The following is a 57,671-nucleotide window of genomic DNA, read 5'->3' as shown; positions in this document are numbered from 1 at the left end:
GATTTTAGTAACGGGCGGCGCCGGATTCATCGGTGCGAATTTTGTGTTGGATTGGCTGGCGCAATCCGATGAAACAGTCATCAATCTCGACATACTTAGCTACGCAGGCAACCGTGAGAATCTCGCTTCATTGGCAGGAGATGAACGGCATCTTTTTGTACAAGGCGACATCGGTGATTCCGCCCTGGTGACTAGTCTGCTCATCCAGTACCAACCCCGCGCCATCATTAATTTTGCTGCGGAAAGCCATGTGGATCGATCCATTCATAGTCCGGAAGACTTCATCCAGACCAACGTCGTCGGTACTTTCCGGCTGCTGGAAGCAGTGCGTGCCTATTGGAGCAGCCTGCAAGGCGAAGTCCGGCAAAATTTTCGCTTTCTGCATGTCTCTACCGATGAAGTTTACGGTTCACTTGCCAAGGATGATCCGGCATTTTCAGAAACCCATCGCTACGAACCCAATAGTCCTTACTCGGCGAGCAAAGCAGCAAGCGACCATCTGGTTCGCGCTTATCATTATACTTATGAATTGCCTGTGCTCACCACCAACTGCTCCAACAACTACGGTCCGTATCATTTCCCGGAAAAGCTCATTCCGTTGATGATCGTTAATGCCCTCGCAGGTAAGCATTTGCCTGTGTATGGCGATGGACAGCAAATCCGGGACTGGCTTTACGTTAAAGACCATTGCAGTGCTATTCGTCGGGTACTCGAAGCAGGCAAAGTCGGCGAAGTTTACAATATCGGAGGCTGGAACGAAAAAACCAATATCGACATCGTCCACACTGTTTGCGAACTGCTTGATGAACTCCGTGCCCGAGTAGATAGCAAGAGCTATCGAGAACAAATTACTTATGTTACGGATCGCCCCGGCCATGATCGCCGCTATGCTGTTGACGCGAGCAAGATAGAACGTGAACTCGGTTGGAAGCCTGCGGAAACTTTCGATACCGGCATTCGAAAAACGATTCAGTGGTATTTGGGAAATCAGGGCTGGGTTGCCAACGTCCAATCCGGCGCTTACCGGGAATGGCTTAAACGGAACTATACTGGGCGTGTCGTATGACAAATCTGTTGGAAGAACGTTGCACGTTGTGGCTGCACGAAAGGCGATGGGCAGGGCGGCTCAACATGAAAGCCCGTCTGTTTGGAAAAGTCGGTCACGTATGTTGGGAGTGGCAACGCAGCTCTGCGCCTTCGGGTGAGCTGTTGGCACTGGATATTCCTGTGTGGCGACTTCATTAATCTGGAAGGCATCGCCCAAATCGTGGGCGCTATCATCTCCATGTTTACTGAAACTTTTGAGAAGCAATCATGACCCAACGCAAAGGCATCATTTTGGCAGGCGGCTCCGGTACGCGGTTGCACCCGAGCACATTGGCGGTATCCAAGCAACTCCTGCCGATTTACGATAAACCGATGATCTACTACCCTCTATCCACGCTGATGTTGGCAGGAATACGCGATATTCTGATTATCTCCACACCGCAAGATACGCCGCGTTTCGAGCAACTGCTGGGCGACGGCAATTCGTGGGGACTGAATCTGCGGTATGCCGTGCAATCTTCGCCAGATGGGTTAGCGCAAGCGTTCATCATCGGTCGGGAGTTTATCGGTAACCATCCTTCAGCTTTGGTGCTAGGAGACAATATTTTCTACGGGCACTCGTTCCAGAGCCAATTGAAAAAAGCCTCTCGGCAAAGTGAGGGAGCGACGGTGTTCGCCTATCATGTTCGCGATCCGAAACGTTATGGGGTGGTGGAATTCAACGTAAACGGGCACGCTATTTCGCTGGAAGAAAAACCGGACCAACCCAAGTCCAACTATGCCGTCACCGGCCTGTATTTTTACGATAATGTGGTGGTGGATATTGCCGCGAATCTCAGGCCTTCGTCGCGTGGCGAGCTTGAGATCACCGATGTGAACCGTCTCTATCTTGAGCGCGGCAAATTATCGGTTGAAATCATGGGGCGAGGCTATGCATGGCTGGATACCGGCACGCATGAATCTATGTTGGACGCCAGTCAATTTGTTCAAATGATCGAGCATCGGCAAGGATTAAAGATCGCCTGTCCTGAAGAGATTGCCTATCGCCAGGGATTCATCGATGCTACACAACTGGAGAGGCTTGCCGCCCCTTTGTTGAAAAGCGGTTATGGCGATTATCTGGTGCAGGTGCTTAAAGAAAAGGGTTTCTCGCAACGAAAGTGATTCAAACAGTTATCTCCGATTGATTACCTGTTTAGTTGCGCAATTAAGTGGTATATTTTACTGTCAACTTAAAGATGAAAAGCAATGGGACGAGTATTACACGGAATAGCCACGACTAGGCACGCTACCAGAGTAAAACACAAGCGTCTGGGTTCCGCAGTGTCGCATTAATCCCAAAGGAAGCATCGATAAATCTCCCTGTATGGGATATTATTATCGATTAAAATAAGCCCAATACTTAATCCGGTAAAGTATTGATAATCGGTTAGTATTATCTAATTAGTATTTTCCTTTTCGCTCATTTATGAAGTATAATTCCGGGTCTTATAATTCATTGTGTGTACTATCGTGGACGACACAATAATATCCAAGGGACGTTTGTGCGGTTGATTCCAATAATTCTTTGTGGTGGTGCCGGATCCCGGCTGTGGCCAGTTTCTCGTGAGCTGCACCCCAAGCCGTTTATACGTTTGGATGATGGGCAAAGTCTCTTGCAAAAGGCGTTTTTGCGAGGCGCATTATTGCCGGATGTGGAAGAAGTTTTAACCGTCACTAATCGGGAGCTATTCTTCAAAACAGAAGATGAGTTTCGTGAGGTAAATACTGGCGAGGTAGTAACATCCTTCATCCTGGAACCCTTCGGACGTAATACCGCTCCAGCAATTGCTGCTGCCGCTTACCAAATCGCCCAAAAATATGGTAATGATGCAATCGCGTTGGTGCTTGCCGCCGACCATTTGATTATTAACCAGCAAGCCTTCCAGGAAGCTGTGCTTAAAGCCGTCGAGCTGGCAACATCGGGCAAATTGGTTACTTTTGGTATCCAGCCCGACTCGCCCGAAACCGGCTACGGCTACATTGAGGCCGATGGCAACACGGTGCTGCGCTTCGTTGAAAAACCGTCACTTGAAAAAGCACAGGAATATCTTGCTTCTGGTCGGTTTCTTTGGAATTCCGGGATGTTCTGTTTTTCCGTTGGCGCTATGTTGCAACAGATGGAGCAGTACTGTCCGCAGATTCTTATCGCTACAAAGGCTTGTATCGAGCAGTCACGATTCGCCGAAGGCAAGGGCTATGCGCTACTTGAGCTCGATCCCGATACCTTCGCTAATGTTGCTGATGACTCCATTGATTATGCGGTAATGGAAAAATCGAATCAGGTTGCCGTTGTCCCGTGCAATATCGGTTGGAGCGACATAGGCACCTGGACGGCGTTGGGTGATCTTGCCGAGCCTGACGCCGATGGCAACCGAATCCAGGGCGATGCTCTGTTGTACGATACACGGAACTGCACCATCCAAAGTAGCGACCGCTTGGTTGGCGCGGTTGGAGTGGAAAACCTCATTATCATTGATACGCCGGATGCCGTTCTGGTGGTCGACAAATGCAGCGCACAGGATGTAAAGCACATTTACTCAGAATTAAAGATCAAGGGTCACGATGCACATAAATTCCATCGCACCGTCCACCGGCCATGGGGTGTATATACGGTACTGGAAGAAGGAAATGGTTTCAAGATCAAGCGTATCGAAGTCAATCCAGGGGCGAGCTTGAGTCTGCAAATGCACAGTCATCGGAGTGAGCATTGGGTTGTCGTTAGCGGCATTGCAAAGGTCATTAATGGTGAACGAGAAATCGTTATCAACACCAACGAATCCACATTTATTCCTGCTGGCCATAAACACCGCCTGCAAAATCCCGGGACTGTGCCTTGCGTGATGATCGAAGTGCAAAGCGGCGACTATGTTGGTGAAGATGACATTGTGCGCTTTGAAGATGTTTATGGCCGTGTGTAAGTATTAAGTAGCGGCTCTAATGATCTTGCTTCGGCTATCCGGTATTTATCGTTTTCGCGGTTTTATTTATGAAAGCGTTCGGCGCGAGTTTGCCTCGCGCTATCGAAACTCCATGTTGGGCGCTGCTTGGCTGGTGTTGCAGCCTTTGGCGCAAATTTTGGTGTTTACGCTTGTTTTTTCACATGTGATGCGAACGCGTCTGCCCGGGGTTGACAGCTCTTTCGGCTATAGTATTTTCCTATGCGCCGGCCTACTAACTTGGGGGCTTTTTGCCGATATTTTGAACCGTAGCCAAAACATGTTTCTGGACAATGCTAATTTGCTCAAGAAATTGAGCTTTCCTCGTATCTGCCTGCCTATTATCGTTAGCCTTAACGCTTGTATAGGGTTCGCCATCATTTTTAGCCTTTTTGTCGGATTTTTGTTGTTCACTGGCAGTTTTCCTGGTTGGGCGTTCTTCGCTATTGCACCGGTTCTGCTGTTGCAAATTCTTCTTGCTATTGGAATGGGCATGGTTATTGGGGTGCTCAACGTTTTTTTCCGTGACGTCGGGCAACTTTTCGGCATTGTGTTGCAATTCTGGTTTTGGCTCACACCGATCATCTATCCGCTTGCCACATTGCCGGACTGGGCGCAGCGTATCGTGATGCTAAATCCCATGACTCCACTGGTGGTGGCCTATCAGGGCATTCTCGTTCAGGGTACGATGCCATTGTGGGCTAGTCTATGGCCAACTGCACTATTGGCCTGCATGCTTTGTTTTCTCGGCATGCGTCTTTTTCAAAAGCACGCAGGTGAAATGGTAGACGAACTCTGATGGGTACTATCACTGTTACACAATTAGGTAAGGCTTATCGCCAATACCCTACCCGTTGGTCTCGTCTCATAGAATGGATTATACCGGGACATAAACCTCGGCACAGTCTCAAGTGGATACTGCAAGATATTAATTTCAGTGTCTCTCCCGGTGAAGCCGTTGGCGTTATCGGAGTTAATGGCGCAGGCAAGAGCACCTTGCTTAAATTAATCACCGGCACTACCCAGCCAACAATCGGTTCGGTGGAGATGGAGGGGCGCGTCGCCGCACTGTTGGAATTGGGTATGGGTTTTCATCCCGATTTTACCGGTCGGCAGAACGCCCTGATGGCAGGGCAGTTGCTCGGCTTGCAGGCACATGAAGTCGATCTCCTCATGCCGGAAATTGAAGCTTTTGCAGAAATTGGCGATTACATTGATCAGGCTGTGCGCGTGTATTCTAGCGGCATGCAGGTGCGCCTTGCGTTCGCAGTGGCTACGGCTGTGCGGCCTGATATTCTGATTGTGGATGAAGCACTTTCAGTCGGCGACGCATACTTCCAGCACAAGTGTTTTTTAAGAATCCGACGGTTTCAGGACCAAGGCACCACGCTCCTGTTTGTTTCCCACGACCTTGCTGCTGTTCGAGCCCTTTGTGCTAGAGCCATCTGGCTCGATAGTGGCGCTGTTCGTGAGATTGGTGAAACAAAAGACGTTCTTGATGCTTACGCAACGGCGCTATATGCCAAGGAACAGGATGTTGATAATGCTGCAAAGCAATCCGCAGTGAAAGACAGTGTAATAAAGGAAGTTTCCAAACAAAAACGCGATTGCAGACTTGATTTCATAAATAATTCAAATCTGAGAAACGATATCAAAGTTTTTGAATTTAATAAGGATGCGGCCCGCTGGGGAGATGGCCTAGCAAAGATTACGCATACCTACCTGCAGGATGCTAATGGAACCCCGGTGAGTTGGATAATCGGAGGGGAAGAAGTGGTGCTTGCGATCGAGGCGTTAGCTTTGCAAGAGCTATGTGGCGTATTTGTGGGGTTTATGGTCAGGGATAAGTTGGGGCAAACTCTTTTTGGCGACAACACTTACCTTACGACAATTGATTCACCGGTGACCATAAGAGCGAATCACCGATTTAAAACAACATTTCGTTTCTTGATGCCTATATTACCTCAGGGTACTTATGCAATTACGGCTGCTATAGCGGTTGGTACCCAGCAAGATCATGTTGCTCATGAGTGGATCAATGAGGCCATTTTTATTGAGTCGCATAACGGATTTGCGGTAAGCGGGCTGGTTGGAATACCTATGCATGCTATTGAGATTGGTGAATTCATATAGCGTGACTCACCGCTAAGTTTCGTGAGATAAGTCGGTTAGTTCCTAATCCAACAAAATGAGGTAAATATAAAATGGATTCAAGTCAAAATTTTCTCACGCCTTACTATCAACGGCACAACCAACGGCGCCAAGAGCACTTGGCTAGTTTAGGATTGCCTATTGCGGGTAAAACTGTGCTTGAAGTTGGGTCGGGAATTGGAGATCACACATCCTTCTTTATAGACAGAAAGTGCAAGGTTACAAGTACAGACGGGAGGCAAGAATTACTAGGTATCTTGCAGGAAAGACACCCTCAGGCAGCGACAATTTTATGGAACGTTGAGTTACCCCCTTCTGAATTTATTCCAAAAAGTCAGATCGTTTACGCATATGGCATTCTTTACCACACAAGAAACCCCCAGTCTGTGCTAGAGAACTTGGCCTCTCTTTGTACTGAAATGTTATTGCTTGAAACATGTGTTTCTTTTGGTGATGAAGAACTTGTCAATTTAACCAGTGAAACGATTGGTGATCCAACGCAGGCCCTGCAGGGAACTGGTTGCCGTCCAACAAGACCGTGGATTTTTAAATCGCTTAAAAATCTTTTTCCCTTTGTGTATTTAACTAGAACACAACCTTGGCACGAGGAGTTTCCAGTCGACTGGACTAATCCTGCCGAAAAGAATGAGGCGGGTTTAAGCCGTTCAGTTTTTGTTGCCTCTAGAACACAGCTTTGTAATCCTAATCTGTCTACTGAATTGCTTAATTACCAAGGGCGATGATAATGGATCCCATGATTTCCTATGCCCAGAACGGTGAAGACGTTATTTTAAAAAGAGTTTTCGGCGACAAGAAAACAGGTTGCTATATTGATATTGGCGCTTCTCATCCGGAAAATTTGTCTGTTACCAAATATTTTTATGATATGGGGTGGCGAGGAATTAATGTAGACCCTTTAAAAAATAGTATGGAGCTTTTTTCGCAAAGTAGGCCTGACGAGCTAAATTTAAATGTCGCAATTGATATAGAAAAAGGATTCCTCGATTTTTATGAGATTACTGATTACCCTGAATTGTCAACATTCTCTGCGGAAGCCGCAGCGTCTTTATTAGAGGCTGGTCACAAGGTGATTTGTTATCCAGTTGAGAGAATAACGGGAAATGAATTATTTGAAAAATATGTAGAGAGCCCCGTTGATTTCTTAAAGATAGATGTTGAGGGAAGAGAGCGCGACGTAATCCGCTCAATTGATTTTCACCGATACAGACCTAAAGTCTTAGTGATAGAGGCTACAATTCCTAACTCTATTTTTCCTGGATGGGATAATTTTGAATCCATTTTTAACTTCGGGGAATGGGAGCCGATATTGCTGAATAGTGGATATATTTTGGCTTATTTTGATGGGTTAAATAGATTTTACATAAGCGAAGAAAACAAAGAAATGTTGAGCTGTTTTCAAGTAGGTTTATGTCTTTGGGATAATTTTTTCATCCATTCGCAAGTTAAGCGTATTGCAGATCTTGAATGGAATTGTGCGGAGAGAATGAAGCAGGTCGAGATGCTGACTGGGATGCTGAAGGAATCAGAGACTGACCGTGAAGCGCGAGGGACGCAGGTCGAAACGCTTACGAGGATGTTGGAGGAATCAGAGGCTGATCGTCAAGCGCGAGGGACGCAGGTCGAAACGCTTACGAGGATGCTGGAGGAATCAGAGGCTGACCGTGAAGCGCGAGGGACGCAGGTCGAAACGCTTACGAGGATGTTGGAGGAATCAGAGGCTGATCGTCAAGCGCGATGGACGCAGATTGAAACGCTTACGAGGATGCTGAAGGAATCAGAGACTGACCGTCAAGCGCGAGGGACGCAGATCGAAACGCTTACGAGGATGTTGGAGGAATCAGAGGCTGATCGTCAAGCGCGATGGACGCAGATTGAAACGCTTACGAGAATGCTGAAAGAGAAGGAGGCTGAGTGAGCGTCGCTCTTGACTGATTTGCAGGTTTTGTTTGCTCGCATGGGTTGCTGGCGGACTAGATTATTAAGCTGGACAGAAGTAAAGAAATTAGCAGAATGGATCAGAACACCCAATGAATAATCAACTTAGAACCATCGCGGTAGATTTAACCCCCGTTCTGCCCGGTGGAGAGAACGGGGGCGCGAAGATATTCGTGCTCGAATTGCTGCGCCGCTTGGCGGAAATGTCGCCCCAGACGCAATTTGTATTACTCACGCAAGTGGCATCGCACGAAGAGCTTGCGACATTGGATCGACCCAATATGCGTCGTCAGATGGTCGTCGGGCAAGTGCTGGCGAATTCCCTGCGTCCACGTCTACTAGGCCTGGCTTCCCGTGTTTTGCCTCATTTACCTGGCAGGCTGCGTAGGGTTGTTAGCCGACTAGGTTACAAAGTGAATGCGATGTTGAAGCGCGGCAGTTCCAGTGCGTTGTTGCGCGACATGGCAGCTGATCTGCTTTTCTGTCCATTTACCGCACCTACATATTTCGAGCCTGGGATTCCGACGGTCTGCACAATTTATGATCTGCAATACAATACCTATCCCGAATTCTTTGCGGCAGAGGATGTTGCTAACCGCGAGCGCACCTTTATAGAAGCTTGTCGTCGGGCAACGGTCCTCGCCGCAATATCCGACTATTCGCGGGATTCCGCTATAGCGCATGGCAACCTTGCCTCGTCTCGAATACACACCATTTACCTGCGCATGGCTCAACGCATTGCGCCGGGAGTTGAAAACGATAAAGCCATATTGAGGCGTCATAATCTCACCCCGCAAGGATATCTAATTTATCCCGCCAACTTTTGGAGGCACAAGAACCACGAAATGCTCCTTACCGCCTTTGGTATGGTTAGGCATCAGGGACTGTCGGTGGATATTAAGCTGGTTTGCACCGGTGCTCCGGGGGCGCGGCAAGACTGGTTGATAAGTGCGGCACACACCATGAATCTGGGTGATCATGTTCTTTTTCCGGGGTATTTGTCCGATGCAGATTTGGCAACCTTGATAGCCAATTGCAAAGGTGTGGTGTTTCCTTCACTTTATGAAGGTTTTGGTTTGCCGGTCATTGAGGCTATGGCTGCGGGTGTTCCAGTGGCGTGCAGCAACACGACTTCACTCCCCGAAGTGGCAGCCGATGCGGCTATTCTATTCGATCCACGCGTTCCAACCCAGGTTGCGCAAGCCATGATTGCTCTGGTGGAGAATGAAGCATTGCGTGCACGGTTAATTCAGGCAGGGCAACGTCGCGCAGCTGAATTTTCAGACTCAGAGTGTATGGCACGGGAATATTGGGAGCTGTTCCAGCATGCTTTGGCCAACGTAAAGCATGAAAATTTGCTGACCGGCGCCTATGCTGATGGCTGGGTCGGACACTGTTTACACATACAAGTGGCCCCCGCAGCGAACAAACAAACGTTGGCGATTGAATTCTCAGTTCCGGAATGGCTGCCGGAGCGGCGTCTCACAATGCAAGTGAGTCTTCATGGAAATCGCCTAGGTGATTCGTTTGTATTCGACCATACGACTAACGCCGCTCTGTCTCTGCCCATAGAGCCTGCCGGGGGGGGGTACGAAGTCACGATTACTCCGACTTTTGTGCCGGCCTACACAGGCCATGGTAATGATCATCGTGAGCTTTCGGCGATATTGCAGAAATGCGGTATCGTCCATGCCGATGGCAAATATGACGCATTATTCCCCGAGAAGGTTAACGCATGAAATTCAGTATTGTCACTCCCTCCTATCAGCAAGGACAATTTATTGAGCGTACGCTGCAAAGTGTTGCCAGCCAGACAGCACCAGGCGTGGAAGTCGAGCATGTGGTTTTTGATGGTGGTAGTACCGACAATACAGTTGAAATACTTAAACATTTCAGCCCGGCGGTGCGATGGGAATCAAAAAAAGATAACGGGCAAACCGATGCCGTCAATCAAGGCATCCGTGCCACTGATGGCGATATCATCGGCTGGCTGAACTCTGATGACATTTACTATCCCGATGCCATTGCCCGTGTAGCAGCCTATTTTAAAGCTAACCGGGAAGTTGACGTGGTCTATGGCATGGCCGACCACATCGACCTTGACGACCAAGCCTTTGAAAGTTATCCATCGGAACCCTGGGATTTCGGGCGCCTTCAAGAAACTTGCTTTATTTGTCAACCGGCCTTGTTCTTCCGGCGGAGAGTGGTCGAGCAATATGGTCTGCTCGATGATTCGCTGAATTACTGTATGGACTACGAATTATGGCTCCGGTTTGGTAAAGCCGGAGTGCGATTTGGCTATCTTGAAGAGAAGCTCGCCGGCTCTAGATTGTACGCAGACAACAAAACACTAGGGGCGAGGGTAAAAGTGCATAAGGAAATCAACGATATGTTCAAAAAGCTACTCGGCAAGGTGCCGGATCGGTGGTTGTTTAATTACGCGCATGCCGTGGTGGAAGCTAAATTAAATCGTAATGCGGCACCAAAGCGTTTTGTCTTAGAACTCGGATTAAGAGCATTATTTTCCGCCCTGTATTGGAATCGCAGTATTTCTCCGTCGATGCGTAAAGAAATTAAGCGATGGATTTTTAATCATGAGTGAGTTTTTTACTTTCTCGTTATCGTATCGGCGGCGCTGTCGTGACTTTTGATTTACTTTGTACCTTTTGTTCTGGTGAAAGTCTAAAACAGTTGGTGGAACATTTTTTGGTATGGATTCAGCCGATTCTTGTTAATTATCCTCTGGCGGCTCCATTAGTGTTTATTGGGGTGCATACTCTTATGGCGGTTTTCTTCTTGCCTTGCTCTCCAATGACGCTGATGGCCGGAGTGTTATGGGGCGGCGGATATGGGTTGGTCGTGTCCATATGCGCGGCGATGGCGTCTTCAGCAACAACGTTTTTTTTGTCTCGCAGCTTCTTGCACGGCAAGATTGAAAAAGTACTTGTGCAGCGCTATCCGAAAGTAGCAGGAATGTTGGTGCAAGCGGTCGTCCATGACTGGAAACTTATCGCCGTTTCGCAGCTGAACCCATTGATACCTGCATCTACAATGGGTTACGTTTTCGGCCTAAGTCGGATTACTTTTACACGGTATCTTATGTTTTCCGGAATATTCATGCTGCCTCTTCAGGCTCTGTTTGTGATGACTGGGCATTCAGTAACGAGCATATTTACAGCTGACGGGCATTGGGAAATAGCTTTAGCGTTGATTCTCCTTGTTCTTACCGCGCCATTGGTAACCAAACGTATTTATAGAAAACTTTGTCAATTATTTGGAGTTAAAAATGGGGCGTGAGTTAGCCAAGGTTTCTGTGATTTTGTCATTTTACAACGAGCGATCGGTACTTCCTGAATTGCTGCAGCGGTTAAGGGCGGTTTTTTCCACGCTGATAGCAAACAAAGACGTAGGTTCGTATGAACTTATTTTTGTTAATGACAACTCAACCGACGAGTCCGAGAAATACCTGCGATCCGAATTGAAGAATGGCGACATAGTGCTTATTAATATGTCTCGTAATTTTGGTGTTTCGGAATGTGTTATGGCGGGAATGACTCATGCTACCGGTGATGCAGTGATTTATATGGATGCCGATTTGCAAGATCCACCCGAGGTAATTTTTCAGCTTATTAATGCTTGGCAGGCGGATGATGAGGCGGAAGTCGTCTACACCACGCGAACCCGTCGTGAAGGCGAGCATTGGTTGAAAATGCTCGTAACAAAGATTGGATATCGGTTCATTAACGCCATTTCGGAAATTGAATTGCAAGTTGATTCAGGGGACTTTAAGCTCCTGTCTCGACGCGCGGTCGATAATCTTCTTCAGTTGAAAGAAGATAAGCCATACATGCGTGGGCTTGTCAGCTGGATTGGTTTTAAGCAGGTCCCGGTGTTTTATGAGCGGTTAGAGCGATTCGATGGTCGCGAAAATACCAAGATGAATGTTTTGAGCAGGAAAGTAATCTATTATTGGCTTGACCGGGCATTGATCTCTTTCTCGGATGCGCCACTCAAGTTGATGCTTTTTTCGGGTTTTGGCTTGTCCATAATTTCATTTTGCTACATATTTGTTGTGTTTTTACAAAAGATATTAGGGGTCTCGGTACCCGGTTGGGCGGCAATTATGTCCGCCATACTCTTCTTAGGTAGCATACAGATAATGATGCTTGGTTTTATCGGGCTATACATAAGTGCGATATTCAAGGAATCAAAGCGACGTCCGCGGTACATTATCAAAGAAGTACTCCGGCCGGCTGATGCAGGTTAGTGCTACTTTCGGAACTATTACGCGCCATTTGTCGTCAAAATTTGCCCCACCTCCCTCGGTAGGTTAAAATTAACAAAGTAAGTAAGGTATAAGTAGCTATGAATAGGCGTTATTCTTATTATCGCTACATGCGTATATGTTCATGGTGAGGGATTTCGGTCTCATTGCAGTTTAGTTCACCTGTTTCAAGTCACTTTTTTCATTACAGCCATGTCAGGGGTTAGATGTCTGCCATGGTAGTGTTGTTATGTTTTATAACCGGATGGTAATAATGGATGTTTTGTTCGTCAATCCCGACTCTTCAGCTAAGGCTTATCAAGGGCTGGCAAAAGTTTATTCGGCAATAGAGCCGCCAACATGGTCTCTGTTATTAGCAGAGTCCTGTCGTTCGAAGGGGTTTGGGGTTGGTATTCTTGACTGTGATGCGGAAAGGTTGTCTCTTGAGCAATCGATACAAAGAGTCCAGGACTTAAAACCTCGTCTTGTTGTCTTCGTGGTTTACGGACAAAATCCAAATTCCGGAACTACAAGCATGATTGGTGCATTAGCAATGGCGAATGCGCTCAAAGATCACCACCCTGAACTTCCGATTTGTTTTGTTGGGTCTCATACCAGTGCGCTCCCAATGGAAGTGCTCTCTTACGACTGTGTCGATATTGTGTTGCTCAATGAAGGCGTATACGCCTTGCACAATCTTCTTAAGAGCAATCTGGGCGAAGATTTGCAACATATCAAGGGGATTGGATACAAAAGGCGAGACGCCTCAAACGCCAGAATTCCTACGCTCAACCCGCCACAGGCGATAGTGCCGCAGGATCGGATGGATCACGACTTGCCGGGCTATGCTTGGGATCTCCTGCCTTACCGGGAAAAGCCGTTAGATCTCTATCGCGCGCATTTTTGGCATGCAGAATTTGACCATGATAAGCGAACCCCTTTCGCAGCGATATATACCTCGTTGGGTTGTAATTTCGGCTGTAATTTTTGCATGATCAATATCGTTAATCGCGCCGACAACGGCGATGATGTTAATGCAGCAGATTCTCGTGGGATGCGCTTCTGGAGCCCTGAATGGGTAAGCCGTGAGATGCGAAAACTCGCAGATATGGGTGTGCGCACCCTGCGAATCAGCGACGAGATGTTCTTTTTAAATCGCAGATACTATGCCCCGATACTTCAAGAGGCCATTGATCAGGATTTTGGTTTCAACATGTGGACCTATTCCCGCGTCGATACGGTTCGTAAAGACGCGCTCGACCTGTTCAAGCGTGCAGGGGTTAACTGGCTCGCGCTTGGCGTTGAAGCAGGCAACCAATTAGTTCGCCAAGAAGTATCGAAAGGCTCCTTCCAGGAAGTCAATATTCGCGACGTCTGCAAAACGATTAATGATTCCGATATCAAAATAATCAGCAATTACATTTTTGGGTTCCCGGAAGACACCATGGAGACCATGCAAGAAACATTGGATCTTGCACTGGAACTCAATACCGAAATGGCAAATATGTACCCTTGCCAAGCATTGCCCGGCAGCCCGATGTACAACATCGCCAAGAAAAACGGCTGGGCTTTGCCTGACTCCTATGAAGGTTATGCTTTCTTGTCATATGAAAGCCAACCCCTACCGACTAAATATGTCAGCTCAGCGGATGTCTTGAGGTTCCGTGACGAAGCATGGCAAAAATACTTTACCAATCCCGCTTACCTAACTCTTGTTGAGCAAAAATTTGGCGCAGTCGAAAGAAAAAATATCGAAGATATGGCCAGCATCCACCTTAATCGTAAAATCCTGGGTGATTAATAAACGATGATTATCACACGAACCCCGTTCAGAATTTCTTTTTTTGGTGGCGGCACCGACTATCCAGGTTGGTATCGGGAACACGGCGGCGCGGTATTAGCAACTACTATCGACAAATATTGTTATATTACGTGCCGTCGTTTGCCGCCGTTTTTCGAGCACAAGCATCGCATTGTTTACTCTCACATCGAAAACGTTTGCCATAACGATGAAATCCAGCATCCCGCAGTGCGGGCAGCGTTTAATTGGGCTAATGTTGTCGAGGGGCTGGAGGTTCACCATGATGGCGATTTGCCTGCGCGTTCAGGCTTAGGTTCCAGCTCCGCTTTTACCGTAGGCTTGGCGCATGCATTGTATGGCCTTAACGGTAAAATGGTTAGCCAAGACACGTTGGCGAAAGATGCTATTCATATTGAACAAAACATCATCGGCGAGAATGTCGGCTCGCAAGATCAGGTTTCGGCAGCATACGGCGGACTCAACCGCATTGATTTTCACCGAGACGACTCCTTTGATGTGGCCCCGATCATTCTTCCCGAACACAGACGCGAAGAGCTTCGTGACCACCTTATGCTTTGCTTTACCGGCTTCTCCCGCATCGCCGACGAAATTGCGAAATCCAAGATCGACAACCTCAAAAATCGCGAAACGGAACTCAAGTGCATGAGGGAAATGGTTGACGAGGCCATTGCCATTCTTACGAACATTGACGTCAGTATTGACGAGTTTGGTAAACTGCTCGACCTAAGCTGGAAATACAAACGCAGCCTATCAGACCGGGTTTCAACCCGGGAAATCGACCAGATTTACGATCAAGCCATGCGCGCCGGTGCAATCGGCGGCAAGATTCTTGGCGCCGGCGGCGGTGGATTTATGCTGCTTTTCGCAAAACCCGATAAACATGCCGCAATTCGCGAAGCCCTTAAAGACTTGGTGCATGTATCTTTCAATTTTGATGATTCCGGCAGTCGTGTCGTACTTTATCAACCCAACGGCCTGTGATTGATGAATAAAACAGATAAAATCTTTGTTGCCGGACACACCGGCTTAATCGGCTCGGCCGTTGCCCGGCGCTTGCAAAACCAAGGATATGACAATTTGCTGTTGGCCGGTCATGCTGAGCTGGAACTGACCGATGCCGTAGCAGTGGATCGTTTTTTTGACGAGCACTCGCCTGATTATGTGGTACTGGCTGCTGGCAGAGTCGGCGGCATTATCGAGAACCAGACCTACCCGGCTGATTTTATGAACGCCAACTTGGCGATTCAATTAAATGTATTGAAGGCGGCGCACCGCTCGGGTGTGCAAAAACTGATTCTGTTTGCATCCTCCTGCATGTATCCGCGCGAATGCCCGCAACCGATGGCGGAGACAGCGCTGCTATCAGGACATCCAGAGCCGACCAGCCTTGCCTACGCAATTTCGAAACTGGCCGGTATGCAAATGTGTCTCGCCTATAACAAGCAATATGGTGAGCAACGATTTATTCCAGTGATCCCTAATAGTGCTTTCGGCCCCAACGATAATTTTGATCCAAAATCAGGACACGTCCTCTCGTCATTGATCCGTCGCTTCCATGAGGCGCAGCAAACTGGCGTAGAAAGTCTGACTCTTTGGGGTAGCGGCACACCGCGTCGTGAATTTATCCATACCAACGATATTGCCGACGCCTGCATCGCGTTGCTCACTGGGGACACAACCGCGCTTGAACTGCCCCTAAATTTGGGAACCGGCAGAGATTTTTCCATTCGTGAGTTGGCTGAAACCATTGCCGGCGTAATCGGTTATTCCGGGACCATCGAATGGGATACAAGCAAACCCGACGGCGCCCCAAGAAAATTACTCGACAGCAGTCGGCTTCGCGCCTTTGGTTGGCAACCGGCTGTAAATTTTGAAGAAGGCGTTAAAGACACCTATCAGTGGTATCTCGACAATGCATTGAGTACGGAGACCCGCTCGTGAATATGAGTCCTATCGATCTACGCGAAAAAGCGCATTGGGTCTGGAGAGAAACATTGGCGGTACATCGCCGGGCTCCGGAAACCCGTTTGGCTTCATCGCTCTCGTCCATCGAAATTTTCGTAGCGCTTTACTATGGCGGCGTGCTGCGTTTCGATCCCACACAGCCGCTTGCCGAACATCGGGATCGTTGCGTTATCAGCAAAGGGCATGGTTCGATCTGCATGTACCCGATTCTAGCTGACTTGGGCTATTTCCCGCTTGACGAATTGAAACGAGTCTGCCAAACCGGCAGCTTTCTGGGCGGAATACCGGATCCGGTGATTCCAGGTTACGAAACCGTCAACGGCTCGCTGGGCCACGGCGTCGGTGTTGCAACCGGCATGGCTTTGGGCCTGAAATGCAAAGACAGCGATCGCAGCGTATTTGTCGTGTCAGGTGACGGTGAATTACACGAGGGCGCAAACTGGGAAGCGATCATGTTCGCTTCGCAACATAAGCTCGATAACTTGCATCTGATAGTCGATGACAATCGAATCAGTATGCTCGGCTATACAGACGACATCATTAGCCACGGCTCGCTCTCTGCTCGTTTATCAGCTTTCGGCTGGGATTGCCTTGAAGTCGACGGGCATGATGTCTCAGCCGTGCAGGCAGCACTGCTGAAAATGAAAGAGAACCGCGCCGGAAAACCTAAAGCACTGATAGCCAGGACCTTGAAAGGACACGGTGTGCCCGGCCTGGAAAACGCCCCGCTTTCGCACATCATGAACCCTAAACCGGAGCTGATTGACAGCTTGCTGGAGCAAAACCCATGAGCATTAAACCTCTTGCGATGCGCGACGTATTGCTCGACCGTATCTGGAGAGCAATGGCGGAAGACGCGAAGATTTACTTCGTTAGCGCCGATTTCGGCTCCCCGGTTCTCGACAAAATTCGCGCCGATTTTCCTGACCGTTTCGTCAATGTCGGGATCGCCGAACAAAATCTGATCAACATTTCTGCGGGCTTGGCACTGGAAGGCTATACCGTCTTCGCTTACGCCATTGCCCCCTTCATTACCATGCGTTGCTACGAGCAAATTCGGGTCAGTTTGGCACTGCTTTCTGAAGTGCGGCCGATGAACGTCAATTTGATCGGCGTGGGTGCTGGTTATAGTTATGTCGTGTCCGGGCCGACCCACCAGTGCTACGAAGACCTTACCCTGATGCGCGCCCTACCCAATTTCAGAGTGCTTTCACCATCTGACCATATCAGTGCCGGAGCCCTGTTTGACCGTTGCGCGAGCACTAAAGGTCCAAAATACCTGCGGTTTGATGCCCAAGTGTTGCCCGTAATCTATGAGAACGGCGCTCCAGACTTGGATGTCGGTTTTCATATTCACAGCACCGGTAAGGACGTTTGCCTGATAGCGACGGGCTACATGCTGCATACCGCTCTCAACGTGGCCGCGAACCTCACCGCTGCCGGCCATTCGGTCGGAATCATAGACCTTTTCGATATTTCCAATTTTGCCGCAGACCAGCTCCAGGCCGTGCTCTCGTCTTACGCGGGCATCGTCACTCTCGAAGAAGGTTTCCGTGGACGGGGCGGTGTCGATTCCATGTTCTTTGAATTCATTGCCCGCCGCGGCCTGTCTACCCGTATGCTCAATATTGGCGTCGAGGGAGGCTACCGCTTTGAACTCGGCTCACGTGAGGAACTGCACGAGCAGGTAGGAATCGGCCCTCAATCCGTGCTGAGCAGTGTAACAACGTTTGTACAATCACTTTCTGATTAATTTGGTGAAAATAAGATGAAATTTCCTTTGATGCGTAACAACATCCTGCGCGAAGATCTTGACGCAGTAATCGAACATTTGAAGCAGGACGATCCGATCCTGACTCACGGCGCCAACGTAAGAGCATTCGAAGCTGAATGGTCTGAATGGCTAGGCGTAAAATACAGCGTGTTCGTTAACTCAGGCGCATCTGCAAACCTGTTGACTATGGCGATACTGAAGATTCGTTACCCGGAAGGAGGAGAAGTCATTACTCCGCCTTTAGCATGGGTTTCGGATGTCGCATCTGTGCTGCAAAATGGATTCACGCCAGTGTTTGCGGATATTGATCCAACCACCCTGGCGATGGACCCAGCTCAGATTTTGAGCAAAATCACCGATAAAACGCGGGCGGTGTTCCTGACTCATGTACAAGGTTTCGACGGGCTGACTGACGAACTGATCGATGAACTGCAACGTCGTAATATTCCGCTGATCGAAGATGTCTGTGAGTCCCACGGCGCTACCCACAACGGCAAGCGCGTGGGCAGCATTGGCTGGATATCGAACTTTTCGTATTACTACGCCCATCATATGAGTACCATCGAAGGCGGCATGGTCTGTACCAATGACCCTGATGTCTATCAGCAAGTCCGCATGTTACGTTCTCATGGTATGGTTAGGGAGTCTAACGACGAAAATGTACGCGCAGCCTATATAGCTGAATATCCCGAGCTGAACCCGGACTTCATCTTCGCGTACCCAGCCTATAATACACGCAATACCGAGATTGGCGGCATTATGGGACGCAGTCAGCTTAAACGTCTGGATCAAATCGTCAAACGGCGGACTGAAAACCTGATCCGGTTTTTGGATCAAATCGATTCATCAAAATATCGCACCGACTTCAAGTTGGAAGGATCCAGTAACTACGCCTTCAACCTTATTCTGAAAGAGCCGGATGATGCCCTAGTCGAACGCCTCATGCAAAAAATGCGCGAGTCTGGCGTCGAGTTCAGAAGAGGCAGTGCTGGCGGCGGCAACCAGATTCGTCAACCTTACCTGAAAGGTATTGTGCCTACCGGGCATCATCTTGAGTTCCCTGAAACGGAACACGTCCATTTCTATGGTTTTTACATCGGCAACTTCCCCGACTTGAAAAATGAGGAAGTAGACGAGCTCTGCGCAATTATAAATTCGGTCTGAGGTAGCGCGCAGTGACCTCAGCCGTAATTCTTGCAGGTGGTTTGGGCACACGTCTTCGTAGCGCCGTACCGGACTTACCCAAACCAATGGCGCCGATCAGCGGGAGGCCGTTTCTTGAGCACCAGCTCGACTACTGGATCAAGCAAGGTGTTAATCATTTTGTACTATCCGTTGGCTATCGATATGAGGTGATTGTTGATCACTTTGGCAATCGGTATAAGGATGCCGAGCTTGATTACGTGATTGAGGAAACCCCGCTTGGAACGGGTGGGGGGCTCTTGTTGGCCGCAGAAAAGGTCAGCAAGGACGAATCGTTTTTGCTGCTGAACGGCGACACCTATTTTGCTGTGGACTTGAAGACATTGATCGAATTTTCCTTGGCAAACGACGCGGATTGGTGCTTCTCTTTGTTTCGCACTCATGAGGAAGGGCGATACATGGGGATGGATGTTTCGCCGCAAGGGCAAATTGTCTCACTCAAGTCAGGTACTGGCCGACCAGGCCAGCTGGCAAACGGAGGCGTGTATTGGGTTAACCCGCGCGCCTTACTCAATGAACGATTTTCACCAGGCGACAAGTGTTCTCTGGAAGACGACATTTTCATGACTGCCATGGTTTCAGGCCAGCGCCTATTGGGCGTTGAGTTCTCGGGCGCGTTCATTGACATTGGCGTGCCTGATGACTATCATCGTGCACCAGAGCTACTTTCGTCATAAGAAGGACATCTGTTGAATACAATTGAACGACTCAAGAAAAACCTGGAAGCTTCCATACAGGCCAAGCATCAAATGCTTGCCGATGCGGAATGCCTTGAGCTGTTTTCCAAGGCTGTAGAAACCGTCGTCGACCGCTACAAACAAGGCGGGCGTATCTATATCGCAGGCAACGGGGGCTCGGCAGCTGATGCGCAGCACTTGGCGGCCGAGTTTGTCAGTAAATTGGCGCGTGACAGGGCTCCATTACCAGCCGAAGCCCTCACAGTAGATAGCTCCATTCTCTCCGCCATCGGCAACGACTACGGCTATGAGCAGGTGTTTTCCAGGCAACTGGCCGGCAAGGCAACAACCAAGGACGTCTTCCTTGGCATAACCACTTCCGGGCGGTCCCAGAATATTCTCAAAGCACTGGAACAATGCCGTACCATGGGTATACCGAGTATCGTGTTTTGCGGCGGCGATGGCGGTCAAGCAAAAGTGATGGCTGATCATGCGATCATTGCTCCAGGCAAAGCAACAAGTACAATTCAAGAACTGCATATCGTATTGGCGCACACACTCTGTGAATGCGTCGAAGTAGCGATGTTCGGCGAATAATTTTTTGACAATTAAGAAAGGAACACAATGAGCTACAATATTCTCGTCACCGGCGGTGCCGGCTACCTCGGTTCTACCATGGTTCCGGACTTGCTTAATGCCGGTCACAAAGTAACAGTGCTGGACAACTTCATGTTCAAGCAGACCAGCCTTAATCATGTTTGTAACAACCCAAACTTTTCTGTCGTCAAGGGCGACATTCGTCTTGAGAAGGTAATGGCGCCGCTGCTCAAAAAAGCCGACATCGTTATTCCGCTGGCGGCATTAGTCGGAGCTCCGCTGTGTAACCTCGATCCCGTTGGCGCAACAACGATTAACCACGACGCAATCACGTTGATGATTAAGCTGCTGTCCAAAGAGCAAATCGTGCTGATGCCGACCACCAACAGCGCTTACGGCACCGGCGACGAAAACAACTTCTGCACCGAAGAATCGCCCCTGCGCCCTATCTCCCAATACGCGATAGAAAAAGTAGGCATTGAAAAAGAACTGATGCAACGCGAAAACGCAATCAGCTTCCGCCTTGCCACCGTGTTTGGCATGTCGCCACGGATGCGGATTGATTTACTCGTGAATGACTTCACCTACCGTGCCGTTAACGATCGATTCGTCGTTCTGTTTGAAGGCTACTTCAAGCGCAACTATGTGCATGTTCGTGACGTATCACGCGCTTTCCAACACGCGATCATCAACTTTGACAAAATGAAAGGCGAGATATACAACGTCGGTCTTTCCGAAGCCAACGTATCGAAGAAAGAACTGTGCGAAACCATCCAGAAACAAATTCCTGACTTTGTCTTCCTTGATGCACCTGTAGGTAAAGACCCCGATCAACGTAACTACATTGTGTCGAACGCAAAAATTGAAGCAACAGGCTACAAGACCTCAATGTCGCTGGATACGGGTATAGCAGAGCTGATCAAAGGTTACACTATGATCAAGAACTCTCAATACGGCAATGTTTAGCTTGGTTTCCACGCTTTGAAATAGATGGAGATGAGATGAAAGAATCAGTTGATTACCTCATTGTTGGGGGGGGGATTGTAGGTCTGACGGTTGCACGTGAGTTGCGTAAGCGTCACCCAACAGCAAGTATTGCTTTACTGGAAAAAGAGGCGGTTCTGGGCAAGCATGCCAGTGGGCGCAACAGTGGTGTACTGCATAGCGGCATTTACTATGATAGCGGCACGTTGAAAGCCAAGGTTTGTGCGGAAGGCGCACGCCGCATGAAAGCATTTGCGGCAGAGCATGGCATTAACTGTCAGCACTCCGGCAAGGTAATTGTTGCTACTTCCGAACAGGATATACCCGTGATTGAGCGTCTGCTTAAAAACGCGAGGGAGAACGGGATAAGGGCGGAACGACTCGACGAACAAGGCATACACCAGATTGAACCCCATGCAGGGGTTTACCGGCAAGGCATACATTGCCCGGATACGGCGGTGATAGACAGCAAAGCCGTAATATCGAAGTTACAGGAATTATTGATTAATGACGGTGTAAAGATATTTTTTAACGCACCTGTATCCTCCATAAATACGGACGTTAGCAAGGTAATCACTCCTATTGGCGAATTTGGTTATAAGTACTTGTTCAACTGTGCCGGTGCTTCCGCTGACAAAGTGGCTAAGTTCTTTGGGCTAGGATTAGACTATGCTCTGTTGCCATTTAAGGGCATCTACTTCAAATTGCGCCCTGAACGAGCGCATCTAGTACACGCCAACATCTATCCCGTTCCTGATGTCAACCAGCCTTTCCTTGGCGTGCATTTGACTCGTGTAGCGAGCGGGGATGTCTATGCGGGGCCGACGGCCATTCCTGCATTGGGGCGAGAAAATTACGGGATTCTGCAAGGTGCGCAATTGGGCGAATCGCTACGAGTTGGGCTTGAAGTATCCAAAATGTATTTAGCCAACCATCAGAATTTCCGGCAATTGGTGCATACCGAACTGGGCAAGTATCGTAAGAAAAATTTCTTTGCTGCGGTGCGTAAGCTGATGCCCGAATTGACTTACGATGATCTTATCTCTAGTGATAAGGTGGGTATTCGTCCTCAACTTATTAATGTGCGGGAAAAAAGGTTGGAAATGGACTATGTCATCGAGAAGTCTTCTGACTCACTGCATGTGCTGAATGCCATTTCACCAGCATTTACCAGTTCGCTGGCTTTTGCCGAATGGATTGTAGACCAGTCTGAAATTGTTTAGCGCCATGACTTCAGACAAAAAAATCGGGGATGACGATTTACCTATTGAGGTGGTTGAAAGGCGTCTAGCATGTGAGAATTCTAAGTTTTTTGTTTATTTCGATCATGTGATCGACAAGGCAGGTAGCGAAGTTCGAGATTATCTGGTGGTTGCGCCAAAGAATGCAGGGAAAAATCTTATTACTGGAGTGGCTATCTTACCGGTTGTCGACGGACAGGTCGGGTTGATACGGATCTACCGCCCGGCAATACGCGCTTATTCATGGGAAATACCACATGGCTTTGTGGACGAGGGAGAAAATGAAGTAGCCTCGGCGTTGAGAGAATTGTTAGAAGAAACGGGGGTGGTTGCCGATCAAAGCTGTTTTTCTTCGCTGGGATTCATCACTCCAGATTCTGGTGTTTTGGCTGCAAGGGTTCACCTTTATGTGGCTGAAGCAGGATATTCGACAAGTCAAAGAGAATTTGAGTTAGGGCTTAGGGAATTCCGCTTTTTCGATTTTCAGGAACTGGAAAATATGATTGAGCGTTCCGAGGTGCAGGATACATTTACACTGGCAGCATGGTGCAAGTATCGGCTAACGCAAAATTCTAGACAGACAGCTAACCCAAATAACAGTTGAGTTGTGTTCGTGACAAATAAAGTTGTATTTCTGGATCGTGATGGAACCCTTAATGTAGAGAAAGGGTATGTTCACCGTATTGAGGATTGGGAATGGATTCCCGGTGCAATCGACGCAATTGTATCGCTAAAAAAAGCCGGATTTCTTGTTATTGTGATTACGAATCAAGCAGGAATTGCCCGTGGTTATTATACCGATACAGAGGTCAACCTTTTGCACACAAAGATAAATGAGGAATTGAAAGAGCATGGCGTTGCGATTGATGGGTTTTATCATTGCCCGCACCATCCAGAATTCAGTGAGGCATGCGAATGCCGAAAGCCCATGCCTGGGCTGATCAACGAGGCAAGCCAGGATTTTGATGTCGATTTAGGTGGTTCGTGGCTAGTTGGAGACAAAGTAAGCGATATTCAAGCTGGTTTGGCTGCCGGGGTTAAATCAATCTTAGTGCTGACGGGCTATGGAAATAATGACCGCGCTCAACTAGGAAACAATGATATTTGCGTCGCCGATATTATGGCGGCGAGCCGCTATATTATTTCACATACTTAATCTGAATATTTTCGGATTAATCTTCATCTAGGAACATCACTTTGATATATCTAACATCAATTACAGTATTAGTTTGCCTGTTGCTGGTAGTAACGGCGCTTGGACGACGCATTGCCGATCTTCTTCCAAGTTCTTTGAATGATTCCGTTGGGTTTTATATTGCCCCTCTTTTGGGTTTAGCGGGTATTGTTCTGATTACAACGGTGTATGGTTGGTTATCTCCCTTCAAAACCGGTATCTCTATTTCCCTTTCTGTTGGGTTGCTTCTACTCGGCATTGCGTTTGAGAAACAGCGCGCCGATCTGTTTCGTAATTGGTTAATCGTTTCCGCGTTTGCGATGGTCGCAACAATCCCCGTACTTGCGCCAGCCATCCGGTTTGATTCGTTCAATCCCTTCAACGATTCATTCACTTATCTCGTGCATGGCCAGTGGCTGCAAGAGCACGCATTTTCCGAGGCTGCACGGGCTTCAGGATTTTTTCCAGCGGAAACACAAGTCTTTCTTTATCAAGCGGATGGACACCGGATGGGCGGCTCGTTTTTTCTCGGTTTCGTCCAATCGCTCTTTCATTTGGAATGGTCCTACTATGTCTACTTACCCACAGTAGGGTTGGCATTCGCTTTAGGCAGTCTTGCCATAGGAGGAGTTATTCGGCAGGTGGTTCCAGTTTCAAGGACTGTTGGTCTCGCATTATGTACTTTGCCGGCCTTTACGATGAATGGGTTTGTCTTTGGCGCACAATATGGATTTTTCCCACAGACTTTCGGACTGGCTTTTTCTGCCGGACTTGCCTGCCTGATTCCCGGCTTAATAGGTTATATCTTAGACTCAAAGCCATCCTGGGCAAAACAGTTTATTGTCCTCTTGCCGCTTGCACTGATTTGCTCTGCACTCTTGATTTCCTATAACGATATGTTCCCTGTTGTTGGCGCAGGTATTGGCTTGTTTCTCCTATTGGTGTGCTCACTGTATTGGAGCGAAAAAAGTCGGATCATGGGATCTGTATTAGTGCTTGCAGTTCAAATATTGGTAGTGGTCAATATCGAGGGTGTCCGCATACTTAGAAATTTAATTTACACACTCTTGGGCACTGCGTCAGGAACGTTTCATTTTGGTTGGCCAGTGCTCTGGTCGCCCGTTCAATTTGTTGCGCATTCTTTTGGAATGAAATCCCCATTTGACAGTCAAGTTTTTTGGGTTGATCGGGTAGTTAGCAGTTGGGTGTTTCCTTTGCTGTTGATTGTGCTTGTGGTAATTTTAGTCAAGATTCTTCGTCCGAAACCGAGAAATCTCACCGTTCTTCTTTTAGCTTGTATTAATCTGGTTTTCTGGTTGGCTTTTGCTAAATTCAGATATGCAACCTCCGGTTTGGAAGGGGAAATTGGCGTCACATTTCTCCAGTTCAAGATCGCCAAGTGGCTGGCCCCCTTTAACCTTGGGCTGGTGGGAATCGCAATTGCGTGGTTTTTAGTGAATGTAGAAAGGTATAAACGCATCTGTAAATACGCCTTTTTAACTGCTTTGGTTGCTGGGATGGCAATACAATCAGTAATAGTCGCTCAAATGTTCACCCTGCAACTTCAGGATGAAACTATGCAAAAATATTCGCCATTTAATGTATTTCTGGATTTGCGATCCAGGGTCGCCAATATCCCAAAAGATCAGGTCATTTATTTGGGAATTCCTTTTGAACACCACAAAATAACGCAAATGGTCGCATATGTTTTGTCAGACCGTAAATTGGCGGGAAAGTATGAAGATGTCTACCTGCGTAAATTCCTCTCTGAGGAGGAAAGAGATATGCCGATAGATACGGCCGACTGGATGATCCAGCTAAAACCTACGCAAACAGCGGGTGAAAATCCGCTTGATCGGGTCGGGCCGTTTTTTATTCGTCAAGCCCCCTTTTCTTTTTATAATCTTGATTCCATTACGGGCGCTTATGGCACGGAAACTGACGACAAGAAGACATGGAACTGGGTAAAAGAGTCTGTTGAATATCGATTCCATCACATTGGAAAAACACCCAGAACAAAAGTGAAATTTCAATACAAGCTCGCCGGAAACCCGCGCACACTGACTGTGGAATTAAATACGAATACGGGCAAACTATTGGCTTCATTTGAAATCCAGATGAAAGGTGGATGGGGAGAGTATGAAAGTCCTGTCGTTGAGACAAACTCAGAGGACATTGTGGTTCGCTTAAAGGCTGATGGCGAACCTATCCGTCTTTCTGAGGGCGATTCACGGGAAACCAAATTCCTTATTCAGAACTTCTCTCTTGAGAGTGGTTTGTAGGTTTTAAATAATGGGAAAAGCAGGGCGTATTTATCGGCGAGTACTTGTCATGACTATTATCGTCATGCTGGTTTTTCCAATTCTGGGAATTCAATGGCGCAATTTGACCCTCCAGGAGCGCACGCAACCCATTGCTCAACCCGCGCAATTTTGGAAGGGGTTTTTCAAGCGCGAATGGCAGCCATTTCTGGAGCAACGCTTTCTAAGTCATATAGGAAGTTTACGCTCCATTTTAATTCGTTCCTACAACGAGACAATATATTGCTTATTTCCTACGCGCCCCAACAGCGGTTATATCTGGACGCCGGAATTTGGCTTCTACCCGGTGGACGCGATACGTCGTTTAAACGACGACGTTCTGCATCATGAAACCATCAAGCAACACTATCAGCGCTCAGCTCGCCGGTTGCGAATTTTGCAAGAGATGCTCAGCCATCATGGAGTAGCTCTGCTGGTGGTTACGCCTCCCCCGAAGGCGAGAGTGTACCCGGAATATGCTGCACCTTATCTGATTGCTCCGGCTGAAACCATTATGAGCCGCGCTGTTTCGTATGGGGATGTGCTGGAAGAAAGCGGAGTCAACGTTCTTAATATACAGCGCATTTTTGCGCAAAGAAAAGCCGCCTCCCCATGGCCCTTCTTTACCACCACCAGCTTCCACTGGAGTTACTGGGCCGGGTGCATGATGACCGATGAAATCATGCGCAAGGCCGAGGCTTTGACTGGGCACCCCTTTTTCACGATTAATTGCTCTAATGTTGAGTATGGAAAATCCAAATGGTCGGATACGGACGTCGCTTCAATCCTAAATATATTCTCCACGGATGCCATTATTGGCGAAGCTCCTTTTCCTAAAATCACCCCTCAGCAGAGTCCCGGGGAGGAAAGTCGCAAGATTATCATCATAGGGGACAGCTTTTCCGATCAAATTGTCTATGCCCTTACGCAAGCGCTGCCGGAGATGAGTTGGTCTCCTGGTTGGTTAACGCGCTATGACAGCTTTATTTCACGTCAAACCATTGGGATGGGAGGCAGGGTAACCGCTCAGGCTCCGCTGAAACAAGATAAGGCGTTATCTGAAATCCTGACCAAAGAGTTACTGGTAATGGAAGTGTCGGACGGCAACATTTCGCGTGACAACCCGGATCGTATGGAATTTGGCGCAACGCAGGTTTTATTGGACGGGTTGTTAACAAAAACAGATGCAGGAATGGTTGATCCCAAAAGATTTTTGGTGCAAGGGTGGCGCGATCTTGGCAACAAACAGTGGCGTACAACCGGCCATAAGGCAAGCTTTGCTATTCGCCCACCAACCAATGGCAACCGTATTCAACTAACGCTTGATGTGGAAAACCTGTCCCCAGATCAGAGTATTCCGCGCCGTTTGGATATTCTTGTGGATGGCAAGTCGATTGGCCAGGCGACACTGGCACAAGGCCGTGGGATGCTGGAGTTGACAGTGCCAAGCACCTTCCAATGGCAAGACGACCTTGTGACCGAAATCTCACTACAAGACGCCTCTGGGCAACCGCTCGCCATGCTATTACATGGCGTTCAGATGCTGGGTGCTGACACAGATAAGGCAGCGAATAAGAGGATTTCAATCGAAGTGCTACCGTCGGCGCAAATACTCGACCAAGCCGGGATACGAACCGTTAATTTGATTAATAGTGAGGAGTCAGAGGATGTTTTAGTTGATGGCTTAAGCAGTTTGGAAAGCAATGACAAGGAAAGTTGGCGCTGGGCGCTTGGGCCTGCGACGCGCATCAAGTTTTATATCGATCCCGCATGGCCAGAACAGGCACGGCAACTCCTGCTGAAATTTGCTTTCAAGAATGGAGTACCCATTCCAGACCAGACTGTGACCATCCGTCTCAATGGAAAGGATATTCGCCACTTCTCTTCGGAAGAGATCGATATCCAAAAGCAAGTTGACGCTGACGTGGCGCTGACGGCTAAACAAGGGCTCAATGTTCTGGAGATTGTTTACCAGGATTGGAATCACGGAAAAAAGAATTACGGCTCAAATGATCCAAGACAACTTGCGGTGGTGGTTATGCATCTGTCTCTGCAAGAGACAAAATAGACAGAATAAGTGAAAAATTCATTCCAGGCTCAGTTGCAGGAAATACCCAATGCTTTTTAACTCCCCTTTGTTTCTCCTTGTATTCATTCCTCTGTTTTTGATGGCCTATTTTGCAGTGCCGGGTATTCGTCTTCGCAATGCGGTGATTGTCCTGTTCAGTATCTTCTTCTTTGCTTGGGGCGATCCGGTTTTTGTCTGGTATGTCATTGCCGGGACATGGATAGACTACATGATTATCAAACATGTTCTGATTAATCCGACTCTCAGCGAGGAGGTAAAAAAAGGCGGGCTTGTCGTCGCTATTTTGATTAATGTCGGTGCGCTGCTGTTTTTTAAATACGCCAACTTCTTTGTTGATCAAGTTCAACCGTTGTTGCATATGATTGGCATAGAGAAACCTTCATGGTACGGGGTTGCTCTGCCTCTGGGGATATCCTTCATTGCTTTTCATAAAATCAGCTTTGTACTGGATCTCTACAAACAACGGACATCCCCACCGGCTTCATTTATCGAGGCTCTGCTCTATATCCTTTTCTTTCCGCAACTGATTGCCGGGCCAATCATTCGCTATCATGAGATCAGCCAGCAAATCAGGGTGCGAACCCATAGTGCCGAGGAGTTTATAGCCGGTTTTTTCCGCTTTGCGCGCGGGTTGGGGAAAAAGGCACTGATTGCGGATCCTGCCGGGGAGATTGCCAATGCCATCTTTGCTTTGCCACCTGAAAGTCTGCCCTCTGATTACGCATGGGTGGGCGTGCTCGCCTACTCCGTTCAGATCTACTTCGATTTTTCCGGCTATTCAGACATGGCCATAGGGTTAGGCCGGGTTGTCGGTTTCCGATTTCCGGAAAATTTTAATCAGCCCTATACGGCCAAGAGTGTGACTGAATTCTGGCAACGATGGCACATCACGCTTTCCAACTGGATGCGTCTTTATCTTTATATTCCTCTGGGCGGCAATAAGGTTGCACCATGGCGCATGTACTTCAATTTATGGATCGTATTCCTGATTTCAGGTTTATGGCACGGAGCTGCATGGAATTTCGTTCTCTGGGGGGCTTATTATGGTTTCTTTCTTACCTTGGAAAAAATGTGCGAACGGCGCGGCTGGGATCTCCCAATGCCGGGAGTAGTTAAACAATTACTGACTTTCGTTATCATTATAAACGCATGGGTACTGTTCCGCGCCGAGTCGCTGGACTATGCGATACAGTTGTTGGGGCGGATGTACGGTCTGATTCCTCAGCTGCAACCTACGACGGAACCATTTGCCCTGATTTTTCCACCACACGGGCTTGTTGTAATTGTGGTCGGTCTGCTTATTGCCGTAATTCCATTGCCGGAAGCACTTCATCGCCTTGCAATGGTCAAGGATTCGCTCAAACTTGACTCGATACGCTGGGCGGCCAGCATCGTATTATTTTGGAGTGCGTTATCCAGCATAATGGCCTCTGGAAGCTCGTCTTTTCTCTATTTTCGTTTCTGACTCTGGTTGCAGTCGAGTATAATCATATTTATATGCGATATAAGCGATCAGAGTTGCAATGAAAATAACATGCTAGATAACTCTACTTTCATTCTTCATATTTAATATATACGCCATTAAGGTCTTAAGTAACCCAATAGATTTATAGTAATTGACAGAATGAACATCGGTTTCGACATTTCACAAACTGGTTCCGGCAAGGCCGGTTGCGGCTATTTTGCTCACGCCCTGATTCAGAGGATGCTAGAACTAGCGCCCGAACATCGCTATTCGCTGTTCCCCAGTTTCGGTGACTTTTATTTTGATGCATTGATGCCTATCGGGAACCCGTATCCCGGCCGTGACGTCCACTACGGTCCACGGCATCTCACGAGGGAAGCCGCGCGTGTATTCTGGACGGGAAATAACGCTGAAGTATCGCTCGGTCTGCCGGATATTATCCATGCCAATAACTTTTGGTGCCCAACTCAATTGACGTCGAGCCGCCTGATTTATACCTTCTACGATATGGGATTTGTGGTTGATCCATCTTGGACCACCGAGACGAATAGAGTGGGGTGTTTCGATGGCGTATTTCGTTCTGCGATTGCGGCGGATTGGGTAGTCGCTATTTCAGAAGCTTCACGGACTCATTATTTAAGTGTGTTCCCTCACTTTCCCGAGAATCGCATCCGTGTTATTTACCCGTGTTCACGATTTGCAGATTCATCTGCGGAGGGGCGGCGGCCAAAGGCACTCGATGCTGTGTCTGTCGGGAGCTACTGGCTGAGCGTGGGTACCATTGAGCCAAGAAAAAATCAGCGACGCCTCGCTGAGATGTATGCTCGTTACCTGGCATTAGGAGGAGAGCCCATGCCGCTGGTGTTGGCAGGGGGGGAAGGTTGGTTGATGGAGGATTTTCAGAAGCACTTGGCTGAATTAGGGATTGAGGCTCAGGTGGTGATGACCGGCTATGTATCAGACGAGGAGTTGATCTGGCTCTATCGTAATTGTTACGCAAATCTCTATCCTTCGTTATTCGAAGGATTTGGGTTACCCGTTCTGGAAGGCATGCAATTCGGTGCGCCGACGCTGACTTCAAATTCCACTTCGATTCCCGAGGTGACCGGAAATGCTGCTATTCTGCTCGCCCCGGAAGATATCGAAAGTTGGGCTCAAGCGATGTTAAGGCTTGCGATGAACAGGAATGAGCGCGATCAGCTTGGTATGGCTGCGCAGAAGCAGGCTGCCCTGTTTAATTGGAAGTCTAGCGCAGCTGCCTTGCTGCAACTTTACGACGAGGCGCTGGCTTCTCCAAAACGGCGGGTAGAGGCATGAAGAAAGCCTTGATTACGGGGATTACCGGGCAGGATGGTTCGTTTCTTGCCGAATTGTTGCTTGAAAAAGGCTACCAGGTTTTCGGTCTGGCTCGAAAGGAAAGTTGGTACCGACAAAATAATGCCAGTCATTTGTCTGGCCGGGTAGAGATTTTGTTTGGTGATATGTCAGAGGGAGTTGACATAGCGTCCGCCATTCAGGACGCCAAGCCCGATGAAATTTATAATTTGGCCTCTCAGTCGCGCCCTGGCGAATCTTGGTCGCGAGCCCCGGAGACGCTGTTGGTAAATGGCTTGGGGGCTGTGCGTCTTTTTGAAGCGGTTCGGCACCATTGTCCGGCGTGTCGAGTTTATCACGCTTCTTCTTCTGAGATGTTTGGCCAGGCCTCCATCGTACCCCAGAGCGAGGAAACCCCCTTCAATCCGGTAAATCCCTATGCGGCCGCCAAGGTTTACGCCCATCAGATGGCGAAGATTTATCGCGAGAGTTATGGACTCTACATCGCGAGCGGAATTTTGTTCAATCACGAAAGTGAGCGCCGACCATTGCATTTTTTGACGCAAAAGGTAGCTTACGGTGCCGCCTGTGCAGCGCTGGGGATTATAGATTCCCCAGATATTAACGAAATGGGCCGTCCCATTGTTCAGCGAGGAAAGCTCGCATTGGGCAATCTTGATATTGCTCGGGATTGGGGTTACGCCAGCGACTTTGTGTATGCAATGTGGCTGATGCTTCAGCGGGAACGCGCGGATGATTTCGTGATTGGCACAGGGAAGCTGCATACATTAAGGGATTTGTGCGAAACTGCTTACAGTTCTGTGGATAGAGATTGGCGCGAAAGCGTGGTTAGCGATCCGGCATTAGTCCGCCCGATGGAGTCCGGACAGACGCTAGCCGACCCTTCTAAGGCAAACAAGCTATTGGGTTGGGAGCCAACAATTAGCTTTGATGAGATGGTCAAGAAAATGGTCACGGCACAGATGCTGCGGTTGAAAAACTTGGTGATCAATTCGAATTGATTTTAATGATTTTGTTTTTTAGGAGTAGCAATGAAAAAAGCTTTAATAACAGGTATTACTGGTCAGGACGGGGCCTATCTCGCAGAACTCTTATTAAAGAAGGGTTATGAGGTGCATGGCATCAAACGTCGAGCTTCGCTCTTTAATACAGATCGCATCGATCATTTGTATCAAGACCCGCACGTTTCCAATCGTAACTTCATTCTGCACTATGGCGATATGACTGATTCCTCGAGTCTTATCCGCATTATTCAACAGGTTCAGCCAGATGAGATTTACAATCTTGCGGCGCAAAGTCATGTTGCCGTCAGTTTTGAAGAGCCGGAGTATACGGCCAACTCCGATGCTCTCGGCGCTTTGCGTATTCTCGAAGCTATCCGTATCCTTGGGTTGGAGAAGAAAACTCGTTTTTATCAGGCTTCGACTTCGGAGCTTTACGGCTTGGTGCAGGAAACGCCTCAGAAAGAAACAACCCCGTTCTATCCTCGTTCGCCTTACGCAGTGGCCAAGCTCTACGCCTATTGGATTACGGTGAATTACCGTGAGGCTTACGGCATTTATGCCTGCAACGGAATCTTGTTTAACCACGAATCTCCTGTGCGTGGCGAGACATTCGTTACGCGCAAGATTACTCGCGCTCTGGCTCGCATTAAACTCGGCCTGCAAGATTGTCTGTTTCTTGGTAATCTCGACGCAAAGCGCGATTGGGGCCATGCCAAGGATTATGTTGAAATGCAATGGTTGATGTTACAGCAGGATCAACCAGAAGACTTTGTAATTGCCACTGGCGTTCAGTTCAGTGTGCGCGAATTTGTCGATACGGCGGCACAGGAAATTGGACTGACGATCGATTGGAAAGGGACGGGCGTCGATGAAAAAGGGTACGACGCAAACGGCAAATGTATCGTGGCTGTCGACACGCGTTATTTCCGTCCCACCGAGGTTGAAACTTTGTTGGGTGATGCGACCAAGGCCAAGCAAAAGCTGGGTTGGACGCCCCAGATCAGCTTCAAGGAATTAGTCTCTGAAATGATGAGGGAAGACTTGAAGGCAGCAGAGCGCGATGAGCTGGTCAAGAAGCATGGCTACTCAACGTATAACTATCACGAGTAAGTCAATGGACAAGAATGCCAAGATTTTTATTGCGGGCCATCGCGGCATGGTGGGGTCGGCGATTGCTCGCCGATTGGCCGCTGCTGGCTACACGAATTTAATAACGCGTACTCATGCCGAGTTGGATTTAATCGATCAGACCGTAGTCACGCAGTTCCTTGAACACGAAAAGCCGGATTACATCTTTCTGGCGGCTGCAAAAGTGGGGGGCATTCATGCTAACAATACCTATCGTGCAGAGTTCATCTATCAGAATCTGATGATAGAGGCGAATATTGTGCATGCGGCTTGGAAGGCGGGAGTGCAGCGTTTGCTGTTCCTGGGTTCCAGTTGTATTTATCCGCGAGATTGTCCGCAGCCGATCAAGGAAGAATACCTGCTCACCGGGCCTTTGGAGCAAACCAACGAGCCTTATGCGATTGCCAAAATTGTTGGTATCAAGTTATGTGAGAATTACAACCGTCAGTACGGTACTCAGTATGTTTCGGCGATGCCGACCAATCTGTACGGCCCCAATGACAACTATGACCTGAACACTAGCCATGTGCTGCCGGCACTGATTCGTAAGGCGCATGAAGCCAAGGTTCGTGGCGATAAAGAACTGGTGGTATGGGGGTCCGGTAAACCGATGCGAGAGTTTTTATACGTTGACGATATGGCGGATGCCTGTATCTTTTTAATGGAACAAAACATCAGTGAGGGGCTGTTCAATGTCGGCACGGCTGAAGATGTGACGATTCGCGAGGTGGCCGAGACGGTAATGAGCGTTGTCGGCTTTGATGGTGAGATTGTGTTTGACGCCAGCAAGCCCGACGGTACGCCGCGCAAGCTATTGAATGTTGATCGGATGCGAGAATTGGGTTGGCAGGCTAAAACCTCGTTACGCGATGGGATTGCCAAGTCTTATGCGGATTTTTTGACCAAATCGGCCGAGTAAGACATGGTAGAGCCGTTGGTGACGGTTGCGGTTCCCTCTTTTAATCAAGGGCGGTTTTTGGATGATGCGTTGGCCTCTATTTTTCAGCAGGAAATCCCTGTTGAAGTCTTTGTGCTGGATGGTGGATCGTCGGATCATTCTGTTGATGTCATCCGTAAGTGGGAACACCGATTGGCGGGGTGGCGTAGTCACGCCGATGACGGACAGGCCGCAGCAATCAATGAAGGCATTGCTCAGGGGCGGGCACCCTATGTGTGCTGGCTAAATAGCGATGACTGGTTTTTGCCGGGTGGTTTGGCAAAACTCATTGCCGAGTCAGAAAAATATCCCGATGCGCCTGCCGTTTATGGGCGGGCATGGAATGTGGTGCAGAAATCGGGAAAGCGCTATCCGGTATGGGTTGAACCTTTCCTTGAACGGCGCTTGGCGTTGCGTTGCATTATTTCACAGCCGGCGACCCTGATCCGGCGCGCAGCTTGGGAGAGCGTGGGTGGCGTCGATGGTAAACTACATATGGCGATGGATTACGATTTGTGGTGGCGCTTATTCAAGCAGGCTGGATCATTGCAGTTTTTGGATGACTTTGTTGCGGTAAACCGTGAGCATGAGGCTACAAAGACCAAAACCCAGCGTCGGCGACATTACCAGGAGGCGATCAAAGTTGTCCGCAAATATTATGGGCGGGTACCGTTGAAATGGTGGCTGGCTCAGCCTTACGCGGTGTGGTTTAAATCAATATCAGGCTAATTGAAACGAGATTACATGCGGGTTCTACATTTTTTTAAGACGTCCTTCCCTGACACGATGGGAGGCGTTGAGCAGGTTATCAATCAGATTGCCAGGGGAGCCAATAAGCTGGGCGTCAAAACCGATGTGCTCTCGTTAACACCTGACCGTGTGCCGCGCACTATCGAAATCGATGGCTATTTGGCGCATCGCGCTAGGCTTGACTTGCAAATTGCTTCGACGGGTTTTTCTTTTTCGGCTTTTTTGCGTTTTGCGCAGTTAGCTAAACAGGCCGATGTCATTCATTACCACTTCCCATGGCCATTCATGGATGTAGTGCATTTTGCAACGAGGGTGAAGAAGCCGACCGTGGTGACTTATCACTCGGACATCATCCGACAAGAGCATTTACTTAAGCTTTACCGGCCATTGAAGCGAAAGTTTTTGGCGAGTGTGGACCGCATTGTGGCCACTTCACCAAATTATTTGGCCACTAGCGATGTGCTTGGGATGTTCTCAGACAAAGTCAGCGTGATTCCGATAGGGTTAGACAAAGCCACCTATCCCCAAGCGATGCCTGATCGATTGCAGTACTGGCGGGAGAGACTCGGCCCGAAGTTTTTCTTGTTTGTTGGGGTCATCCGTTACTACAAAGGACTTCACATTTTGCTGGAGGCTGCACAAGGGACCGGTTATCCCATAGTGATTGTAGGCGCGGGCCCAATTGAGCAGGAATTGAAATCACAGGCAGCTCGGCTTGGGTTGCGCAATATCCACTTTTTGGGCCAGTTGCCGGATGAAGATAAAGTAGCACTGTTAACGCTATGTTATGGTGTGGTTTTTCCTTCGCATCTGCGCTCTGAGGCTTTTGGTATTTCGTTGCTGGAAGGCGCAATGTACAAAAAACCGATGATTTCCAGCGAAATTGGAACCGGTACTACCTATATCAACGTTGCGGATGAGACTGGGCTGGTTGTGCCGCCCAGCGATCCAGTGGCGCTTCGGCAAGCGATGCGTTATCTGTGGGAGCATCCTGAGGAAGCTGCAGAAATGGGCAGGCGTGCCGAGCAGCGATATTGGGAACACTTTACGGCTGAGCAGATGGTGCAGTCGTATGTTGATCTGTATGAAGAGTTGGTGAGACAGCATCATGACAGGAGTCGCTAATAACAGTTTAGCCAATCCATCGTTTTTAAGCGACATTGCTCTGCCGTGAAGTAAAAGGGAATGGGAGGCAGTTTCCCGCCAAACGACTGTTTCACAAAAATTCTTACACCCTCACTTCAGACATAGCTTGTTCGATCCTTCGATTATGCTGAAAATAGCGGCACACTATCGAGTAAAACCAAATACCGCATGAATCTAAAAAAACGCCTGGAAATTTTTGATCGGCTGGCTTTGGCCATACCTGAACCGACTACGGAGCTGCATTATACCAGCGCTTTTGAACTATTAATTGCGGTCGTTTTGTCGGCGCAGGCGACCGATAAGGGCGTCAACAAAGCGACCGCCAAATTATTTCCGGTCGCCAATACGCCTCAAGCCATTTTGGCGCTGGGCGAGGCGGGCTTAAAAGAGCACATCAAGACCATCGGGCTGTTTAACAGCAAAGCGGCACATATCATCACGCTTTGCAGGCAGTTGCTTGAGAAACATGACGGCCAGGTGCCCCAGACACGGGAAGCGCTGGAAGCGCTGGCGGGGGTCGGCAGAAAAACCGCCAATGTCATATTGAATACCGCTTTTGGGCAGCATACGATTGCGGTGGATACCCATATTTTCAGGGTTGCCAACCGTACCGGCATTGCGCCCGGTAAAAATGTGCTGGAGGTGGAGCGTAAACTGGACAAGTGGGTGCCTAAACAGCATAAGAAAGATGCGCATCATTTACTGATTCTGCATGGGCGCTATACCTGCATTGCCAGAAAGCCGCGTTGTGAGAGCTGTGTTATTGAAGACTTGTGCGAGTATCAGAATAAAACCGGACATTAATATAAAGTATGCACCGGGCTGATAATTTGACGGAGTTTTGTGGTATAGAAGGATATTCATTCTTTATTTAGACGGTTTTGATATGATAAGCAACATTCGATACGTTGCGTATCGATTAATCTCCCGACTTAACCCGCTGGGAGCGGATTGAAACAACCAACACCCCTGGAGTTACAATGAAAAAAATTAATAAAACCCCTTTAGCTGCTGCAATGGGTGCCGCTTTTTTGTCTACATTTGCTGCAACTGCGGTTAATGCAGAAGCCAATCCTTTCGGTATGACTGAATTGTCGGCCGGTTACATGCAAGTTGCCGCTGCGGATAAAGCGGCTGAAATGTCATGCGGTGCGTCAATGGGCGGTATGGAGAAGCCTAAAGCGGCGGAAGGAGCATGTGCGGGCAACAAAAAACCAGATGCAGCAAAACCAGCCGCCGAAGGCAAATGCGGCGAAAGCAAATGCGGCGCGATGATGCAAGACGGCAAAATGAAACCAGGTATGGAAGCGGCCTGCGGCGCGATGATGAAAGGCAAGGAAGGCTCTTGCGGCAATATGTCTAAAGAACCCGCCGGCAAATAAGTCTAAGGCGGTCTTTCCGTTTTTAGCATAAGGAGGGCGTGATCATCATGCCCTCCAGTTCCCATCAAATCACAGCAAGGTGTTCTTATGGACACAACCCAGAATCTCGTTCACGGCGCCGGTTTAGGTCTTAGGCGATCATTTTTAAGCCAGATTGTTGAATCCCCGCCCGAAGAAGTCGGTTTTTATGAGGTCGCGCCGGAGAACTGGATCACCATCGGCGGAAAATTCGGCAAGCAGTTTCGCGCGATGACCGAGCGATTCGATTTTGTCTGTCACGGCTTATCGCTGTCGATAGGCAGCACCGATCCGCTGGATGAAAAATTCGTCCGCGAAGTCAAACGGTTCATGGCCGAACATCAAATAAAATTTTACAGCGAACATTTAAGTTATTGCAGCAAGGACGGGCATTTATACGACCTGATGCCGATCCCGTTTACCTCGGAAGCGGTTACCCATGTTGCCGGGCGGATCAAGCGCGTCCAGGATATTCTGGAGCAAAAGATAGCCATCGAAAACGTGTCCTATTACGCCGCCCCCGGTCAGGAAATGGCCGAGATCGATTTTTTCAATGCGGTTATCGAAGAAGCCGATTGCGATGTGCTGATCGACATCAATAATATTTACGTGAACAGCGTTAACCACGGTTACGATGCCGAAGCTTTTTTAAAGGCCGTGCCTGCGCACCGCATCGCTTACGCGCATATTGCCGGGCATTATGTCGAGGCTGAAGATTTTCTGGTCGATACCCACGGCGCAGACGTGATCGATCCCGTCTGGAAGCTGCTGGGCAAGGCTTATGAGCTTTACGGCGTGTTTCCGACGCTGTTGGAGCGGGACTTTAATATCCCGGAGATGGAAGAGTTAATCAGGGAGGTTAACACCATCAGCGCGATACAAGCCGCTTGGGGAACCCAGCATGCCAAGCAATCCGCTTGAGGGCCGGTATGAGCGTCGATTTTAAAACCAAGCAGAGCGAGTTTGCCGCGTACATCAGAGATCCTGAAAACAATTCGCCGCCTGCCGATGTCCAGCCGCAGCGCATGGCGATGTATCGCGAGCTGTTTTTTAATAATATCGACAGCTTTTTGTCGGCCAATTTTCCGGTGTTGCGGACACTATTGAATGACCGGCAATGGTTTGAGCTGGGACAGGGTTTTTTCGCCAAGCATGTCAGTCGTTCGCCGCATTTTTCAGAAATCCCTGAAGAGTTTTTGGATTATCTGCAAAACGAGCGGGACGGTGCAAATGATTTCCCGTTTATGCTGGAGCTGGCGCATTACGAATGGGTGGAAATGGCCTTGTCCATCGCCAAGGAAACCGTGCATGAAAACCAGCAGAATCTGGATGATTTATTCAACCGGCGTATTCAGTTGTCGCCTTTAGCTTGGCCGCTGGCCTATCAATATCCCGTCCAGCAAATATCCCCCGCTTTTTTACCTGAAACGGCGCCGGAGCAAGCTACCTTCCTGGTTGTTTATCGCAATCCGAATGACGAGGTTAATTTTATAGAAATCACTCCGATCACTTACCGGTTGCTGGAAATAATCCAGGAGCATGAAGGGATATTGGCGGCCGATTGTCTAAAGCAGGTTGCCGAGGAGTCGATGCATCCAAATCCTGAAATGATTATCGCAGGCGGTTTGCAGGTATTAAAAGAACTGGCAGGGAAGACGGTTATTACGGTTGTTGCTTAAGTCCGGTATGGTACCCGACAGACACGCTGTGTTGCCGAAATAAACTTGTTTGAGCGACAGCGAAAACAAGTTTATTTCGGCCTACAATGTTAAATCAATTAGCCTGCGGCACTCTGGTAAAATCCGGTCCTTTAGGCAGGGCGTTCTGTTGCAGGCAATGATAAGCCGCATTCTCATACTTGATAACCAAAGACTGGGCGTTTTTATGCTCGCCGATAAACAGCTGAGCCTCATCGGCAGTCAAATCTTTCATCAAGAATTTGGCTATGCACATGCAAGGCGTGGAATAGCGCGCCTTATCGAATTCTTTATTGGTTGAATTTTTTAATTCCCTGTCTACGCATTGGTCGGCAAAATCATGCTCAAACTTGTGTTTTTGTATATCGGTCACCGGGGTGTCGTGGGAATGATCGAACGGGTTATGCACTTCGGCGGTCGCTGCCGGTTTCGCCGCTGCGGTTTTTTGTTCATCATCCGAACAGCCGGTAACCGATAATGCGATAACCGCGCTGGTCAGTGCAGCAAAAAAGAAGTTCTTGGTAAATGTGGGCGTTTTCATAAGTTTAAATCGTAAATAGTTTAATGAGGATTTGTTCAACTTTATCATTTTATCAAGACTCGTTCTACCCATCTTCGTTGTTCATATCAAGATGTTTACAAATAGCGCTATTCGTTGCGCGCCTGTTTTCGTTATCATGGGTTTTTCCATTGACGCCTTTCAGCCATGTCTTTTATCAAAAATATCGAATCCGAATTTGCAGCGCTACCTGATCAGTTAAGGGCTACGGTGATCGACTCGCTGACTAAATGGGATGAACGGGTTACGGAACTTAAGCTCAATATCACGCCAACGCCGGAGTTTAATGCAGCTATCGTCAAGGTCTGGTGCTCCAGCCTGTTTGTTGCCGAAAGCTGCACCCGCAAGCCTGAGTTGCTGGCCGATCTGGTTAACTCCGGCGATTTGTCGGCGGTTTACAGCGAAAACAATTATGCCGAAAAACTTGTCCTGAGCTCGGCCGAAGGGCTGGCGCAAACCCCGGTTGAGACGCAGGCCGAGTTAATGACGAAATTGCGTTGGTTCCGGCGCAGGGAGATGGTCAGGATAGCCTGGCGGGATTTGGCCGGCTGGGCCGAATTATCGGAAACACTGGCCGATTTATCGCATCTGGCTGACGCCTGCATACAATACGCATTGGATTTTCTTTATCAGGAAGCCTGCGAACTACGCGGCACACCGTTATTGTCGGACGGCAGCCCGCAGCAGATTGTGGTGCTGGGCATGGGCAAGCTGGGCGCTTACGAATTGAATTATTCCTCCGACATCGATCTGATTTTTGCCTACGCGGAAGACGGCGTGTTGCCGGACAGGAAAGAAACGACCTACGGCGAGTTCTTTACCAAGCTGTGCCGCAACCTGATCAAAGTGTTGGACGAGATCACCGTAGACGGTTTTGTATTCCGCACCGATATACGCTTAAGGCCTTACGGCGACAGCGGGCCGATCATCATGACCTTTGACGGCATGGAAAACTATTACCAGACCCAGGCCAGGGAATGGGAACGCTACGCGATGATCAAGGTGCGCCAGGTTGCGGGCGACTTCAAGGTCGGCGCGCAGCTGATGGCCATGTTCAGGCCTTTTGTGTACCGGCGTTATCTCGATTACGGCGCGTTTGAGGAGTTGCGCTCGTTAAAGGCGCAGATCACCCAGGAACTGCGGCGCAAAGACCGCATGGAAAATATCAAGCTGGGGCCGGGCGGCATACGCGAGATAGAATTTATCGGCCAGGCATTTCAACTGATCCGCGGCGGCAACGACAAAGCCCTGCAAACCCGTCCGATTCTGGATGTATTAAGACTGCTGGGTGAGCGGGAGTTGCTGGCGCAACAAGATGCCGATCAGTTAATGCAGTCATACCGTTTTTTGCGTCGGGTTGAAAACCATATCCAGCAATATCAGGATCAACAAACCCACGATTTGCCGACAAACCCGGCAGCGCAACAGATATTGGCGTATTCGCTGGATTATCCAGACTGGCCTAGCTTTAAACAGGATCTGGACAAGGTAAGGACGCAGGTACACGAAGTCTTCGACCAGGTTTTTTCCCTGTCAAAACAGGATGGTTCGACAGGCTCACCACGAACGGCGCAAAGAATTTGGGCTTGTGTCGCCGATGATTCGGAGTTGATGGACCATTTAAAAGAATGGGGCATTCAAGACACCGGCGCGATGCTCGCTGCAATAAAAGATTTTAAGCATTCCGCCGCCGTCAGAAGGCTGACGGCTAAAGGCGCGGGCGTGCTTGACCGGTTAATGCCGCAGTTGATAGAAGCCATGCGGCAGGTTGCTAACCCGGATGAAACCCTGATGCGGATACTCGGATTGTTTGGGGCGGTTGCGGGCCGGAATGTCTATTTATCGTTATTGTCCGAAAACCCCGGCGCCTTGTCGCAATTGGTCAAGCTGTCATCGGCCAGTTCGTGGATTTGCGATTATTTATCGCTGTACCCGGTCTTATTCGACGAATTGCTGGATACCCGCTCGCTTTACGAGCCGCTCAAAAAAGCCGATCTTGACCGGCAACTTCGGGTTTTGCTGGCTCATGTCGAGGTGCAGGATCTTGAGCAGCTGATGGTAGTGCTGCGCCAGTTTAAACAATTGAACGTATTAAGAGTGGCCGCCGCCGATATTATGGGCGTAATCCCGCTGATGGTGGTCAGCGATTACCTGACCTATATCGCCGAAAGCATCGTCAGTCATGTCGTTGAACGCGCGTGGCTGATGCTGACAGACAAGCATGGCCAGCCGCCGGAGACCGATAATACGTCTATCGGTTTTGCGGTCATAGGCTTCGGCAAATTGGGCGGCATCGAGCTGGGTTACGGCTCCGACCTGGATCTGGTGTTTTTGTACGATTGCAAGGACGGCAATGCGATGACTGATGGCGAAAAGCCGATTTCCTGCGGCCAATTTTACGGTCGTCTGGGGCTGAAAGTCAGGCATATACTCGATACCAAGATGTTGTCCGGCGTACTCTACGAAGTGGATATGCGTTTGCGGCCCAATGGCGACTCCGGTTTGCTGGTCAGTCATGTTAACGCCTATGAGGATTACCTGAAAAATCAGGCCTGGACCTGGGAGCTACAGGCGCTGGTCAGGGGCCGTTTTATCGCCGGAGACCCTCAGCTTAAAGTACAGTATGAGGCCATACGCAGCCGGATTTTAAGCCTGCCCAGGGATACAGGCGTATTAAAAAAAGAAGTCCGGGAGATGCGCGAAAAAATGCGCGAGGCTCTGGCTACCAAAGATAAAGACAAGTTTGACCTAAAACAAAGCAAAGGCGGTATTGCTGATATTGAGTTTATAGTACAATTTGGCGTATTGGATCAGGCGGCTCTTAATGTAGCGCTGACGACCTACACCGATAATGTCAGACTGCTTGAAGGCCTGCAACAGCAGGGCTTTATTTCCAAAGCCGATCAGGAAACACTTAAAAACGCTTACTGCACCTATCGGGATTTCGGTCATAAACAGGTTTTACAAGGGGATAAGGCTGTTATAGCCGAGGCCGAGGTCGCCAAAATGAGCGCACAAGTCGAACAGATTTGGCATGGTTACATGGAGTAGGTAATAGACAGGGATGACCTGATTAGGCGGATTAAAACGGTTATCAGTGGTTATCAGTCAAATCCGTGTCGCCTAGAGGCGCCTACTGTTGGCATCCATGTTCCATGCCCTTACATAAATAAACATTAATTTAAGTTGGAGAATAAACGATGACGATGGATGATAGAGACGGCGTTATTTGGCTGGATGGCAAGTGGGTTGAGTGGCGCGAAGCTAAAGTCCATGTGTTGACGCACACCTTGCACTATGGATTGGGCGTGTTTGAAGGCATACGGGCTTATCATGCGGAAAAAGGCACGGCGATTTTCAGGATGCAGGAACATACGGATCGCCTGTTCCGTTCGGCGCATATCATGAATATGAAAATGCCTTACGGTAAAGACGAGCTTAACCAGGCGCATCGCGATGCGGTTGCCAAGAACAACCTGGACAGCGCCTATATTCGCAGCATGTGCTTTTTCGGTTCCGAAGGTATGGGGCTAAGAGCCGACAACCTGAAAGTCCACGTGATGGTCGCCGCCTGGTCATGGGGCGCTTATTTGGGCGCGGACAGCATCGAGCACGGCATCCGCATCCGCACGTCGTCTTATACCCGCAACCATCACAACAGCACCATGTGCAAAGCCAAAGCCAACGGCAATTACATCAATTCCATCCTGGCGTTACAGGAAGCTTTGGCCAACGGTTACGACGAAGCGTTGATGCTGGATCATGAAGGATTCGCGGCGGAAGGTAGCGCCGAAAACCTGTTTATCGTGCGCAACGGCAAAATTTACACGCCTGAAACCACCTCGGCGCTGGAAGGCATTACCCGTGATTCGGTCATCACCATTGCCAGAGAGCAAGGTTATGAAGTGATCGAAAAACGCATCACCCGCGACGAGATTTACGTGGCCGATGAAGCGTTCTTTACCGGTTCTGCGGCTGAAGTAACGCCGATCAGGGAACTGGACAATCGCGCAATCGGTTCAGGCAGCCGCGGGCCGGTCACCGAGAAATTGCAGTCTCTGTATTTCGACTATGTGCATGGGCGCAGAGACGACCATGCCGATTGGTTGACTTACGTTGCTTAAGGTTTTTTAAAAAAATGAACCACGAAGACACGAAGTTTTATGTTTCTTTCTTCGTGTCTTCGTGGTTTATAAAGTATATAGTCATTTAAGGTCTTGAAAAAATATCACAAGATTCTAGTCGTCGGCCCCTCCTGGGTCGGCGACATGGTGATGGCGCAAAGCCTGTTTATCGCGCTGAAAAATGCCCGCCCGGACTGCCGGATCGACGTGCTGGCTCCGTCATGGACATTATCCCTGCTGGAAAGAATGCCCGAAGTGACCCAAGCCATTGCGATGCCGCTGCCGCGCGGTAAGTTCGGCCTGATCGAACGCATCAAACTGGGTAAAAGCCTGCGCCCGGAAGGCTACGATCAGGCCATCCTGCTGCCGAATTCCTGGAAATCCGCAATACCAACGTTTTTTGCCGATATACCCGTTCGTACAGGTTACATCGGCGAATACCGCTGGGGCTTGCTGAACGATGCCAGAAAGCTCGATAAAAAACGGCTGACCATGACCGTGCAGCGGTTTGTCGCCTTGGGTTTGCCCAAAGATGCGAAGTTGCCGCCGGTATGCCCGACGCCTGCGCTAACGATCAGCAAAGACCGGCAACAAGCCGTCATCGATAAATTCAAGCTGATTTCCTCTCCAAGAATACTGGCCTTATGCCCCGGCGCCGAATACGGCCCGGCCAAGCGCTGGCCGACCGAGTATTACGCCGAAGTCGCCCGGCATAAAATCGACCAAGGCTGGCAGGTCTGGCTGTTCGGTTCCGAAAAAGACAAAGCCGACGCCGCGCAAATCAATAAAGCAGCTTCCGGCCTTTGTACCGACTTTACCGGCAGGACATCCTTGGCCGAGGCGGTCGATTTGATGTCGCTGGTTAATAATGTGGTGACCAACGATTCAGGCTTGATGCATGTCGCCGCCGCGCTGGATAAAAAAATCATCGCCATTTACGGCTCATCGGATCCGGGATTTACGCCGCCGCTGAACGATAAGGCCCAGGTTATCTCATTGAATCTCGATTGCGCACCCTGTTTCAAGCGCGAATGTCCGCTGGGCCACACCCATTGCCTGACCGGCATCACACCGGACCGGGTGCTTCAATTGATAGCGCTTACCGAAGCAGAGCCTACATGAAAATAGCGATCGTAAAACTCTCGGCCCTGGGCGACATCGTCCATGCGATGGTCGCTCTTCAATTCATCAAGGCCCGCACCCCGGAAATCCAGATCGACTGGATCGTTGAAGAGCGCTTCGCCGAGGTTTTAAAAAACAATCCCGACATCGATAACATTCTGACGGTTAACCTGAAAGCCTTAAAAAACGATAAGACCGGTTTTGTTCGGCAGCTCAAAAAAATCCGCGGCTACGCAAAAAATAATTATGACTTGGTTATTGATGCCCAAGGGCTGATTAAATCGGCGGTCACCGCCAAACTGGTAGCGGCAGGGGGGCTGGGTATGCCGAAAGCGCGGCACGGAAAGCGCATCGCCGGATTTGATGCCGATTCAATCCGGGAAAAAGCCGCGTCATGGTTTTACGATATTAAAGTGGCGTGCGCTTTTCATGCCAATACCATCGACAGAAATGCATTGGTCCTGTCCAGCCCTTTAGGGTTCGACATCACCAAAGAGCAAATTCTCAACAAAAAGCCGTTTTTGTTCTTCAAAAACGAAGATCCGCAAATTTATGACTACCTGTCAAAAGACCGGAACAATATCGTGCTGGTGATCGGCTCAACCTGGGACAGCCGCAACTATCCGGCGGAAAAATTCGTAAAAATAGCAGAGGCCTTGCAGCAAAACTGCCTGGTCATCTGGGGCAGCGATCAGGAAAAAGCCCGAGCGGAGTGGATGGCGGCGCAATCCGGCCTAATCAAAGTCATGCCCAAACTGGATTTGAACAGCCTGAAAGCGCTGATTGCCAACGCCGATTTGCTGATCGGTAACGATACCGGGCCGACGCACATGGCCTGGGGCTTAAATAGGCCGTCCATCACCCTCTTCGGCCCGACGCCGGTCAGCCGGGTTTACCAGACCGACATCAACAAAGTGGTCAAGTCCGCATCAACCGTCAATCCGTATAAACTCAACAAGCAGGATTATTCGATTCAGGATATTGATGAACAGCAGATAATCGAGCCGGCAAAATGCTTGTTGCCGGCTCGATCAGAGTGAATCAACGCTATAGAAGTTTGTTATCGCGTGATGACTTCATCGCCCTTGCCCACTAACACCACATCCGCAGGACGCATCGCAAAAAGGCCGACTGTCACTACGCCGGTAATGTTGTTGATGATTTGTTCCAGCTTGATCGGATCGATAATGTCCAGGTTATGTACATCGAGAATCACGTTGTGGTTGTCGGTGATAACGTTTTCCCGCCACACCGGTTGGCCGCCCAATTTAACCAGCTCCCGTGCGACATAGCTTCTGGCCATCGGGATGACTTCAACCGGCAGCGGAAATTTACCCAGCACATCGACGCATTTGGTTTCATCGACAATACAAACAAACTGCTTGCTGGCTGCGCCAATGATTTTTTCGCGGGTCAATGCGCCGCCGCCGCCTTTAATCATATGTTTATGCGGCGTCACCTCGTCAGCGCCATCGACATAAACATCCAGCGTGCCGACCGAGTTCAGGTCCAGCACAGGAATGCCGACTTTTTTCAAATGTGCGGTGCTCATTTCGGAACTGGAGACAGCGCCTTCGATCTGTCCTTTAAAATCGGCCAAATAATCGATGAAATGCTTCACCGTAGAACCGGTGCCTACGCCGATAATGGAAACATCTTTAATATAGTGTAAAGCGGCTTGAGCTACTTTTTGTTTTAATTCGTCTTGAGTCATGAGGCTTCCTGATTTTAGTTAAGGGACTGTAAATGGTGTGTGATAATACAGCAGATACCAAGATTCCTCAGCTGATTTTTAAAAAATGCCCACGATAAACTCAAGCGCCCATGTTCATCCTGCACAGCTCCAATAAAACCGAAAACCTGGTCGCCCACCTGTGCGCAGTCATCGAAAACTCGCCGTTGGCCTCGCCTTTTGCGAAGGAGGTCTTCTTGATCCAAAGCCAGGGCATGGAGCGCTGGTTGTCGCAGCAGCTGGCCGGCCGATTCAAGGTCTGGGGGAATTACGAGTTTTTGTTTCCCGGCAAGTTTTTCAGTTCGCTGGCGCAGAACATCGACAGCCGCTTAAGCGATGCGGCTTTCGAGCGTAACTTGATGCTATGGCGGATCGAGGCCTTGCTCAGGCGACTGCCAGGGATGGCGACCGAGACTGCTCCCGGCAGTCCTCGGCATTTCCTCCCTCCCTGGAGGTCAGAAGTGTCGCAATCGGTAGGGAACCGATGCGACCGACTGGACGGCGAAGTGTTTTCGCCGTTAACGCAATACCTGTCCGGCGAGAATGTCGCGTTAAAGCGCTACCAGTTAGCCCAGCAGCTGGCGCAGATTTTCGACCAGTACCAGATGATGCGGCCGGATATGTTGGAGGCGTGGCAAAAAGGCCAGTTGCTGTACCAGACAACAACCGAACGCTGGCAGCAGGCGTTGTGGCTGCAAATAACCGAACAGACCGGCAACAAGCACCGGGGCTCGTTGTGGCTGGACGTGATCGCCAAATTGAATGCCGCGGAGGAAGGCGCATTCAGCGGGCAATTGCCGGAGCGGATTTCGGTGTTCGGGCTTAACACGATGCCGCCGTTATTCTTGAGCTATTTGCAAGGCTTGTCCAAGCATTGCCAGCTGCATCTTTTTCTGCTCAATCCGGCACAGGATTTTTGGGCCGATCTGGCAACGAAGAGACAGCGGGCAATCGACGAAAATTTTACCGGCCATCCGTTGCTGTCAACCTTAGGCCAGCAGGGGCGCGAGTTTCAGGAGATGCTGCTGGATCAGGCGCAGTTCGATTTCGAACCGGAAAGTTTCGAACTGGGCGAGGCGCGCACTCATCTGCAACGGCTGCAAAACGGCATCTTGAATAACCGGCTGGACGGACAGGTCCTGGAACAAGACGCTTCGATCAGCATCCATGCCTGCCATTCCAGGATGCGCGAAGTGGAAGTGCTGAAAAACCAGCTGCTGCAAGCGTTGGAAAACGACCCGTCGCTGGAGCTGCGCGACATTGTGGTCATGGCCCCGGACATCCAGGTGTACGAGCCGTTTATTTCCGCCGTGTTCGACGATATTCAACACGCGATCGCCGACCGAAGCTTGCGCCTGAGCAACAACGCGCTGGACGCCTTCATCCGCTTTTTGGACTTAAGCCAAAGCCGTTTCGGCTGGCAATCGGTGCTGGATTTGCTGGAACAGCCGGTGGTGTATCCGGGTTTCGGTTTGTCCGAGGTCGACCTGGAACTGATCAAACACTGGGTGCAGGATACCCATGTCCGCTGGGGCAAGTCCGCGCAACACAAACAGGAGCTGGGCCTGCCGGAACTGAGCGAAAACACCTGGCAGGCGACGCTGGACAGGCTGCTGATGGGCTATGCGGTCGGCAGCGACCAGGATTTTATTGCAGAGGTGCTGCCCTACAGGGATATTGAAGGTTCCTCGGCGCTGGCTTTGGGCGGCTTGTGCGATTTTATGCAGCTGCTGTTTAAAGCCAGCAAGGAACTGAAACAGCCGAAACCGCTGAAAAGCTGGAGTACACAGCTTTATTACTACGCCGACCAGTTATTGGCGGCTGCGGAACCGGTCGAGCGCCGGCAGCTTAACGAACTGCTGGCGGAATTGTCCGCCGAACTGGCCGCAGTCCATAATGATGACGTCGAGCTGCAAGTGATTATCAGCTGGCTGGAAGGCATGGTTGCCGAGCGCAAATCATCCAACGGCTTTTTGCGCGGCCAGCTGACCTTTTGTTCGATGTTGCCGATGCGCTCGATCCCGTTCAAAGTGATTGCCTTGCTGGGCATGAATGACGGCGAGTTCCCAAAAATCGACCGTCATCCGACCTTCGACTTACTGGCGCACAATTTCCGCAAAGGCGACCGTTCGCACCGTAGCGATGACCGCTACCAGTTTCTGGAAATCCTGTTGTCGGCTAGGCAGCGGCTGATCATGACCTATATCGGCCAGTCGATCAGCCACAATGACGCCATTCCGCCGTCGGTGGTGATCAGCGAATTGCTGGAGGTTTTGCAGTGCTGCGCAAAAAAGCCCTCTCCAGAGGGAGAGGGTGGGGTGAGGGGGAAACAAAATAAGGAAAAAGGCTTATTTGAACCCCCTCATCCCAACCTTCTCCCTGAGGGAGAAGGAGTCCATACTCCAAAGTCAACAGCACTAAAACAGCAGATTGCTCCTATAGACTGGATCACCCGGCATCCGTTGCAACCGTTTAGTCGGCGCTATTTTGACGGTGCGGCGGATTTATTCAGCTTTTCCGAGACCGATTGCGAAACCGCTAGGGCATTGACCGGCAGGGGCGACCGACCGTCCGCCCTTGTCGATTTATGGTGGCAAGGAGCAATCCTCGAAGACGCTGCGGAAACCGAAGTGATCGAGCTCAGCGAATTGTTCAGTTTCTTCCGGCATCCGCAGCGTTATTTTATGCAACGGCAAATGGATTTACGCTTTAGCGGCATGGAAGCCGATGCCGAAGAGCGCGAGCCGTTTAGCGTCGCCAAGCTGGAGGGTTACGCGATTTATCATGAATGGATACACGAGGCGCTAAACGGCAAGCAGCCCACGGTAAAAAAACTGCAAGCCCAAGGCCGGTGGCTGGCGGGCGTACCGGGCGAACTGGAGTTCGACCGCCAACAGCAGGCGATTAATGAATTTGTCCAACGAATAAAGGAAAAAGACTTAGGCGCGTCTTTAGACGATTTGCCGGTAGACATAATCGTCGGGCAATACCGTCTGGCCGGCAAACTCGGCAACCTTTACCGGCACGGCAGCCTCATTTATCGTTACGCCGCTCTTAAGGGCAAGGATTTTGTCTGCGCGCTGTTGCATCACCTGATAATTAACGAAGTCCAGCCGCAACCGACGTTTTTGCTCAGTACCGATGAAGACTTAAGCCTGTTGCCCGAACATTGCCGACCGCAGCAGCTGAGCGCATGGATAGAAATATACCGGCAGGGCCGAAAACAGCCCGATGCATTTTTTGTCGAACCGGCCTTGGCGTACATCAAACAGGCCCACAAACTGCAAATCGGCAGCCGGGCCTCAAAGTCGGCGCTGGATGCGGCAATCGAGCAATTGTCCAGGGCCGTGGAACAGCCTTACGAGCCGGAACTCAGGCGGCTTTACGGCAATGTGGCGGACTTGGGGCAGGTGCTGGGCGAGCCGTTTGAGCTGCAATGCCAAAGCCTGTTGCAGCCGGTTTGGGATGTATTGCATCAATAACAATGGGTTGTTGATCGCTCCCACGCTCCGGCGCTCATCTGTATACAAGTCCTGCCGACCCAAAGAAGATATAGTTCTGTCGGGCATGCTGTTTATGCCCGACATATACGCGCTTCAAATGTCGGGCGACGAAAAGCTGTTGCAACTACCCGACTCGCTTGATTGGTACGGTGCTTTGCCAAGGCAGAGCTCGATCATAGTTCTGGGCTTAGAATTTCCGCCCGACTCGCATTGCAACTTTAAAGCTTAGTGCCGTTACCGCATGACGTAACAGCTGAGGCCGGACACACCGGCTTTTTTGTGCGTGATGACCTTTGCCTATACAATGCATTCTGAATCAATGCAGGTGAAACGATGAATACATTAACTTTCGATACGCATGAATTTGTTAAAAAGCTTAAAGATGTAGGTTTTAGCGAAGAACAGGCGGAAGTAATAACCAACTTACAAAAAACAACATCCAGCAATACCTTGGAGCAGGCACGTCATGATTATGATTTAGATAATTTAGCCACCAAGCGCGACTTAAGGGAACTGGAGTTAAAGATTGAGCTGGTACGTTCCGAGCTAAAGCGTGACATTGCCGAAACTAAAGCGGAGTTAATCCGTTGGGTGGTGGGCGTTGGTGTGCTGCAAACAGTATTGATAACTGCGCTGGTACTTAAATTGGCGGGTACGCATTAAAGTCCCGTCGGGCATGCCGTTTATGCCCGACATATACGCGCTTCAAATGTCGGGCAACGAAAAGCAGTTACCCGACCTACCCGGTAATATCTGAGGTAAAAACCTCGTGTCTTCTCGGTGGTAAATAATTGTTTACAATCGTTTTCCGTACAGCGTTTATTTTCGTGCGGAGAAACATCGCATTGTTGTCTTGGCGGGATAGAACCTAGGGAAGCGCTGAACAAAATGCTTCCGTTCATGATTCGACGGGCTCACCACGAACGGAATCAATACGTTACCGTTCGTCCCGAGCCTGTCGAAGGACTAAATCAGCGCTTCCCTAGCCCTGCGTTCGACTTTAAATATGACGCCTGTTAGCGCCAGCCCAGACCTTGAAGGGCGTCTACAACCAATCCCGTTCCTAGCCTGATTAGCAGGACGTCGTCCGCCACTCGCACGTAACGGTGTCCGGGCAGCGGCGCTCCCAGTTGATTAAGTACTGCCGACGGCAGATCGTAGTAAGTCACGTTGCGGGGCAGCGGTTGGCCTATATTCCACTGTTTTGCCAGTCCGGGCGGAACGCAGCCGTTCTGTTTCTTGGCCAGCCCCGGCGGACAGCGGCCGGTGCGAAACTGCTCGGCATAGTAGTCATGGATCACGGTTCGATGCCTGTCATCGAAATAGCGCTGTTCTCTATGGTCTTGTTCGCCTTTTTGCTGAAATGGCCGATCATCGCGCTCCCTGTCATGACTTTGTTTTTCCCGCCGTTCATGTTTCTCGGCTTTTTCGTGGCCTTTCCCGGCATGCTTGTCGGCTAGAACCGGGGCGGTCGCCAGCATTCCGGCGATTGCAAGGGCTAAGGCGTAACTTGTTTTCAAATAATTGTGCGGCATGTTCTACTCCCGGTAAAAAGTTCACATTCATTCTCCGCTGTGTTTACGCACAATGCACATAAAATTTTTTAAAGTCCGCCATGACATTACGGTTTTGTGATGCCGTAGGGAAAAGGGGGGTCACGACTGATGAATCAAACAGACTAACGGTCTTCCTCGAACCATCGATAAAGCGTAGGCAGCATAATCAGCGTCAGCAATGTTGACGTGATCAGTCCGCCGATAACAACGATAGCTAAAGGCCGCTGGACTTCCGAGCCGGGGCCGGTGGCGAACAAGAAGGGCACCAGCCCGAGCAGCGCGACGGTGGCGGTCATCATGACCGGGCGGAAACGTTGCGCGCAGCCCTGGCGAATGGACTCTATCTGACTGAGTCCGCTGTCGCGCAGGTTGCGGATATAGGAAACCAGCACCACGCCGTTCAATACGGCGATTCCCCACAGCGCGATAAACCCGACCGAAGCCGGCACCGACAGGTATTCGCCGGTGATGAACAAAGATACCACGCCGCCTATCGACGCAAACGGCAGTACCAGAATAATCAGCGCGGCAAAGCGTAGCGAGTTGAACAGCATGAACAGCAGAAAGAAAATCGCGCCGATCGTAATCGGGATAATGATTTTAAGATGGCCCAGTGCGCGTTCCATGTTCTGGAATTGTCCGCCCCATTCCAGGTAATACCCTTCCGGCAGCTTGATCTGGTTGGAGACGGCTTTTTGCAGTTCCGCCACGAAGCTGCCCAAGTCCCTGTCCCTGACGTTAACGCCGACAACGATCCGGCGTTTGCCCATTTCCCTGCTGATCTGCGAAGGCCCGTCATTCAGGCGGATGTCGGCCAGATCGCCCAGCGGTACGCGCGCGCCGTTGGCCGACGTCAGCAGCATGGCGTCAATGGCTTCGATGCTGTTGCGAAAACCTTCCGGTAAACGCACGGTTGCCGAGAAGCGCCGTTCGCCTTCATAGATTTCCGTCGCCGTCTTGCCGCCGATAGCTGTTTCAATGACCTCATTAATATCAGCCGCATTGATGCTGTGTCTGGCGATGGCTTCGCGGTTGATTGTGATCGACAAATACTGCTGTCCGGTCAGCCGTTCCACGCGGATGTCCTGAGCGCCCTGGATAGCGCCCGCAAGCCGGGCGATGTCGTTTGCGGTTGTTTTCAACTGCTCCAGATCGTCGCCGAATATTTTCACGGCCAGATCGGAGCGCACGCCGGTGAGCATTTCGTCCACGCGGTCGGAAATCGGTTGCGCCATCACCACCTGGATGCCGGGCAGATTTTCATTGAGTTTGTCGCGTATCGCATCGGCGATCTGATCCTGGCTCCAGCCTTTAGGCCACTGATCACGGGGTTTCAAACTGACGATCGGGGTCGATTCGTTCTGGCTTTGCGGGTCGGCCGGGCTTTCGCCGCGGCCGATATTGGTCACCGCGAGGCTTACGCCCGGAATCTCCATGACCATGCGCATGGCTTCCATTTCCATTTTTATACCTTCTTGCAGCGATATATTCGGCATCCGGTTGATTGCCGGAACAATGGAGCCTTCCTTCATCTCGGGAATGAAGGCGGTGCCCAAAAAGGGCAGTAATAGCAGTGCGCCGACAAACAGGCCGGCCGCCAGAAAGACGACGGTCTTGCCTTTTTGCAGGGCTATATCCAGCAGCCTAAGATAAGGCTTTTTCATGAACGCAATAATGCGCGTATCGTGTTCTTCTCCATGCTGGCCTTCCAGCAGATAAGAGCATAAAACCGGCGTTAAGGTCAGCGACAGAATCAGCGAAATCAGCAAGGCTATTGCGATCGTATAAGCCAGCGGCGAAAACATCTTGCCTTCCATGCCTTCCAATGTCATCAGCGGCAGGAATACCAGGATGATGATGCCGACGCCGAATAATACCGGGGTGGCGACTTCCTGGGCGGCGGCCATGACCACTTTCACCCGGCTGGTAAAGCGGCCCTTGCGCTCGGTCAGCTGGCTGAAGGCGTTTTCGACCACGACGACGGAGCCGTCGACAATCAGGCCGATCGCGATAGCCAGTCCGCCCAACGACATCAGGTTGGCGGAGATGCCCAGCTGGTTCATGACGATAAAGGTGACCAGCGGCGTAATGAGCAAAGTGCCGACAACGATCAGGCTGGAGCGGATATCGCCGAGAAACAGCAGCAGAATCACCACGACCAGCGCCACGCCTTCGAGCAGTACCTTGGTGACGGTGTGCAACGCGGCATCGACCAGTTCGCTGCGGTCATAGTACGGAACGATTTTGAGGTCTTCCGGCAGCATGTTCTTGTCGTTGATTTCCTGCACCCGTTCCTTGATGCGGCTGACGACGTCTTTGGCGTTTCCGCCGCGCAGCATCATCACAATACCGCCGACCGATTCGGTATAACCGTTTTTTATCACCGCGCCGACCCGCACTTCGTGGCCGATTTTGACCTCGGCGACATCGTGAATGTGGACAGGGACGCTGTGCTGCTCTTTGAGCACGATATTGCCGATGTCGGCGACGTCGCGAATCAAACCGACGCCGCGAATCAGGTATTGCTCGGCGAAATGCGGTAAAACGCCGCCGCCGCTGTTGGCGTTGTTGTGCGCCAGTGCGTTAAAGACCTCGTCCAGCGTGATATGGTAATGGTGCATGCGGTCGGGATTGACCAATACCTGATACTGCTTGTTGTAGCCGCCCTGCGAATTGATTTCCGCAACCCCGGCTATGCCGCGCAACAGGGGGCGCACGACCCAGTCCTGGGTTTCGCGGCGGCGCATCAGCTCTTCCGGGGTCAGCGCGCGCTGCCCGTCGTCAGCTCGCTCCAGTGTGTATTGGTACACTTCGCCAAGCCCCGTGGAAACCGGACCCAATACCGGATTGACGCCTTCGGGCATGTTGTGGCTGACTTCCATCAGGCGCTCCATGACCAATTGCCGGGCAAAATAGACGTCGGTAGCGTCGGTAAACACCAGCGTGATCAGGGACAGGCCGTTTTTGTTTAACGAGCGCATCTCCGTAAGGCCGGGCAGGCCGGTCATTGCGATCTCCAGCGGTACGGTAATAAAACGCTCGACTTCCTCCGGCGAACGCCCGGAGGATTCGGTGGCGATTTGCACCTGCACGTTAGTGACATCGGGGAATGCATCGACGGACAGCGACTGTAGCGCGCGCACGCCAAAAGCCGCCAACGCCAGCGCCAGCGCCAGAATAAGGATGCGGTTATCCAGGCTTCTACGAATCAAGGCTTCGACCATCGGTTTTACTCCAATTCCTTGCGCTGACGTTCGCTGTTAAGATGGAAGCCGCCTTCCACGACAACCTTATCGCCCTGTTTCAAGCCGCCGAGAACGCGGCGGACATTGCCGTAACGAATGCCCAGTTGCACCGGTCTCAGTTGAAATTCTTCCGGCGCGGTCTGGACGAAGACGTGATCGCCGTCATTGACGCGCAGCACCGCCGAATCGGGTAAAACCAGTTCCTGTACGCCCTGCTTGCGAATCAGCAAGGTGGCCAGCATGTTCGGCTTGAAAACACGCTGCGGATTGGGCAGCGCCATACGCACAGTGACGGTACGGGTCTGGGGATCAACCATGTCGTCCACATAAATCAGGCGGCCGCTCAGTTCTTCCCCCGGCAGGGCGGCGATAGTGACCAGCGCTTCATCGCCCTTGTGCGCCCAGCCCGCCTGTTGCTCAGGCAGCTCGGCGACCACCCAGACATGGGACAGGTCGGCTACGGTAAACAACGCATCGGCAGGTTGTACGACTTGGCCGACGGTGACGTTGCGCTCGACAATCGTACCCTGAATGCTGGCGGTAATCGGCAGGAACGAATGGATTTTCTTTTCCCTGGACAGCCTGGCCAGATCGCTGTCCGACATGCCGAATACGCGCAGCTGGTCGGTCGCGGTGCGCAAATCCACGTCGGCTTCATTCAGCATGCTTTCTCTTTCCTGAAGCTCGGCGGCCGCGATCACGTCGCTGGCCAGCAGGCGCTTGGCCCTGTTTACCGCCAGTTGGCGCAGATTGACTTGCGAACTGGTCTTTAGATAAGCCGACTGAGCCATGCCGAGTTCGGTGCTGTTGAGTATCGCCAGCTGTTCGCCTTTACGGACTTCCTGGCCGAGTACGGCCTGGATTTCGGTAATCCGGCCGGTTACCGTTGCGCCGATCCGGGCGACGCGCTGTTGATCCAGGTCGACCCGCGCCGGCAAGCGCAAGGAATCATGCACTTGGCCTTCGCCTATCGCGATGACTTTGATCTGCTTCATCAGTACGGAGTTGGCTTTGACCACCGGTAAGGCATTGTCGGCGTTGCTTGCCGGGGAGATCAGCAGCAGGATAAACAGCAAAGGGTAAAATGATGTCATAGTTACAGATCCTCCAGATCGGTAGCGCGTAAACGGTCCAGGTCAATCAATGCGGCCTGGCGGTCGAAGCGGGCGTTCATATAGTCGCTACGAACGGTGCGGTAGGTGCGTTGGGCGTCGAGATAATCGATAATGCCGCGTTCGCCGAGGCGATAGGCGGATTCGGCGACTTTGAGCACCGTTTCGGCTTCCCTCAGCAAACCGGCATCGAAAGTTTCAACCTGGCGATGGGCTATCCGGTACCGGTTGTAAGCGTTTTCCAGTTCCCGCATGACCGAGAACTCCTGTTGCGTGGCCAATGCTTCGGCTTGTTGCAGCTCCGCAGCGGCCTCGCCGATAGGCCCCTGGCGCTGATTCCACAACGGTAAGGGGACGACAATGTTGACCCGCCACTGCTCAAGTCCCGGATCCCGTTCCGCGCCCGCTTTCAAGGTCGGCTGCGGGTAGCGGAGGTTTTGCTCATACTTGACTTTGGCCTCGGCTTTTTCGATTTCGGCGCGAAACTGCTGCAAGACGGGTTGCTTGTTCAGCACTTCTTCACGCAAACTTTCCAGGGATGGCAGTGACGCGGGTGGTGCGGGCAAGTCGCCCGCCGCCTCATATTGGTGCGGCAAGGCCGGGCCGAACATCATGCGTAGCGCCGATTTGGCGTCATCCACCCGGGTTTCCGCGCTTTCCCGCAGTTTTACTGCGTTCAGCGCTTCCGCTTCGGATTTGACCTGTTCATAACGGGGCGCTTCCCCTACTTCAACCTTGAGTTTGATTTTATCGCGTATCTGCGTCAGTAATTGCTCGTTGTCCTTGCTGATTTGCAGTTCCGCCTGACGCCGCAAAATTTCGTAAAACGCCAGCCGTACCTGGCTGCGCACAGTCAGCCAGACATGGCGGCCGGCTTCATCCGCCGAAGTAATACCGGCTTCGGCAACCTTGCTTCGGGCTTCTCTTACGAACGGCAGGTCCAGCGGTTGGGAGATATAAACCTGCTCATTGGAACCGTTGAGCGCGCCCTGGCCGATGCCGGTCGAAGAGCCTCCGCCTATTTCCAGTTCGGGATTCGGATAGGCTTTGGACGTCACCAAGGCGGCCTGCGCGGACTCCTTGCGGGCTTGAGCATTGGCTAGCGACGGATTGTGCGTTTCAAGCAGATTAAGTATTTGAGCTAAGCTGAGCGTTTCTGCGGACAGGCTGCCATGCCAAAAAACGCTTAGCGTAAGGATGAAACCAAGATATCGGGATGAATTTGACAGGGAGGGGTGAAATGATTTTCCGGGTCTCCGCATAACGTTGCATTCCTGGTTAGGTTATTGAAAGTAAATCGCTATCCATTAAGTAAAAAAATCCGCAGGCTCGGCTGTTTAAGTTAAACAATTTAATTAGCCGCTCGTCCAGTTAGTTGATGCCGAGTTATTGGGCCAAAAACGGTCGTTTGCTAAGTCGCGAAGCTTACGGATTTTCTTGTTTGATAAATTAAAAGCAGGTTTTGTGCCAATTGGGTTATGTGGGCAGGATCCGCTTGCAAAAGTCATGGAGCTATTAAGGAACGTGCATGAAATAACTTGAGCAAGTTTTATTTTTCATTTTTTAACCATGAAGGACATGAAGCGGCATGAAAGGTTTAAGTCTTCATGCTCTTCATGGTAATTGCCTAAATT

The 57,671-nt window shown here is 50.1% G+C and carries 48 protein-coding genes (1 of these 48 running past the window's edge); 42 read left to right on the top strand and 6 right to left on the bottom strand.

Annotated features, from left to right (window positions below; all coding sequences use genetic code 11):
- The 36 genes from rfbB to V3O24_RS06970 all read left to right on the top strand — a co-directional run.
- Window positions 1-1,066, top strand: partial view of a dTDP-glucose 4,6-dehydratase gene (gene rfbB, locus V3O24_RS07145; protein ID WP_331306724.1) — the 3' portion only. 2 nt of this gene lie to the left of the window's left edge; 1,066 of the gene's 1,068 nt are visible here — the last part of the coding sequence; only part of the start codon is in view: it crosses the left edge, with 1 base visible at window position 1; its stop codon occupies window positions 1,064-1,066.
- Window positions 1,067-1,314: 248 nt separating this feature from the next.
- Window positions 1,315-2,211, top strand: coding sequence for a glucose-1-phosphate thymidylyltransferase RfbA (gene rfbA, locus V3O24_RS07140; RefSeq protein WP_104423818.1), 897 nt, complete (start codon window positions 1,315-1,317; stop codon window positions 2,209-2,211).
- 380 nt (window positions 2,212-2,591) lie between these two features.
- Window positions 2,592-4,007 (top strand): mannose-1-phosphate guanylyltransferase/mannose-6-phosphate isomerase, encoded by a 1,416-nt coding sequence (locus V3O24_RS07135; RefSeq protein ID WP_104423819.1) that lies wholly within the window; start codon window positions 2,592-2,594, stop codon window positions 4,005-4,007.
- Window positions 4,008-4,026: 19 nt separating this feature from the next.
- Window positions 4,027-4,824, top strand: coding sequence for an ABC transporter permease (locus tag V3O24_RS07130; protein ID WP_104423820.1), 798 nt, complete (start codon window positions 4,027-4,029; stop codon window positions 4,822-4,824).
- Window positions 4,824-6,158 (top strand): ABC transporter ATP-binding protein, encoded by a 1,335-nt coding sequence (locus tag V3O24_RS07125; RefSeq protein ID WP_331306723.1) that lies wholly within the window; start codon window positions 4,824-4,826, stop codon window positions 6,156-6,158. Before V3O24_RS07130 ends, V3O24_RS07125 begins: the two co-directional genes overlap by 1 nt.
- A 71-nt stretch (window positions 6,159-6,229) precedes the next feature.
- Complete coding sequence (locus V3O24_RS07120; RefSeq protein WP_104423822.1) at window positions 6,230-6,919, top strand: class I SAM-dependent methyltransferase; 690 nt, start codon at window positions 6,230-6,232, stop codon at window positions 6,917-6,919.
- A 2-nt stretch (window positions 6,920-6,921) separates the two neighbouring features.
- On the top strand, window positions 6,922-8,112 hold the full coding sequence (locus V3O24_RS07115; protein WP_181049875.1) for an FkbM family methyltransferase: 1,191 nt from the start codon (window positions 6,922-6,924) through the stop codon (window positions 8,110-8,112).
- A gap of 112 nt (window positions 8,113-8,224) precedes the next feature.
- Window positions 8,225-9,871: a glycosyltransferase family 1 protein gene (locus V3O24_RS07110; protein ID WP_331306722.1), complete on the top strand. Its 1,647-nt coding sequence runs from the start codon at window positions 8,225-8,227 to the stop codon at window positions 9,869-9,871.
- Window positions 9,868-10,734, top strand: coding sequence for a glycosyltransferase family 2 protein (locus V3O24_RS07105; protein WP_331306721.1), 867 nt, complete (start codon window positions 9,868-9,870; stop codon window positions 10,732-10,734). Before V3O24_RS07110 ends, V3O24_RS07105 begins: the two co-directional genes overlap by 4 nt.
- On the top strand, window positions 10,731-11,429 hold the full coding sequence (locus V3O24_RS07100) for a VTT domain-containing protein (protein ID WP_331306720.1): 699 nt from the start codon (window positions 10,731-10,733) through the stop codon (window positions 11,427-11,429). Before V3O24_RS07105 ends, V3O24_RS07100 begins: the two co-directional genes overlap by 4 nt.
- On the top strand, window positions 11,419-12,399 hold the full coding sequence (locus tag V3O24_RS07095; protein WP_331306719.1) for a glycosyltransferase family 2 protein: 981 nt from the start codon (window positions 11,419-11,421) through the stop codon (window positions 12,397-12,399). Before V3O24_RS07100 ends, V3O24_RS07095 begins: the two co-directional genes overlap by 11 nt.
- Window positions 12,400-12,670: 271 nt before the next feature.
- Window positions 12,671-14,197: a radical SAM protein gene (locus tag V3O24_RS07090; RefSeq protein WP_104423827.1), complete on the top strand. Its 1,527-nt coding sequence runs from the start codon at window positions 12,671-12,673 to the stop codon at window positions 14,195-14,197.
- 6 nt (window positions 14,198-14,203) lie between these two features.
- A complete protein-coding gene (locus V3O24_RS07085; RefSeq protein WP_104423828.1) occupies window positions 14,204-15,199 on the top strand; it encodes a kinase in 996 nt (331 codons plus the stop codon).
- Window positions 15,200-15,202: 3 nt separating this feature from the next.
- Window positions 15,203-16,159 carry a GDP-L-fucose synthase gene (locus V3O24_RS07080; protein ID WP_104423829.1) on the top strand — a complete coding sequence of 319 codons (957 nt, stop codon included), beginning with the start codon at window positions 15,203-15,205 and terminating at the stop codon, window positions 16,157-16,159.
- 2 nt (window positions 16,160-16,161) lie between these two features.
- On the top strand, window positions 16,162-16,974 hold the full coding sequence (locus V3O24_RS07075) for a transketolase (protein ID WP_331306718.1): 813 nt from the start codon (window positions 16,162-16,164) through the stop codon (window positions 16,972-16,974).
- Window positions 16,971-17,936: a transketolase C-terminal domain-containing protein gene (locus V3O24_RS07070; protein ID WP_104423831.1), complete on the top strand. Its 966-nt coding sequence runs from the start codon at window positions 16,971-16,973 to the stop codon at window positions 17,934-17,936. Before V3O24_RS07075 ends, V3O24_RS07070 begins: the two co-directional genes overlap by 4 nt.
- A gap of 15 nt (window positions 17,937-17,951) precedes the next feature.
- A complete protein-coding gene (locus tag V3O24_RS07065) occupies window positions 17,952-19,121 on the top strand; it encodes a DegT/DnrJ/EryC1/StrS aminotransferase family protein (RefSeq protein WP_219820823.1) in 1,170 nt (389 codons plus the stop codon).
- 11 nt (window positions 19,122-19,132) lie between these two features.
- A complete protein-coding gene (locus tag V3O24_RS07060; protein ID WP_331306717.1) occupies window positions 19,133-19,837 on the top strand; it encodes a sugar phosphate nucleotidyltransferase in 705 nt (234 codons plus the stop codon).
- Window positions 19,838-19,849: 12 nt separating this feature from the next.
- Entirely contained in the window at window positions 19,850-20,434 is a 585-nt protein-coding gene (locus V3O24_RS07055; RefSeq protein WP_331306716.1) for an SIS domain-containing protein, read from the top strand.
- 27 nt (window positions 20,435-20,461) lie between these two features.
- Window positions 20,462-21,400 (top strand): NAD-dependent epimerase/dehydratase, encoded by a 939-nt coding sequence (locus V3O24_RS07050; RefSeq protein ID WP_331306715.1) that lies wholly within the window; start codon window positions 20,462-20,464, stop codon window positions 21,398-21,400.
- A gap of 35 nt (window positions 21,401-21,435) precedes the next feature.
- Window positions 21,436-22,641, top strand: coding sequence for an L-2-hydroxyglutarate oxidase (lhgO, locus tag V3O24_RS07045; RefSeq protein WP_331306714.1), 1,206 nt, complete (start codon window positions 21,436-21,438; stop codon window positions 22,639-22,641).
- Between the two features lie 4 nt (window positions 22,642-22,645).
- A complete protein-coding gene (locus V3O24_RS07040) occupies window positions 22,646-23,263 on the top strand; it encodes an NUDIX hydrolase (protein ID WP_104423855.1) in 618 nt (205 codons plus the stop codon).
- 9 nt (window positions 23,264-23,272) lie between these two features.
- Window positions 23,273-23,815: a D-glycero-beta-D-manno-heptose 1,7-bisphosphate 7-phosphatase gene (gmhB, locus tag V3O24_RS07035; RefSeq protein ID WP_331306713.1), complete on the top strand. Its 543-nt coding sequence runs from the start codon at window positions 23,273-23,275 to the stop codon at window positions 23,813-23,815.
- A gap of 41 nt (window positions 23,816-23,856) precedes the next feature.
- Window positions 23,857-26,115, top strand: coding sequence for a hypothetical protein (locus V3O24_RS07030; RefSeq protein WP_331306712.1), 2,259 nt, complete (start codon window positions 23,857-23,859; stop codon window positions 26,113-26,115).
- Between the two features lie 49 nt (window positions 26,116-26,164).
- On the top strand, window positions 26,165-28,201 hold the full coding sequence (locus V3O24_RS07025; protein WP_331306711.1) for a hypothetical protein: 2,037 nt from the start codon (window positions 26,165-26,167) through the stop codon (window positions 28,199-28,201).
- A 49-nt stretch (window positions 28,202-28,250) separates the two neighbouring features.
- The gene (locus V3O24_RS07020) at window positions 28,251-29,687 is read left to right on the top strand and encodes an MBOAT family O-acyltransferase (RefSeq protein ID WP_331306710.1); all 1,437 of its coding nucleotides are present in this window, start codon (window positions 28,251-28,253) and stop codon (window positions 29,685-29,687) included.
- Window positions 29,688-29,846: 159 nt separating this feature from the next.
- On the top strand, window positions 29,847-31,004 hold the full coding sequence (locus tag V3O24_RS07015; protein ID WP_331306709.1) for a glycosyltransferase family 1 protein: 1,158 nt from the start codon (window positions 29,847-29,849) through the stop codon (window positions 31,002-31,004).
- Window positions 31,001-32,023 carry a GDP-mannose 4,6-dehydratase gene (locus V3O24_RS07010; protein WP_104423861.1) on the top strand — a complete coding sequence of 341 codons (1,023 nt, stop codon included), beginning with the start codon at window positions 31,001-31,003 and terminating at the stop codon, window positions 32,021-32,023. Before V3O24_RS07015 ends, V3O24_RS07010 begins: the two co-directional genes overlap by 4 nt.
- A 30-nt stretch (window positions 32,024-32,053) precedes the next feature.
- Window positions 32,054-33,136: a GDP-mannose 4,6-dehydratase gene (gmd, locus tag V3O24_RS07005; RefSeq protein ID WP_104423862.1), complete on the top strand. Its 1,083-nt coding sequence runs from the start codon at window positions 32,054-32,056 to the stop codon at window positions 33,134-33,136.
- A gap of 4 nt (window positions 33,137-33,140) precedes the next feature.
- A complete protein-coding gene (locus V3O24_RS07000; RefSeq protein WP_104423863.1) occupies window positions 33,141-34,073 on the top strand; it encodes a GDP-L-fucose synthase in 933 nt (310 codons plus the stop codon).
- A 3-nt stretch (window positions 34,074-34,076) separates the two neighbouring features.
- Window positions 34,077-34,820, top strand: a complete 744-nt coding sequence (locus V3O24_RS06995) for a glycosyltransferase family 2 protein (protein ID WP_331306708.1) — start codon at window positions 34,077-34,079, stop codon at window positions 34,818-34,820.
- Window positions 34,821-34,835: 15 nt separating this feature from the next.
- On the top strand, window positions 34,836-35,966 hold the full coding sequence (locus V3O24_RS06990) for a glycosyltransferase family 4 protein (RefSeq protein WP_331306707.1): 1,131 nt from the start codon (window positions 34,836-34,838) through the stop codon (window positions 35,964-35,966).
- Window positions 35,967-36,155: 189 nt separating this feature from the next.
- Window positions 36,156-36,791, top strand: coding sequence for an endonuclease III (gene nth / locus V3O24_RS06985; RefSeq protein WP_331306706.1), 636 nt, complete (start codon window positions 36,156-36,158; stop codon window positions 36,789-36,791).
- A 176-nt stretch (window positions 36,792-36,967) separates the two neighbouring features.
- Window positions 36,968-37,369, top strand: a complete 402-nt coding sequence (locus tag V3O24_RS06980; RefSeq protein ID WP_104423867.1) for a hypothetical protein — start codon at window positions 36,968-36,970, stop codon at window positions 37,367-37,369.
- Window positions 37,370-37,456: 87 nt separating this feature from the next.
- On the top strand, window positions 37,457-38,308 hold the full coding sequence (locus V3O24_RS06975) for a DUF692 domain-containing protein (protein ID WP_104423868.1): 852 nt from the start codon (window positions 37,457-37,459) through the stop codon (window positions 38,306-38,308).
- Between the two features lie 8 nt (window positions 38,309-38,316).
- Entirely contained in the window at window positions 38,317-39,066 is a 750-nt protein-coding gene (locus V3O24_RS06970; protein ID WP_331306705.1) for a putative DNA-binding domain-containing protein, read from the top strand.
- Window positions 39,067-39,160: 94 nt separating this feature from the next.
- Here V3O24_RS06970 and V3O24_RS06965 read toward each other — a convergent pair whose 3' ends face one another.
- Window positions 39,161-39,625, bottom strand: a complete 465-nt coding sequence (locus V3O24_RS06965; protein ID WP_331306704.1) for a hypothetical protein — start codon at window positions 39,623-39,625, stop codon at window positions 39,161-39,163.
- Between the two features lie 165 nt (window positions 39,626-39,790).
- On the opposite strand from V3O24_RS06965, the gene glnE reads away from it, so the two are divergent.
- From glnE to waaC, 4 genes are all read left to right on the top strand, one after another.
- A complete protein-coding gene (glnE, locus tag V3O24_RS06960; protein WP_331306703.1) occupies window positions 39,791-42,694 on the top strand; it encodes a bifunctional [glutamate--ammonia ligase]-adenylyl-L-tyrosine phosphorylase/[glutamate--ammonia-ligase] adenylyltransferase in 2,904 nt (967 codons plus the stop codon).
- Between the two features lie 149 nt (window positions 42,695-42,843).
- The gene (locus V3O24_RS06955; protein WP_104423872.1) at window positions 42,844-43,767 is read left to right on the top strand and encodes a branched-chain amino acid transaminase; all 924 of its coding nucleotides are present in this window, start codon (window positions 42,844-42,846) and stop codon (window positions 43,765-43,767) included.
- Window positions 43,768-43,860: 93 nt separating this feature from the next.
- Complete coding sequence (waaF, locus tag V3O24_RS06950; RefSeq protein WP_104423873.1) at window positions 43,861-44,889, top strand: lipopolysaccharide heptosyltransferase II; 1,029 nt, start codon at window positions 43,861-43,863, stop codon at window positions 44,887-44,889.
- Window positions 44,886-45,929: a lipopolysaccharide heptosyltransferase I gene (gene waaC / locus V3O24_RS06945; protein WP_331306702.1), complete on the top strand. Its 1,044-nt coding sequence runs from the start codon at window positions 44,886-44,888 to the stop codon at window positions 45,927-45,929. The genes waaF and waaC overlap by 4 nt, the downstream gene beginning before the upstream one ends.
- Window positions 45,930-45,949: 20 nt before the next feature.
- On the opposite strand, the gene rpiA is transcribed toward waaC, so the two are convergent.
- Window positions 45,950-46,603: a ribose-5-phosphate isomerase RpiA gene (gene rpiA / locus V3O24_RS06940; protein ID WP_331306701.1), complete on the bottom strand. Its 654-nt coding sequence runs from the start codon at window positions 46,601-46,603 to the stop codon at window positions 45,950-45,952.
- A 110-nt stretch (window positions 46,604-46,713) separates the two neighbouring features.
- On the opposite strand from rpiA, the gene recC reads away from it, so the two are divergent.
- Together recC and V3O24_RS06930 are read left to right on the top strand one after the other, a co-directional pair.
- Complete coding sequence (gene recC / locus V3O24_RS06935; protein ID WP_331306700.1) at window positions 46,714-50,103, top strand: exodeoxyribonuclease V subunit gamma; 3,390 nt, start codon at window positions 46,714-46,716, stop codon at window positions 50,101-50,103.
- Between the two features lie 354 nt (window positions 50,104-50,457).
- Entirely contained in the window at window positions 50,458-50,787 is a 330-nt protein-coding gene (locus tag V3O24_RS06930) for a DUF1640 domain-containing protein (RefSeq protein WP_104423878.1), read from the top strand.
- Window positions 50,788-51,140: 353 nt separating this feature from the next.
- Here the strand turns inward: V3O24_RS06930 and V3O24_RS06925 are convergent, their stop codons facing one another.
- The 4 genes from V3O24_RS06925 to V3O24_RS06910 form a co-directional block, all read right to left on the bottom strand.
- Window positions 51,141-51,659: a hypothetical protein gene (locus tag V3O24_RS06925; RefSeq protein WP_331306699.1), complete on the bottom strand. Its 519-nt coding sequence runs from the start codon at window positions 51,657-51,659 to the stop codon at window positions 51,141-51,143.
- Between the two features lie 143 nt (window positions 51,660-51,802).
- Window positions 51,803-54,904, bottom strand: coding sequence for a CusA/CzcA family heavy metal efflux RND transporter (locus V3O24_RS06920; protein ID WP_331306698.1), 3,102 nt, complete (start codon window positions 54,902-54,904; stop codon window positions 51,803-51,805).
- Window positions 54,905-54,909: 5 nt separating this feature from the next.
- The gene (locus V3O24_RS06915; protein ID WP_331306697.1) at window positions 54,910-56,019 is read right to left on the bottom strand and encodes an efflux RND transporter periplasmic adaptor subunit; all 1,110 of its coding nucleotides are present in this window, start codon (window positions 56,017-56,019) and stop codon (window positions 54,910-54,912) included.
- A 2-nt stretch (window positions 56,020-56,021) separates the two neighbouring features.
- Window positions 56,022-57,299 carry a TolC family protein gene (locus V3O24_RS06910; protein ID WP_331306696.1) on the bottom strand — a complete coding sequence of 426 codons (1,278 nt, stop codon included), beginning with the start codon at window positions 57,297-57,299 and terminating at the stop codon, window positions 56,022-56,024.
- Window positions 57,300-57,671: the final 372 nt, after the last annotated feature.

Origin of the sequence: Methylobacter sp. Wu8, assembly GCF_036440755.1 — a bacterium.
GTDB classification, from domain to species: domain Bacteria; phylum Pseudomonadota; class Gammaproteobacteria; order Methylococcales; family Methylomonadaceae; genus Methylobacter_A; species Methylobacter_A tundripaludum_A.
This window is presented reverse-complemented; position numbering and strand designations above follow the sequence as displayed.

What these genes read in the sequence shown, in the direction of transcription:
- rfbA (WP_104423818.1), top strand. Translation starts at nt 1,315, where the DNA reads ATGACCCAACGCAAAGGCATCATTTTGGCAGGCGGCTCCGGTACGCGG.
- V3O24_RS07130 (WP_104423820.1), top strand. Translation starts at nt 4,027, where the DNA reads ATGATCTTGCTTCGGCTATCCGGTATTTATCGTTTTCGCGGTTTTATT.
- V3O24_RS07125 (WP_331306723.1), top strand. Translation starts at nt 4,824, where the DNA reads ATGGGTACTATCACTGTTACACAATTAGGTAAGGCTTATCGCCAATAC.
- V3O24_RS07120 (WP_104423822.1), top strand. Translation starts at nt 6,230, where the DNA reads ATGGATTCAAGTCAAAATTTTCTCACGCCTTACTATCAACGGCACAAC.
- V3O24_RS07115 (WP_181049875.1), top strand. Translation starts at nt 6,922, where the DNA reads ATGGATCCCATGATTTCCTATGCCCAGAACGGTGAAGACGTTATTTTA.
- V3O24_RS07110 (WP_331306722.1), top strand. Translation starts at nt 8,225, where the DNA reads ATGAATAATCAACTTAGAACCATCGCGGTAGATTTAACCCCCGTTCTG.
- V3O24_RS07105 (WP_331306721.1), top strand. Translation starts at nt 9,868, where the DNA reads ATGAAATTCAGTATTGTCACTCCCTCCTATCAGCAAGGACAATTTATT.
- V3O24_RS07095 (WP_331306719.1), top strand. Translation starts at nt 11,419, where the DNA reads ATGGGGCGTGAGTTAGCCAAGGTTTCTGTGATTTTGTCATTTTACAAC.
- V3O24_RS07090 (WP_104423827.1), top strand. Translation starts at nt 12,671, where the DNA reads ATGGATGTTTTGTTCGTCAATCCCGACTCTTCAGCTAAGGCTTATCAA.
- V3O24_RS07085 (WP_104423828.1), top strand. Translation starts at nt 14,204, where the DNA reads ATGATTATCACACGAACCCCGTTCAGAATTTCTTTTTTTGGTGGCGGC.
- V3O24_RS07080 (WP_104423829.1), top strand. Translation starts at nt 15,203, where the DNA reads ATGAATAAAACAGATAAAATCTTTGTTGCCGGACACACCGGCTTAATC.
- V3O24_RS07075 (WP_331306718.1), top strand. Translation starts at nt 16,162, where the DNA reads ATGAGTCCTATCGATCTACGCGAAAAAGCGCATTGGGTCTGGAGAGAA.
- V3O24_RS07070 (WP_104423831.1), top strand. Translation starts at nt 16,971, where the DNA reads ATGAGCATTAAACCTCTTGCGATGCGCGACGTATTGCTCGACCGTATC.
- V3O24_RS07065 (WP_219820823.1), top strand. Translation starts at nt 17,952, where the DNA reads ATGAAATTTCCTTTGATGCGTAACAACATCCTGCGCGAAGATCTTGAC.
- V3O24_RS07050 (WP_331306715.1), top strand. Translation starts at nt 20,462, where the DNA reads ATGAGCTACAATATTCTCGTCACCGGCGGTGCCGGCTACCTCGGTTCT.
- lhgO (WP_331306714.1), top strand. Translation starts at nt 21,436, where the DNA reads ATGAAAGAATCAGTTGATTACCTCATTGTTGGGGGGGGGATTGTAGGT.
- V3O24_RS07040 (WP_104423855.1), top strand. Translation starts at nt 22,646, where the DNA reads ATGACTTCAGACAAAAAAATCGGGGATGACGATTTACCTATTGAGGTG.
- V3O24_RS07025 (WP_331306711.1), top strand. Translation starts at nt 26,165, where the DNA reads ATGACTATTATCGTCATGCTGGTTTTTCCAATTCTGGGAATTCAATGG.
- V3O24_RS07020 (WP_331306710.1), top strand. Translation starts at nt 28,251, where the DNA reads ATGCTTTTTAACTCCCCTTTGTTTCTCCTTGTATTCATTCCTCTGTTT.
- V3O24_RS07015 (WP_331306709.1), top strand. Translation starts at nt 29,847, where the DNA reads ATGAACATCGGTTTCGACATTTCACAAACTGGTTCCGGCAAGGCCGGT.
- V3O24_RS07010 (WP_104423861.1), top strand. Translation starts at nt 31,001, where the DNA reads ATGAAGAAAGCCTTGATTACGGGGATTACCGGGCAGGATGGTTCGTTT.
- gmd (WP_104423862.1), top strand. Translation starts at nt 32,054, where the DNA reads ATGAAAAAAGCTTTAATAACAGGTATTACTGGTCAGGACGGGGCCTAT.
- V3O24_RS07000 (WP_104423863.1), top strand. Translation starts at nt 33,141, where the DNA reads ATGGACAAGAATGCCAAGATTTTTATTGCGGGCCATCGCGGCATGGTG.
- V3O24_RS06995 (WP_331306708.1), top strand. Translation starts at nt 34,077, where the DNA reads ATGGTAGAGCCGTTGGTGACGGTTGCGGTTCCCTCTTTTAATCAAGGG.
- V3O24_RS06990 (WP_331306707.1), top strand. Translation starts at nt 34,836, where the DNA reads ATGCGGGTTCTACATTTTTTTAAGACGTCCTTCCCTGACACGATGGGA.
- nth (WP_331306706.1), top strand. Translation starts at nt 36,156, where the DNA reads ATGAATCTAAAAAAACGCCTGGAAATTTTTGATCGGCTGGCTTTGGCC.
- V3O24_RS06980 (WP_104423867.1), top strand. Translation starts at nt 36,968, where the DNA reads ATGAAAAAAATTAATAAAACCCCTTTAGCTGCTGCAATGGGTGCCGCT.
- V3O24_RS06975 (WP_104423868.1), top strand. Translation starts at nt 37,457, where the DNA reads ATGGACACAACCCAGAATCTCGTTCACGGCGCCGGTTTAGGTCTTAGG.
- V3O24_RS06970 (WP_331306705.1), top strand. Translation starts at nt 38,317, where the DNA reads ATGAGCGTCGATTTTAAAACCAAGCAGAGCGAGTTTGCCGCGTACATC.
- V3O24_RS06965 (WP_331306704.1), bottom strand. Translation starts at nt 39,625, where the DNA reads ATGAAAACGCCCACATTTACCAAGAACTTCTTTTTTGCTGCACTGACC.
- glnE (WP_331306703.1), top strand. Translation starts at nt 39,791, where the DNA reads ATGTCTTTTATCAAAAATATCGAATCCGAATTTGCAGCGCTACCTGAT.
- V3O24_RS06955 (WP_104423872.1), top strand. Translation starts at nt 42,844, where the DNA reads ATGACGATGGATGATAGAGACGGCGTTATTTGGCTGGATGGCAAGTGG.
- waaC (WP_331306702.1), top strand. Translation starts at nt 44,886, where the DNA reads ATGAAAATAGCGATCGTAAAACTCTCGGCCCTGGGCGACATCGTCCAT.
- rpiA (WP_331306701.1), bottom strand. Translation starts at nt 46,603, where the DNA reads ATGACTCAAGACGAATTAAAACAAAAAGTAGCTCAAGCCGCTTTACAC.
- recC (WP_331306700.1), top strand. Translation starts at nt 46,714, where the DNA reads ATGTTCATCCTGCACAGCTCCAATAAAACCGAAAACCTGGTCGCCCAC.
- V3O24_RS06930 (WP_104423878.1), top strand. Translation starts at nt 50,458, where the DNA reads ATGAATACATTAACTTTCGATACGCATGAATTTGTTAAAAAGCTTAAA.
- V3O24_RS06925 (WP_331306699.1), bottom strand. Translation starts at nt 51,659, where the DNA reads ATGCCGCACAATTATTTGAAAACAAGTTACGCCTTAGCCCTTGCAATC.
- V3O24_RS06920 (WP_331306698.1), bottom strand. Translation starts at nt 54,904, where the DNA reads ATGGTCGAAGCCTTGATTCGTAGAAGCCTGGATAACCGCATCCTTATT.
- V3O24_RS06915 (WP_331306697.1), bottom strand. Translation starts at nt 56,019, where the DNA reads ATGACATCATTTTACCCTTTGCTGTTTATCCTGCTGCTGATCTCCCCG.
- V3O24_RS06910 (WP_331306696.1), bottom strand. Translation starts at nt 57,299, where the DNA reads ATGCGGAGACCCGGAAAATCATTTCACCCCTCCCTGTCAAATTCATCC.